The organism is Afipia clevelandensis ATCC 49720, assembly GCF_000336555.1.
Lineage (GTDB): Bacteria > Pseudomonadota > Alphaproteobacteria > Rhizobiales > Xanthobacteraceae > Afipia > Afipia clevelandensis.
Window position 1 is genome coordinate 564721 of the sequence record NZ_KB375281.1, and the last position, 56572, is coordinate 621292.

The 56572-nt window shown below is 61.5% G+C and carries 56 protein-coding genes (2 of these 56 running past the window's edge); 38 read left to right on the forward strand and 18 right to left on the reverse strand.

Translation table 11 applies throughout. The features are described 5' to 3' along the window. On the reverse strand, window positions 1–8 hold the start of the coding sequence (gene phnF, locus HMPREF9696_RS02480) for a phosphonate metabolism transcriptional regulator PhnF (RefSeq protein WP_002711365.1). It extends 724 nt beyond the left edge of the window; 8 of the gene's 732 nt are visible here — the first part of the coding sequence; the start codon lies at window positions 6–8; its stop codon lies beyond the left edge, outside the window. Between the two features lie 130 nt (window positions 9–138). On the opposite strand from phnF, the gene phnG reads away from it, so the two are divergent. The 20 genes from phnG (at window position 139) to pip (ending at window position 16713) form a co-directional block, all read left to right on the forward strand. Continuing rightward, window positions 139–600, forward strand: a complete 462-nt coding sequence (gene phnG, locus HMPREF9696_RS02485) for a phosphonate C-P lyase system protein PhnG (protein ID WP_002711366.1) — start codon at window positions 139–141, stop codon at window positions 598–600. Beyond that, the gene (gene phnH, locus HMPREF9696_RS02490) at window positions 600–1217 is read left to right on the forward strand and encodes a phosphonate C-P lyase system protein PhnH (RefSeq protein WP_002711367.1); all 618 of its coding nucleotides are present in this window, start codon (window positions 600–602) and stop codon (window positions 1215–1217) included. The genes phnG and phnH overlap by 1 nt, the downstream gene beginning before the upstream one ends. A 3-nt stretch (window positions 1218–1220) precedes the next feature. Next, window positions 1221–2327: a carbon-phosphorus lyase complex subunit gene (locus HMPREF9696_RS02495; protein WP_002711368.1), complete on the forward strand. Its 1107-nt coding sequence runs from the start codon at window positions 1221–1223 to the stop codon at window positions 2325–2327. Beyond that, entirely contained in the window at window positions 2324–3199 is an 876-nt protein-coding gene (locus tag HMPREF9696_RS02500; protein WP_002711369.1) for an alpha-D-ribose 1-methylphosphonate 5-phosphate C-P-lyase PhnJ, read from the forward strand. The genes HMPREF9696_RS02495 and HMPREF9696_RS02500 overlap by 4 nt, the downstream gene beginning before the upstream one ends. Further along, window positions 3199–3981: a phosphonate C-P lyase system protein PhnK gene (phnK, locus tag HMPREF9696_RS02505; RefSeq protein WP_002711370.1), complete on the forward strand. Its 783-nt coding sequence runs from the start codon at window positions 3199–3201 to the stop codon at window positions 3979–3981. Before HMPREF9696_RS02500 ends, phnK begins: the two co-directional genes overlap by 1 nt. Window positions 3982–3988: 7 nt before the next feature. Continuing rightward, entirely contained in the window at window positions 3989–4687 is a 699-nt protein-coding gene (phnL, locus tag HMPREF9696_RS02510; RefSeq protein WP_002711371.1) for a phosphonate C-P lyase system protein PhnL, read from the forward strand. A gap of 9 nt (window positions 4688–4696) precedes the next feature. Then, window positions 4697–5854 (forward strand): alpha-D-ribose 1-methylphosphonate 5-triphosphate diphosphatase, encoded by a 1158-nt coding sequence (locus HMPREF9696_RS02515; RefSeq protein ID WP_002711372.1) that lies wholly within the window; start codon window positions 4697–4699, stop codon window positions 5852–5854. Continuing rightward, complete coding sequence (gene phnN, locus HMPREF9696_RS02520) at window positions 5851–6429, forward strand: phosphonate metabolism protein/1,5-bisphosphokinase (PRPP-forming) PhnN (protein ID WP_002711373.1); 579 nt, start codon at window positions 5851–5853, stop codon at window positions 6427–6429. The genes HMPREF9696_RS02515 and phnN overlap by 4 nt, the downstream gene beginning before the upstream one ends. A 354-nt stretch (window positions 6430–6783) precedes the next feature. Beyond that, window positions 6784–7794 (forward strand): phosphate ABC transporter substrate-binding protein PstS, encoded by a 1011-nt coding sequence (gene pstS / locus HMPREF9696_RS02525; RefSeq protein WP_002711374.1) that lies wholly within the window; start codon window positions 6784–6786, stop codon window positions 7792–7794. A gap of 127 nt (window positions 7795–7921) precedes the next feature. Beyond that, window positions 7922–8914, forward strand: a complete 993-nt coding sequence (gene pstC / locus HMPREF9696_RS02530) for a phosphate ABC transporter permease subunit PstC (protein ID WP_002711375.1) — start codon at window positions 7922–7924, stop codon at window positions 8912–8914. Window position 8915: 1 nt separating this feature from the next. Beyond that, complete coding sequence (gene pstA, locus HMPREF9696_RS02535) at window positions 8916–9761, forward strand: phosphate ABC transporter permease PstA (RefSeq protein WP_002711376.1); 846 nt, start codon at window positions 8916–8918, stop codon at window positions 9759–9761. Continuing rightward, the gene (gene pstB, locus HMPREF9696_RS02540) at window positions 9758–10585 is read left to right on the forward strand and encodes a phosphate ABC transporter ATP-binding protein PstB (protein WP_002711377.1); all 828 of its coding nucleotides are present in this window, start codon (window positions 9758–9760) and stop codon (window positions 10583–10585) included. Before pstA ends, pstB begins: the two co-directional genes overlap by 4 nt. A gap of 26 nt (window positions 10586–10611) precedes the next feature. Beyond that, window positions 10612–11328, forward strand: a complete 717-nt coding sequence (gene phoU, locus HMPREF9696_RS02545) for a phosphate signaling complex protein PhoU (RefSeq protein WP_002711378.1) — start codon at window positions 10612–10614, stop codon at window positions 11326–11328. Between the two features lie 25 nt (window positions 11329–11353). After that, window positions 11354–12061, forward strand: a complete 708-nt coding sequence (phoB, locus tag HMPREF9696_RS02550) for a phosphate regulon transcriptional regulator PhoB (RefSeq protein ID WP_002711379.1) — start codon at window positions 11354–11356, stop codon at window positions 12059–12061. Window positions 12062–12310: 249 nt separating this feature from the next. Then, window positions 12311–12391 (forward strand): pyrroloquinoline quinone precursor peptide PqqA, encoded by an 81-nt coding sequence (gene pqqA, locus HMPREF9696_RS21140; RefSeq protein WP_040426128.1) that lies wholly within the window; start codon window positions 12311–12313, stop codon window positions 12389–12391. A 148-nt stretch (window positions 12392–12539) separates the two neighbouring features. Next, window positions 12540–13466: a pyrroloquinoline quinone biosynthesis protein PqqB gene (pqqB, locus tag HMPREF9696_RS02555; protein WP_002711380.1), complete on the forward strand. Its 927-nt coding sequence runs from the start codon at window positions 12540–12542 to the stop codon at window positions 13464–13466. Beyond that, the gene (pqqC, locus tag HMPREF9696_RS02560; protein WP_002711381.1) at window positions 13463–14227 is read left to right on the forward strand and encodes a pyrroloquinoline-quinone synthase PqqC; all 765 of its coding nucleotides are present in this window, start codon (window positions 13463–13465) and stop codon (window positions 14225–14227) included. Before pqqB ends, pqqC begins: the two co-directional genes overlap by 4 nt. A 5-nt stretch (window positions 14228–14232) precedes the next feature. After that, window positions 14233–14541: a pyrroloquinoline quinone biosynthesis peptide chaperone PqqD gene (gene pqqD, locus HMPREF9696_RS02565; protein ID WP_174309469.1), complete on the forward strand. Its 309-nt coding sequence runs from the start codon at window positions 14233–14235 to the stop codon at window positions 14539–14541. Further along, window positions 14538–15740 (forward strand): pyrroloquinoline quinone biosynthesis protein PqqE, encoded by a 1203-nt coding sequence (gene pqqE, locus HMPREF9696_RS02570; RefSeq protein ID WP_002711383.1) that lies wholly within the window; start codon window positions 14538–14540, stop codon window positions 15738–15740. The genes pqqD and pqqE overlap by 4 nt, the downstream gene beginning before the upstream one ends. Further along, complete coding sequence (pip, locus tag HMPREF9696_RS02575) at window positions 15730–16713, forward strand: prolyl aminopeptidase (RefSeq protein WP_002711384.1); 984 nt, start codon at window positions 15730–15732, stop codon at window positions 16711–16713. Before pqqE ends, pip begins: the two co-directional genes overlap by 11 nt. 26 nt (window positions 16714–16739) lie before the next feature. Here pip and HMPREF9696_RS02580 read toward each other — a convergent pair whose 3' ends face one another. From HMPREF9696_RS02580 to otnC, 3 genes are all read right to left on the reverse strand, one after another. Further along, window positions 16740–17069, reverse strand: a complete 330-nt coding sequence (locus HMPREF9696_RS02580) for a c-type cytochrome (protein ID WP_002711385.1) — start codon at window positions 17067–17069, stop codon at window positions 16740–16742. Window positions 17070–17150: 81 nt separating this feature from the next. After that, a complete protein-coding gene (locus tag HMPREF9696_RS02585; protein ID WP_002711386.1) occupies window positions 17151–18428 on the reverse strand; it encodes a PQQ-dependent sugar dehydrogenase in 1278 nt (425 codons plus the stop codon). 222 nt (window positions 18429–18650) lie between these two features. Then, on the reverse strand, window positions 18651–19307 hold the full coding sequence (gene otnC / locus HMPREF9696_RS02590) for a 3-oxo-tetronate 4-phosphate decarboxylase (protein ID WP_002711387.1): 657 nt from the start codon (window positions 19305–19307) through the stop codon (window positions 18651–18653). A 135-nt stretch (window positions 19308–19442) separates the two neighbouring features. On the opposite strand from otnC, the gene ltnD reads away from it, so the two are divergent. The 3 genes from ltnD to otnK are packed head-to-tail and all read left to right on the forward strand — an operon-like array spanning window position 19443 to window position 22439. Next, complete coding sequence (gene ltnD / locus HMPREF9696_RS02595; protein ID WP_002711388.1) at window positions 19443–20348, forward strand: L-threonate dehydrogenase; 906 nt, start codon at window positions 19443–19445, stop codon at window positions 20346–20348. Between the two features lie 31 nt (window positions 20349–20379). Beyond that, on the forward strand, window positions 20380–21168 hold the full coding sequence (gene otnI, locus HMPREF9696_RS02600; protein WP_002711389.1) for a 2-oxo-tetronate isomerase: 789 nt from the start codon (window positions 20380–20382) through the stop codon (window positions 21166–21168). After that, window positions 21165–22439 (forward strand): 3-oxo-tetronate kinase, encoded by a 1275-nt coding sequence (gene otnK, locus HMPREF9696_RS02605; protein WP_002711390.1) that lies wholly within the window; start codon window positions 21165–21167, stop codon window positions 22437–22439. The genes otnI and otnK overlap by 4 nt, the downstream gene beginning before the upstream one ends. A 3-nt stretch (window positions 22440–22442) precedes the next feature. Here otnK and cynS read toward each other — a convergent pair whose 3' ends face one another. Genes cynS through HMPREF9696_RS02625 form a run of 4 tightly spaced genes read right to left on the reverse strand, consistent with a single transcriptional unit; the run spans window position 22443 to window position 26092 of the window. Beyond that, a complete protein-coding gene (gene cynS / locus HMPREF9696_RS02610) occupies window positions 22443–22925 on the reverse strand; it encodes a cyanase (protein ID WP_002711391.1) in 483 nt (160 codons plus the stop codon). A 24-nt stretch (window positions 22926–22949) separates the two neighbouring features. Further along, on the reverse strand, window positions 22950–23864 hold the full coding sequence (locus HMPREF9696_RS02615; protein WP_002711392.1) for an ABC transporter ATP-binding protein: 915 nt from the start codon (window positions 23862–23864) through the stop codon (window positions 22950–22952). Window positions 23865–23868: 4 nt separating this feature from the next. Continuing rightward, window positions 23869–24708 carry a nitrate ABC transporter permease gene (gene ntrB / locus HMPREF9696_RS02620; RefSeq protein ID WP_002711393.1) on the reverse strand — a complete coding sequence of 280 codons (840 nt, stop codon included), beginning with the start codon at window positions 24706–24708 and terminating at the stop codon, window positions 23869–23871. Window position 24709: 1 nt separating this feature from the next. Further along, window positions 24710–26092 carry a CmpA/NrtA family ABC transporter substrate-binding protein gene (locus HMPREF9696_RS02625; protein WP_002711394.1) on the reverse strand — a complete coding sequence of 461 codons (1383 nt, stop codon included), beginning with the start codon at window positions 26090–26092 and terminating at the stop codon, window positions 24710–24712. Window positions 26093–26257: 165 nt separating this feature from the next. Between HMPREF9696_RS02625 and HMPREF9696_RS02630 the strand changes: the two genes are divergently transcribed. From HMPREF9696_RS02630 to HMPREF9696_RS02645, 4 genes are all read left to right on the forward strand, one after another. After that, on the forward strand, window positions 26258–28186 hold the full coding sequence (locus tag HMPREF9696_RS02630; protein ID WP_002711395.1) for a sigma 54-interacting transcriptional regulator: 1929 nt from the start codon (window positions 26258–26260) through the stop codon (window positions 28184–28186). 83 nt (window positions 28187–28269) lie between these two features. Then, a complete protein-coding gene (locus tag HMPREF9696_RS02635) occupies window positions 28270–31602 on the forward strand; it encodes a transglutaminase family protein (protein WP_002711396.1) in 3333 nt (1110 codons plus the stop codon). A gap of 52 nt (window positions 31603–31654) precedes the next feature. Next, window positions 31655–34162 carry a circularly permuted type 2 ATP-grasp protein gene (locus HMPREF9696_RS02640; RefSeq protein ID WP_002711397.1) on the forward strand — a complete coding sequence of 836 codons (2508 nt, stop codon included), beginning with the start codon at window positions 31655–31657 and terminating at the stop codon, window positions 34160–34162. Then, window positions 34159–35037, forward strand: a complete 879-nt coding sequence (locus tag HMPREF9696_RS02645) for a transglutaminase family protein (protein WP_002711398.1) — start codon at window positions 34159–34161, stop codon at window positions 35035–35037. Before HMPREF9696_RS02640 ends, HMPREF9696_RS02645 begins: the two co-directional genes overlap by 4 nt. 9 nt (window positions 35038–35046) lie before the next feature. Here the strand turns inward: HMPREF9696_RS02645 and HMPREF9696_RS02650 are convergent, their stop codons facing one another. From HMPREF9696_RS02650 to HMPREF9696_RS02665, 4 genes are all read right to left on the reverse strand, one after another. Next, window positions 35047–35598: a DUF4189 domain-containing protein gene (locus HMPREF9696_RS02650; RefSeq protein ID WP_245259192.1), complete on the reverse strand. Its 552-nt coding sequence runs from the start codon at window positions 35596–35598 to the stop codon at window positions 35047–35049. A 154-nt stretch (window positions 35599–35752) separates the two neighbouring features. Beyond that, window positions 35753–35989 carry a DUF6496 domain-containing protein gene (locus tag HMPREF9696_RS02655; RefSeq protein WP_002711400.1) on the reverse strand — a complete coding sequence of 79 codons (237 nt, stop codon included), beginning with the start codon at window positions 35987–35989 and terminating at the stop codon, window positions 35753–35755. A gap of 93 nt (window positions 35990–36082) precedes the next feature. Next, entirely contained in the window at window positions 36083–36946 is an 864-nt protein-coding gene (locus HMPREF9696_RS02660) for a class I SAM-dependent methyltransferase (protein WP_002711401.1), read from the reverse strand. Between the two features lie 115 nt (window positions 36947–37061). After that, a complete protein-coding gene (locus tag HMPREF9696_RS02665; protein WP_002711402.1) occupies window positions 37062–38039 on the reverse strand; it encodes a zinc-dependent alcohol dehydrogenase family protein in 978 nt (325 codons plus the stop codon). 96 nt (window positions 38040–38135) lie between these two features. On the opposite strand from HMPREF9696_RS02665, the gene HMPREF9696_RS02670 reads away from it, so the two are divergent. After that, window positions 38136–38654, forward strand: a complete 519-nt coding sequence (locus HMPREF9696_RS02670) for a winged helix-turn-helix transcriptional regulator (protein ID WP_245259193.1) — start codon at window positions 38136–38138, stop codon at window positions 38652–38654. Between the two features lie 17 nt (window positions 38655–38671). Here the strand turns inward: HMPREF9696_RS02670 and fabF are convergent, their stop codons facing one another. From fabF to HMPREF9696_RS02685, 3 genes are all read right to left on the reverse strand, one after another. Beyond that, window positions 38672–39934, reverse strand: coding sequence for a beta-ketoacyl-ACP synthase II (gene fabF, locus HMPREF9696_RS02675; protein ID WP_081602431.1), 1263 nt, complete (start codon window positions 39932–39934; stop codon window positions 38672–38674). Window positions 39935–40068: 134 nt separating this feature from the next. Further along, a complete protein-coding gene (locus HMPREF9696_RS02680; protein WP_002711405.1) occupies window positions 40069–41262 on the reverse strand; it encodes an acetyl-CoA C-acyltransferase in 1194 nt (397 codons plus the stop codon). A 193-nt stretch (window positions 41263–41455) separates the two neighbouring features. Beyond that, a complete protein-coding gene (locus HMPREF9696_RS02685; RefSeq protein WP_002711406.1) occupies window positions 41456–42226 on the reverse strand; it encodes an enoyl-CoA hydratase in 771 nt (256 codons plus the stop codon). Between the two features lie 164 nt (window positions 42227–42390). On the opposite strand from HMPREF9696_RS02685, the gene HMPREF9696_RS02690 reads away from it, so the two are divergent. From HMPREF9696_RS02690 to HMPREF9696_RS02730, 9 genes are all read left to right on the forward strand, one after another. Next, window positions 42391–43026, forward strand: coding sequence for a TetR/AcrR family transcriptional regulator (locus HMPREF9696_RS02690; protein ID WP_002711407.1), 636 nt, complete (start codon window positions 42391–42393; stop codon window positions 43024–43026). A 113-nt stretch (window positions 43027–43139) separates the two neighbouring features. Then, window positions 43140–44636: a CoA-acylating methylmalonate-semialdehyde dehydrogenase gene (locus tag HMPREF9696_RS02695; protein WP_002711408.1), complete on the forward strand. Its 1497-nt coding sequence runs from the start codon at window positions 43140–43142 to the stop codon at window positions 44634–44636. Window positions 44637–44714: 78 nt separating this feature from the next. Continuing rightward, the gene (locus HMPREF9696_RS02700; protein WP_002711409.1) at window positions 44715–45860 is read left to right on the forward strand and encodes an isobutyryl-CoA dehydrogenase; all 1146 of its coding nucleotides are present in this window, start codon (window positions 44715–44717) and stop codon (window positions 45858–45860) included. Beyond that, on the forward strand, window positions 45857–46945 hold the full coding sequence (locus tag HMPREF9696_RS02705; RefSeq protein WP_002711410.1) for an enoyl-CoA hydratase/isomerase family protein: 1089 nt from the start codon (window positions 45857–45859) through the stop codon (window positions 46943–46945). Before HMPREF9696_RS02700 ends, HMPREF9696_RS02705 begins: the two co-directional genes overlap by 4 nt. Before the next feature lie 31 nt (window positions 46946–46976). Next, entirely contained in the window at window positions 46977–47861 is an 885-nt protein-coding gene (mmsB, locus tag HMPREF9696_RS02710) for a 3-hydroxyisobutyrate dehydrogenase (RefSeq protein ID WP_002711411.1), read from the forward strand. A 9-nt stretch (window positions 47862–47870) separates the two neighbouring features. Further along, window positions 47871–49598, forward strand: coding sequence for an AMP-binding protein (locus HMPREF9696_RS02715; protein WP_002711412.1), 1728 nt, complete (start codon window positions 47871–47873; stop codon window positions 49596–49598). Between the two features lie 182 nt (window positions 49599–49780). Continuing rightward, on the forward strand, window positions 49781–50245 hold the full coding sequence (locus HMPREF9696_RS02720) for a MaoC family dehydratase (protein ID WP_002711413.1): 465 nt from the start codon (window positions 49781–49783) through the stop codon (window positions 50243–50245). A 16-nt stretch (window positions 50246–50261) separates the two neighbouring features. Further along, on the forward strand, window positions 50262–51194 hold the full coding sequence (locus HMPREF9696_RS02725; protein ID WP_002711414.1) for an SDR family NAD(P)-dependent oxidoreductase: 933 nt from the start codon (window positions 50262–50264) through the stop codon (window positions 51192–51194). A 3-nt stretch (window positions 51195–51197) separates the two neighbouring features. Beyond that, window positions 51198–52412 (forward strand): BaiN/RdsA family NAD(P)/FAD-dependent oxidoreductase, encoded by a 1215-nt coding sequence (locus HMPREF9696_RS02730; RefSeq protein ID WP_002711415.1) that lies wholly within the window; start codon window positions 51198–51200, stop codon window positions 52410–52412. Here the strand turns inward: HMPREF9696_RS02730 and HMPREF9696_RS02735 are convergent. Together HMPREF9696_RS02735 and HMPREF9696_RS02740 are read right to left on the reverse strand one after the other, a co-directional pair. Beyond that, window positions 52409–54232 (reverse strand): ABC-F family ATP-binding cassette domain-containing protein, encoded by a 1824-nt coding sequence (locus HMPREF9696_RS02735; protein ID WP_002711416.1) that lies wholly within the window; start codon window positions 54230–54232, stop codon window positions 52409–52411. The two genes, HMPREF9696_RS02730 and HMPREF9696_RS02735, sit on opposite strands and share 4 nt — an antisense overlap. Window positions 54233–54247: 15 nt before the next feature. After that, the gene (locus HMPREF9696_RS02740) at window positions 54248–54706 is read right to left on the reverse strand and encodes a YaiI/YqxD family protein (RefSeq protein ID WP_002711417.1); all 459 of its coding nucleotides are present in this window, start codon (window positions 54704–54706) and stop codon (window positions 54248–54250) included. 178 nt (window positions 54707–54884) lie between these two features. Here HMPREF9696_RS02740 and HMPREF9696_RS02745 point away from each other — a divergent pair, with 178 nt between their 5' ends. Continuing rightward, window positions 54885–55682 (forward strand): hotdog fold domain-containing protein, encoded by a 798-nt coding sequence (locus HMPREF9696_RS02745; protein WP_002711418.1) that lies wholly within the window; start codon window positions 54885–54887, stop codon window positions 55680–55682. A 4-nt stretch (window positions 55683–55686) separates the two neighbouring features. Here HMPREF9696_RS02745 and HMPREF9696_RS02750 read toward each other — a convergent pair whose 3' ends face one another. Next, window positions 55687–56572, reverse strand: partial view of a xanthine dehydrogenase family protein molybdopterin-binding subunit gene (locus HMPREF9696_RS02750; RefSeq protein WP_002711419.1) — the 3' portion only. Its footprint extends 1484 nt past the window's final position; only the last 886 of its 2370 coding nucleotides appear in the window; the start codon falls outside the window, past its right edge; the stop codon is at window positions 55687–55689.

A 56572-nucleotide genomic window follows, 5' to 3' on the forward strand; every position in this document is an offset into this window, starting at 1 on the left:
AAACTCATGGCCGCGATGCCCTGCGAAGCAGAATGGTACTGGCTGCTGTGAAAATCATGCCGACGTCACCAGTTTGTCATGGCGCCGCGTTACGTAGTTGTCTATTAACATAGACAACTTGAAATCGACAAGATTGATATGACCCGGCCGCAGCCCAATCCGCAGCAAAGCCGCCGCCGCAGCGCCATGTCGGTGCTCGCGAAGGCGCCGGCAGAGCGCATCGCGACGTGCCTGGAAGCGTTCGATGTTCCGCCGCATGAGGTCGCGCGACCGCCGGAAAACGGTCTTGTCATGGTTCGCGGCCGAATCGGCGGCGACGGTGCGCCGTTCAATCTCGGTGAGGCGACTGTGTCCCGGGCGGCGATCCGGCTGTCATCCGGCGAAGTCGGCTTCGGCTACGCCTTGGGGCGCGACAGCGAGAAGGCGAGGTTGATTGCGCTGTGCGATGCGCTCATGCAGACCGAAGCGCTCGCAACTGACGTCGAGCAGAAGGTCATCGCGCCGTTGCGGAATGAACTTGAGGTTGCGCGTGCAAAGCGCGCGGCGGAGACGGCGGCCACGCGGGTGGACTTTTATACGCTGGTGAGAGGAGAGGGCTGATGACGTCGCTTCCTGCCAGCGATAAATCCGCGACGCAATTTGCCGAGTCCGTCCTGGCGTCGCAGTCGGTCTTCCGTAGCGTCATGAATGCGCTGGCGCGGCCCGGCGCCATTCAGACAATCTCAGCGCTGATCGAGCGGCCGCAATTGCTGATGCCTGCAACGGCAGCGGTAGCGCTCGCACTTTTCGATCACGATACGCCGGTCTGGGCCGATGCGGCGTTCTGTGCTGAACCGGAGATTGCGAACTGGCTGCGGTTTCAGACCGGAGCGCCACTGGTCGCAGCGGCCTCCGCTGCGGCCTTCGCACTTGTCAGCTGCGCTTCAGCCTTGCTGGACTTTGAGCATTTTGCCCAAGGCACGCCGGAATATCCGGATCGCTCGGCAACCTTGATCGTTCAGGCCGATACCCTGACCGAGGGACCTGAACTGATCCTGAGCGGGCCGGGCATTCAAGGCACGTCCTCCCTGCGGGCGGGGGCATTGCCGCCCGATTTTGCGAAGCGGATGCAGGCCAATGGCGCGCTGTTTCCGCAAGGTGTCGATCTGTTGCTCGTCTGCGGAGCGGAACTCGTGGCATTGCCGCGCAGCACGCACGTCGCTGCGAAGGAGGCTTGAGCCATGTATGTCGCGGTGAAGGGCGGCGAGCGCGCCATCGAGAATGCCCACCGGCTTCTGGCGCATGAGCGCCGTGGCGATCCGGCCGTTCCGGATATCTCGCTGTCACAGATTTCCGAACAGCTTGCCCTGGCTGTCGATCGGGTTATGACTGAAGGCTCGCTTTACGATCGCGAACTGGCTGCGCTGGCCATCAAGCAGGCGCGCGGTGACCTGATCGAAGCGATCTTCCTGCTGCGTGCGTTCCGCGCGACCCTGCCGCGTTTCGGCGCGACCGAGCCACTCGATACCGCGAACATGCAGGTGCGCCGCCGCATCTCTTCCACATTCAAGGATATCCCGGGCGGACAAATCCTCGGCCCGACATTTGATTATACGCATCGTCTGCTCGATCCGGATCTGACGAACGGTTTGCCGGTGCCTGCTCCGGCACAGGGCGAGGCGCAGAATATTTCGATGCCGCGCGTGACCGATATTCTCGGTGCGGATGGCCTGATCGAGTCCTCGCCTGCGGAAAATCCCGATATAGAGGTTGGCGATCTGACGCGCGAGCCATTGAGTTTTCCCGCGGATCGCGATCTTCGGCTGCAAAATCTTGCGCGGGGCGACGAGGGCTTTCTGCTCGCGCTCGGCTATTCGACCCAGCGCGGTTTTGGGAGAACGCATCCCTTCGCGGGCGAAATCCGCCTTGGCGAGGTCGAAGTTGAGTTCTTCGCGGAAGATGCCGGATTTGCCGTGCCGCTCGGCGAGATCACTCTCACCGAATGCCAGATGGTAAACCAGTTCAAGGGATCTGCGACCGAGGCGCCGTGTTTCACGCGCGGCTACGGTCTCGCTTTCGGGCAGAGCGAGCGAAAGACCATGTCGATGGCGCTGGTGGACCGCTCGCTGCGCGCGCGTGAACTCGGCGAAGAGGCGCGGGCGCCCGCCCAGGACGAGGAGTTTGTCATGTCGCATTCCGACAATGTGCAGGCGACCGGCTTTGTCGAACATCTCAAGCTGCCCCACTACGTGGACTTCCAGTCTGAACTCGGCCTGCTGCGCAAACTGCGCAAGGAGTTCGACGAGGCAAAGGGCAACCAGACACCACTGGCGGACGCTGCGGAATGAACGCGCCGGCATATAACTTTGCCTATCTCGACGAGCAGACCAAGCGGATGATCCGCCGCGCGATCCTCAAGGCGATCGCGATTCCCGGCTATCAGGTCCCGTTCGCCAGCCGCGAAATGCCGATGCCCTACGGCTGGGGCACGGGCGGCGTGCAGGTCACGGCTGCAATCCTTGGGGTGGATGACACACTGAAGGTGATCGACCAGGGCTCGGACGACACCACCAATGCGATTTCGATCCGCAAGTTCTTCGAGAAGACCGCAGGCGTGAAAACCACAACGGTCACGTCGGATGCCACAGTGATCCAGACCCGGCATCGCATTCCGGAGACGGCGCTGAATGACAATCAGGTGCTGGTGTATCAGGTGCCGATTCCGGAGCCGCTGCGGTTTCTGGAACCGCGCGAAACCGAAACGCGCCGCATGCATGGATTGGCTGAATACGGGTTGATGCATGTCAAGCTCTATGAGGACATCGCCCGCCATGGCCATATCGCGACAACCTACGCTTATCCGGTCAAGGTCAACGAGCGCTATGTGATGGACCCGTCGCCGACGCCGAAGTTCGACAATCCCAAGATGGATGATTGTTCGGCGCTGCAACTGTTCGGTGCAGGGCGGGAAAAGCGCATCTATGCCATTCCGCCCCATACAAAAGTCACCTCGCTCGATTTCGAGGATCATCCGTTTGAGACCTATCGCTTCGCTGCGCCGTGCGCATTGTGCGGATCGGACAGTTCCTATCTTGACGAAGTCGTCGTCGATGACAGAGGCGGCCGGATGTTCGTCTGTTCCGATACCGATTATTGCGAAACGCGCCGCGCCGCCGGCCATCAGGGCGCTGGTTTCGGCGCCGATCATCAGGTGACATGATGCGGAACGACGATCAGCCTCTGTTGGTTTGCGAAGGTCTCACCAAGTCCTACGGCAGCCTTCTGGCCTGCAACAATGTCTCGTTCGAGGTTTATTCCGGGGAGGTGCTGGCCATTGTCGGAGAGTCCGGCTCGGGAAAGTCGACGCTGTTGCAGATGCTTTCAACCCAGCTAGCTCCGAACAGCGGCCGCGTCTCTTATCGCATGCGAGACGGGGTGACGCGCGATCTCGCCGCACTTGGCGAAGCCGAGCGGCGTTTTCTGTTCCGCACCGACTGGGGCTTTGTGCATCAGGACCCGGCGAACGGATTGCGGATGGCCGTCTCGGCCGGCGCCAATGTCGGTGAGCGGTTGATGGCAGTGGGCTGGAATCACTATGGCCGGATTCGCGAGACCGCGTCGTCCTGGCTTGAGCGCGTCGAGATTTCCACGGATCGCATTGACGATGCGCCGAAGACCTATTCCGGCGGCATGCGTCAGCGGCTGCAGATTGCACGCAATCTGGTCACCGAACCGAGGCTCGTGTTCATGGATGAGCCGACCGGCGGGCTCGACGTCTCGGTGCAGGCGCGGCTGCTCGATCTGGTCCGCGGACTTGTGACCGAACTCGGACTTGCGGTGATTATCGTGACCCACGATCTTGCTGTGGCGCGGCTTCTGTCCCATCGCGTGATGGTGATGAAGGGCGGAGAAGTGATCGAGACCGGCCTGACCGATCAGGTCCTTGACGATCCACATGAGCCCTATACCCAGCTTCTCGTTTCCTCGATCCTGCCGGCGTGAGGGTCCTATGTCTGCGATGATCGAAATCACACACGCCGCGAAAACCTTCACCATGCACTTGCAGAATGGCATCCGCCTGCCGGTGGTGTCCGGCGTCTCGATGCATGCCGATGCCGGGGAATGCGTTGTGCTGGCGGGACCGTCCGGCGCGGGGAAGTCGTCCATTCTGAAGATGATCTTCGGGAATTACCGCTGCGATCAGGGACGGATCGCGGTGCGGCATGGCGGCGAGGTCATCGACATCGCCACCGCGCAGCCGCGCGACGTGCTGCGCGTCCGCAGGCAGACCATCGGCTATGTCAGCCAGTTTCTGCGCGCGGTGCCGCGCGTTGCGACCCTTGACGTGGTGGCGGAGCCTTTGATCGTCAACGGCACACCGCGCGAGGAGGCCCGGGTGCAGGCTGGTGCATTGCTGCGCCGGCTGAACATCGCCGAACGGCTCTGGACGCTGCCGCCATCGACCTTCTCGGGCGGCGAACAACAACGCGTGAATATCGCGCGCGGGTTCATTTCGGATATGCCGATCCTGCTGCTGGATGAGCCGACCGCATCGCTGGATGCGGCCAACCGCAGGATCGTTGTTGAACTGGTGGAAGAAAAGAAAAGGCGCGGCGTGGCCATGGTGGCCATTGTCCACGACGACGAAGTCCGCGATCTGATCGCGGACAGGATTGTGGATGTCACGTCGTTCGCTGTGGCTGCATAAGAGGAAGCAATGAGTTCCGAACCGACCGAAATGATCCTGACCAATGCCGCGCTGGTGCTCGGCGACCGGGTTCTGGAAAAGGGATGGATTGCCGTTTCCGGCGGCAAGATCGCAGAATTCGGCGAGGGTAATGCACCCGAACGCGGTCAAGACATGCAGGGCGATCTGGTGATGCCCGGTTTGATCGAATTGCACACCGACCATCTCGAAGCGCACTATGTGCCGCGCCCGAAGGTCTACTGGGATCCTGTCGCGGCCGTGGTGTCCTATGACGGGCAACTCGCCACCAGCGGCATCACCACAGTGCTGGATTCGCTGCGCGTCTGGCGCGAGGAAGGGGCAGAGGATGTCGATGGTCAGGCGGGGATACTGGCGAACGCCATCTCAGCCGCGCGCGATGCAAGACTGCTCCGCGCCGAGCACTTTTTGCATCTGCGCTGTGAAATCCCGATGCCGAGTGTCGTGGAAGAAGCGAAGGAATTGATCCATCGACCAGATATCCGGCTGATGTCCCTGATGGATCACACGCCCGGCCAGCGCCAGTTTCGCGACGAGGGCAAGCTGCGGGACTACTATCGCGGCAAGAGCGGTGGTCTGACCGATGCCGAACTCGATGTGATGTTCGAGCGGCGGTTTCTCTATCAAAGGAAATACGGCGAGGCCAATATGCGGGAGATCGTGGCGCTGGCCCACAGCCACGATATTCCGCTCGCCAGTCATGACGATACGACGGACGAGAATGTCGCCGACGCAATCCGCGACCGGGTTTCGGTCGCCGAATTTCCGACCACAATGGAGGCGGCGAGGGGATTGCATCAGGCGGGAATCTCCGTGCTGATGGGTGCGCCGAACGTCGTTCGCGGCGGCTCTCACTCCGGCAACATCGCCGCCGTCGATCTGGCCCGCGAAGGGCTGCTCGACATCATGTCGTCCGACTACATTCCGTCGAGCCTTTTGATGGCGGCGATGCAGTTGCCGCGCCATGTTCCTGCGATTGATCTTGCCGCGGCGGTGCGGACAGTCACCAAGACCGCAGCCGAGGCTGTGGGACTGAGCGACCGTGGGGAGATCGCTGCCGGCAAGCGGGCCGATCTGATCCGTGTTCACGTCGCGCATGATGTTCCCGCAGTGCGCAGCGTCTGGCGGGAAGGACATCGGGTGGCATGAGCGAAACAGTTGTGTTGCCGGACACAAGCGCCGGTTTGATCGGACCGGGCCGGCTGATCCTCGTTGTTGGCCCCAGCGGCGCGGGCAAGGACACGCTGATCGGTCTTGCTATGGCGGCGCGCACGCAAGACCGCGCGATCGTGTTTCCGCAGCGCGTTGTGACCCGGGAAGCCTCATCGTTCGAGAACAATGAAGCCGTCAGTGCGATCGTCTTCGGGCAGATGCTGGGGCGTGGCGACTTCGCGTTCCAGTGGGAAGCACACGGTCTGCGTTACGGAATTCCGCGCACGATTGTCGACGACATCCGCGCGGGCCGGACGGTTGTCATCAACGCTTCGCGCACAATCATCGACTTCGCGCGCCGGTCATATGCTCGTGTCACCGTTGTCGCGGTGATTGCGCCGCCCGATATCCTTGCGCAGCGAGTTGCGGCGAGAGGGCGTGCCAGTGATGGCCGGATCGATGATCGGCTGCGAAGGGCCGTCAGCAGCCCCGAGCCGGATGCGACCATCAACAATGTGGGTCCCGCCGATGCGCATGCGGCAGAACTTCTGAAGTTTATCGACGGGGTCTGACAGCTCATCACTCTGTGGGCATGCATCTGGATCGAGGTGCATGGGTTTCCAGATTTACAGGTTTTGACGGGCCTTGAGTCGGCCGGCGTCGATTGCCCGTGACTGTCGTAAACGGGCTTCACAGTCGTTAAAAATTCATTTCCGCTGATTATTCAGCCAGTCTCGCGTATTTTGAATTTCCTTATAATTTTCAATGCGATATCCGTGTTTCTTCGACGGTATTCCGTGCCGCCGAGAGGTGTCACACGACTGTCATCCAACCTCCATAAAAGCTCTATGCCGGACCTCTAAAGAGGCGGCCTCGGGAGCCAATCCCTGACGATTGTGCACCCGCTCACACGATGGAGAGACCCAGTGAATTTCATCAAAACAGTGGTCGTTGCCGGCCTTGTCGCCGCATCGACTTCGGCATTTGCCGCTGACATCACGGGCGCGGGTGCGACGTTCCCGTTCCCCGTCTATTCAAAGTGGGCTGACGCCTACAAGAAGGAGACCGGCAACGGTCTGAACTATCAGTCGATCGGTTCGGGCGCCGGCATCAAGCAGATCCAGGCCAAGACCGTGACCTTCGGCGCCACCGACGCGCCGCTCAAGGCTGAACAGCTCGAGAAGGACGGCCTGCTCCAGTGGCCGATGGTCATGGGCGCGATCGTCCCGGTCGTGAACCTCCCCGGCATCAAGCCGGGCGAACTGGTGCTCTCGGGCGAACTGCTCGGCGACATCTATCTCGGCAAGGTCACCAAGTGGAACGATGCTGCCATCGTCAAGCTGAACCCGAAGCTGACGCTGCCGGGTGACGCTATCACCGTGGTGCGCCGCTCGGACGGTTCGGGAACCACCTTCAACTTCACCGACTACCTCTCCAAGGCGAACGCCGAGTGGAAGGCGAAGGTCGGACAGGGCACCGCGGTTGAATGGCCCACCGGCGTCGGCGCCAAGGGTAACGAAGGCGTTGCCGGCAACGTCGGTCAGACCAAGAACTCGATCGGTTATGTCGAGTACGCCTATGCCAAGCAGAACAAGCTGACCTATGCCGCGATGATCAACAAGGCCGGCAAGACCGTTCAGCCGACCATTGCTGCGTTCCAGGCTGCGGCGTCCAACGCTGACTGGGCCAAGGCTCCGGGTTACTACGTGATCCTGACCGACCAGCCGGGTGATGCATCGTGGCCGATCACCGCTGCGACCTTCATCCTGATGCACAAGACCCCGGTCGACAAGGCTGCGTCGGCTGAAGCCATCAAGTTCTTCAAGTGGTCGTTCGAGAAGGGCGACAAGATGGCTGAGGAACTCGATTACATCCCGATGCCGGAGCCGGTGGTCAAGCTGATCGAAAAGACCTGGACGGCTGACATCAAGAGCTAAGTGAATAATCGGAGGAGAGGCCAAACCTCTCCTCCGTTTTTCTTCTGGCGGTGGTTCATCCCCGCCTGGATGTATGTGATCGACAGATCTACCAGAGTGAATGGGACAGGGGACGAGCGTGGCAGAAATGGCCGTTCAGAGCACCTCGATGGACGCAGCAGCCGGACCGTACGATCGCGCGAAAGCTCTGAGTGCTTTCAAGTTCGGTGACAAGGCATTCTATTGGACGACCCGCGCATGCGCCATTGCGGTTCTCCTTATTCTCGGCGGCATCATTCTCTCCCTGATTGCAGGCGCGTGGCCTGCGATGAAGGAGTATGGATTTGCATTTCTGTGGACGCAGCGCTGGGCGCCGTCCGCGGACCCTCCTGTGCTCGGCGCGCTGGGTCCGATCTACGGTACACTGGTCACGTCGGTCATCGCGATGATGATCGCCATTCCGGTCGGTATCGGCATTGCCATCTTCCTGACCGAACTTTGCCCGCAGTGGCTGCGCCGCCCGATCGGCATGGCGGTTGAACTACTCGCCGGCGTGCCATCCATCATTTACGGCATGTGGGGCTTCTTCGTGCTGGGACCGTTCCTGGCGAACACGTTCCAGCCCTTCATGATCCGCATTTTTGACGGCGTTCCCGTTCTGGGTTCGATATTCGCAGGGCCACCGTCCTATCTCAGCCTGTTCAATGCCGCGCTCATCCTAGCGATTATGGTGCTGCCGTTCATCACCTCGATTTCCGTGGACGTGTTCAAGACGGTGCCGCCGGTTTTGAAGGAAGCGGCCTATGGCGTCGGCTGCACGACATGGGAAGTGGTCCGTAACGTTGTCATCCCGTACACGCGGGTGGGTGTGATCGGCGGCATCATGCTGGCGCTGGGTCGCGCGCTTGGCGAAACCATGGCCGTCACCTTCATCATCGGCAACTCGTTCCGGATATCGTCATCGATCTTTGCGCCTGGCACGACCATTTCGGCGGCGATCGCCAGCGAATTCGCGGAAAGCGACGGTCTTCACCAGTCTGGCCTCATTCTGCTTGGCCTGCTGCTGTTCGTGCTGACGTTCTTCGTGCTGGCAGCGGCCCGTTTGATGTTGATGCGCCTCGAAAGCAAGGCGGGGAAGTAACATGAATCCGATTTATGCCTCCCGCCGCCGCTGGGACATCGTGATCCGCTTCCTCTGTCTGGGTGCGGCTCTGTTCGGTGTGACCTGGCTCGCGCTGATCCTGTTCACGCTGCTCTATAACGGTCTCGCCGGCCTGCATCTGAGCATCTTTACCGAAAACACGCCGCCGCCGGGATCGACGGAGGGCGGGCTTCTGAACGCCATCGTCGGCTCGATCATCATGACCGTGCTCGGCGTCGGCATCGGTGCGCCCATCGGCCTGTTCGCAGGCACCTATCTGGCGGAGTACGGCAAGCATGACCGGCTCACATCGGTGATCCGCTTCATCAACGATATTCTGCTCAGTGCGCCCTCGATCATTATCGGTCTGTTCGTCTATGGCGCGATCGTGGTGCCAATGGGCGGCTTCTCGGCGTTCGCCGGCACGCTGGCGCTGGCCGTGATCGTGATCCCCGTCGTGGTTCGCACGACGGAAGACATGCTCGGTCTGGTTCCCAATCCGTTGCGGGAAGCGGCGTCGGCGCTCGGTCTGCCGCGGTCGCTGGTGATCAAGCGCATCGCCTATCGCGCGGCACGTTCGGGTCTGATCACCGGCGTGCTGCTGGCGACGGCGCGCGTTGCGGGTGAAACCGCGCCGCTTCTGTTCACCGCTCTCAGCAACCAGTTCTTCAGCCTCGATCTCACCAAGACGATGGCGAACCTGCCGGTGACCATCAACAACTTCGTCCAGAGCCCCTACGAGTACTGGAAGCAGCTCGCATGGACCGGTGCTCTGCTGATCACCTTTACCGTACTTGCCCTTAACATTGGCGCGCGCGTTCTCGGCGCCGAGAGGAAAACGAAATGAGCGAGCAGCTTTCTGTTAGCGTCGATCTTCCCCGTGGACACGTACCGGGTGCAATCGGTCAGGCCGAGGCCCGGGCCAAGGTGACTGCCCGGGACCTGAACTTCTATTACGGCGAGCATCACGCGCTGAAGAACATCAATCTGACGCTCGGCGAAAACCGCGTCACGGCGTTCATCGGCCCGTCAGGCTGCGGCAAGTCCACGTTGCTGCGCATCTTCAACCGCATGTACGACCTTTATCCCGGTCAGCGCGCGGTGGGCCAGCTCATGCTGGACAACACCAACATTCTCGATCCGAAGCTCGACCTCAACCTGCTGCGCGCCCGGATCGGCATGGTGTTCCAGAAGCCGACGCCGTTCCCGATGACCATTTATGAAAACATCGCTTTCGGCATCCGGCTCTATGAGAAAATCTCGAAGTCGGAGATGGACGGCCGCGTCGAAGCCGCGCTGAAGGGCGGGGCACTCTGGAACGAGGTCAAGGACAAGCTCAACGCCAGCGGCCTCAGCTTGTCGGGCGGTCAGCAGCAGCGCCTGTGCATCGCGCGCACCGTCGCGGTTCGCCCGGAAGTCATCCTGTTCGACGAGCCTTGCTCGGCGCTCGATCCGATCTCCACCGCCAAGGTCGAGGAACTGATCCAGGAACTGAAGGAAGACTACACGATCGCCATCGTGACGCATAATATGCAGCAGGCGGCGCGTGTGTCGGACAAGACGGCGTTCATGTATCTCGGCGAACTGATTGAGTTCGACGAAACCAACAAGATCTTCACGTCGCCAACCGATCGGCGCACGCAAGATTACATCACCGGCCGCTTCGGCTGACGCGCATATCGCGGGAGAGAATGATCATGGGTTCAGAACATACCGCCAAGGCGTTCGATGACGACCTCCAGGAGCTCAACCGGCTTGTCGCTGAAATGGGCGGCCTTGCCGAACGGCAGATCGTCGATTCCGTCGATGCGCTGATCCGCCGGGACGTCGCACTCGGAAAACGCGTCGTTGCCGCCGATCTCGAAATCGACAAGTTGCAGCACCTGATCGAGGAGCGTGCCGTTCTCACCATTGCGCGCCGCCAGCCGATGGCTGTCGACCTGCGAGAGATCGTAAGTTCGATGCGTGTTGCGACCGATCTCGAGCGGATCGGCGACCTGTCCAAGAACATCGGAAAGCGCGTCGCGGCGCTGGACAGCGATTTCCATCCGCTGAAGCTGATCCGCGGCCTGGAGCACATGACCGACCTCGTCCAGTCGCAGGTCAAGTCGGTGCTCGACGCCTACGCGGCGCACGATCTGCCCGCCGCCATGACGGTCTGGAAGGGCGACGAGGAGGTCGATGCGATCTGCACATCGCTGTTCCGTGAGCTTCTGACCTATATGATGGAAGACCCGCGCAATATCGGCTTCTGTATCCATCTGATGTTCTGCGCCAAGAACATCGAGCGGATCGGCGACCATGCGACCAACATCGCCGAGACGGTGTTCTACATGATCGAGGGCCAGCAGATGATCGACCAGCGCCCGAAAGGCGACATGACGACTTTTGCCACCGCCGCGTCGGGAAGCTAAACTAGAATCAACTGAAGGATCGCGCATGAGCGCCCGAATTCTTGTTGTCGAAGATGAAGAAGCGTTGACTACGCTTCTTCGCTACAATCTCGATGCCGAGGGCTATGAGGTCGAGACCGTCGCGCGCGGCGACGACGCGGATACCCGGCTCAAGGAACACATTCCTGATCTTATCGTTCTCGATTGGATGCTTCCCGGCCTGTCCGGTATCGAACTGTGCCGCCGGCTGCGTGCCCGTCCCGAAACCAAGCAGATCCCGATCATCATGCTGACCGCGCGCGGCGAGGAAAGCGAACGGGTCCGGGGACTTGCGACCGGCGCGGACGACTACATCGTCAAGCCGTTCTCGGTTCCTGAGCTGCTGGCCCGGGTCAAGGGCTTGCTGCGCCGGGCAAGCCCGGAGCGCCTCGCCACGGTTCTGGCGTTCGGTGATATCGAACTGGACCGCGATCGCCGCCGTGTCGCGCGGTCTGGCCGTCCGATCGATCTCGGCCCAACCGAATACCGTTTGTTGGAGTTCTTCCTGGAACATCCGGGGCGTGTATTCAGCCGCGAGCAGTTGCTCGACGGCGTTTGGGGCCGCGACATCTATATCGACGAGCGTACGGTGGACGTTCACATCGGCCGGCTGCGGAAGCTGCTCAATCTCGGGCGCGAATCCGACCCGATCCGCACTGTGCGCGGCGCAGGTTATGCGCTTGACGACCGCTTCGCCAAGGCCGAGCAGACCTGAGCCCATTCAGTCCGGTGCAAGGTCCTGCGGCCTTATTAGGGCTTCGAGGGCGAGCAGCCGAGTTATCCCTCTGAGCTATGAAGAGGTGACCGGCTGCTCGGGTCATTGCTGCGCCGCACACCGTGGCGAGAGTCACAATCTTGTGCCGCCAGGCTCTGAAATTCCTTGGTGCGGTTTGGAAACTCCGTGTTAGCCTCGTCGTTGACGAGGGCGACAGAGTCCCGTCCGCAATGGGCAAGGAGACCAATAATGGCCTGGAAGACCCCAAGGATCGTTGAAGTTCCGGTCGGCATGGAAATCAACATGTACGCCTGCGCGGCACGGAAGTAGCGCGGTTACAAGTATCAGGCTTTCCTTCAAGCGATCCGGTTTCCTCTGGAATTCCTTGGGTTAAGGGGGTTCCTGAGCGAGACCGGTTTGTTTGTGCCTGTGGAATGCGATGATCCTTCACATGTTGGCTTGGTGAGAGCGAAGTCTCATGCGCATCGTCGTACTTGGGGCCGCGGCGGGTGGTGGTGTTCCCCAATGGAACTGCAATTGCGCAATTTGCAAGGCCGCGCGCGACGAGCGCCCGGAGTTACGGGCAACACAGGCGTCGATCGCAGTCAGCGCCGATGGTGAGCATTGGTTTCTGATCAACGCATCGCCGGATGTGCGTCAGCAGGTGATCGCGACGCCGCAGCTTCATCCCGGGGCCGGCCATTTGCGACATAGTCCTATCGCCGGGGTGATCCTGACCAATGGCGAGGTCGATGCCGTCGCCGGGCTGTTGTCGCTGCGCGAAGGCTGGTCATTTTCGATCTACGCGCACCAGCGCGTCCTCGATATCCTCAAGTCCAACAGCATTTTCAATGTGCTCGATGAAAAGCGGGTCAGGCGCGAGGCGATTGAATGTGGCCGGGCGTTTGAACCGCGACACGCGGACGGAACATCATCCGGCCTGGAAGTGCTTCCATTCGCGGCTCCCGGAAAGCGGGCATGGTATCTGGAAAACGAGACCGATCCTGGAGGCGGCGGCGATGGCGGAGACACGCTCGGTCTGCGGATCGCTGACAAGCGGACCGGGGAATATCTCTATTTTCTCGCAGCCTGCGCCGGGCTCACGCCAGACATCAAGCAGCGCCTTCAGGGCGCGCCGCTGGTTTTCTTTGACGGGACGCTTTGGCGCGACGATGAATTGATCGCGGCAGGCTTGGGAGCGAAAACAGGGCAGCGAATGGGCCACATGTCCATGTCGGGCCCGGACGGTGCGATGGCCGCGCTCGCCGATCTTGGCATCACCCGAAAGATTTTTCTGCATATCAACAATTCGAATCCAGTGCTTTTGCGGGAGTCCGAGGAGCGTCAGGCTGCCGAACGTGCGGGCTGGCAAATTCCTTTCGATGGAATGGAGATCACGCTTTGATCGCCACGAGTGTCTTTGCGCTGAAAAAAGGAACGCCACTCGGCAATGCGGCCGAGCTTGAAACCGCGCTCCGGGACATCGGCGCGACCCGCTATCACAATCTGCATCCGTTTCACAAACTGCTGCACGGCGGCAAGCTCAACAAAGGACAGGTGCAGGCCTGGGCGCTGAACCGCTACTATTACCAGAGTTCGATCCCGATCAAGGATGCGGTGGTGATCTCGCGCTTTCGCGACCGCAACATCCGCCTCGAATGGCGGCACCGGATCGAGGATCACGATGGCAATATCGGGACTGAAGGCGGGATCGAGCGCTGGCTGAAGCTGACCGAAGGCCTAGGTCTCGACAGCGCCTATGTGGAATCCGCCGAGGGCATTCTGCCGGCGACGCGCTTTGCGGTCGATGCCTACGTTCATTTCGTCCGCGACCGCACCCCGCTTGAGGCCATCGCCTCGTCGTTGACTGAATTGTTCGCGCCGAACCTGCACGAGGAGCGCATTTCGGGAATGCTTGCGCATTACGACTTTATCAACCCGAATATCATGAGCTATTTCAAGCGCCGGCTGGAACAGGCTCCGCGCGACGCCAACTTCGCCCTCGATTTTGTCAAGACCCACGCCAAGACTCCGGAAGAGCGCGACGCTGTTTGCAATGCGCTGATCTTCAAGACCAACGTGCTCTGGGTTCAGCTCGATGCGCTGTATCATGCCTATGTCGAAGGGCATGTTCCGCCGGGCGCCTTCGTGCCGGAGAAGGGCTGATGGCATTGCGGAACCGCAGGATCGACATAACTGAGCAGAGCAGACCGATACTTGCACGGCATGCGAAACTGAAGTTCGATGACGCACGGCAGGTCTGGGTCATTCTCGTTCCGGAAAGGGTGCTCGCGCCGGATGAGATCGCGGTTGAGGTGCTGCAGCTTTGCGATGGTGTGCGGAATGTCGATCAGATCGTCGATGTCCTGGCGGCTAAATACACGGCGGACCGCGCCATCATTGGAGCCGATGTCATCGCCATGCTGAAGGACCTTGCGGAGAAGGGTTTTCTTGCGGAGGCACAGGACACCAAGCCATGAACCCGACACTGACTGACGCCTCTCCTGTTCACACCGATCCGGCCGACGGGCTGGCGGTGCTGGAGGCGCGCAAGTCACAGGCGGAGACATTCGGCATTCCGCTGGCCGTTCTCGCGGAACTGACGCATCGGTGTCCGCTGCAGTGTCCGTATTGCTCGAATCCTCTGGAATTGGAGCGAAGTGGCGCGGAGCTATCCACGGATGAGTGGAGGCGCGTGTTGAGCGAACTCGCGCAAATCGGCGTGCTCCAGATTCATTTCTCCGGCGGCGAGCCGACAGCGCGCAAGGATTTGGCTGAACTGGTCCGGCACGCAACGGATGTGGGTCTCTATAGCAATCTCATTACATCAGCCGTATTGCTGACCAGGGACAAGCTCGCCGCTTTGGCTGATGCCGGGCTGTGTCACATCCAGATCAGCTTTCAGGGCAGCGAGCAAGGCGTTGCCGACCGTGTCGCCGGGCTCAAAGACGCGCATGCGAAGAAAATCGAAGCAGCGGGCTGGGCACGCGAACTTGGGTTGCCGCTCACCGTGAACGCCGTGATGCATCGGCAAAACCTGTTTCAGTTATCCGACATCATCCAGATGGCCGTCGATCTCGATGCCGACCGGCTCGAAGTCGCCAACGTGCAGTATTATGGCTGGGCGCTGAACAACCGCGCCACGCTGATGCCGACCATTGAGCAGATCGAGGAAACCTCCCGCATTGTCGAGGAGGCCGAGACGCGGCTGAAGGGTATCCTCGCGATTGATTATGTGGTCCCGGACTACTACGCGCTGCGCCCGAAGAAATGCATGGGCGGCTGGGGAAGGCAGTTTTTCAACATCTCGCCATCCGGCAAGATTTTACCGTGTCATGCGGCGGAAACGATTACCGGTCTCGCGTTCGAGTCGGTACGCGATCATTCCATCGCGTGGATCTGGCAGAATTCAGAGGCCTTCAACCGTTATCGCGGCACAGGCTGGATGCCGCAGCCCTGCCAAAGCTGTGAGTACAGAGAGGTCGATTACGGTGGGTGCCGTTGTCAGGCCTTTGCTCTAACCGGCAATGCGGGAAACACCGATCCCGCCTGCGCGCTATCTCCCATGCACGAAGCGATCTTCAAGACGGCCATGAGCGAGGCCGCTGGCGACACTCGCCGTTTCATCTACCGCAATTTTGCCGGCGGGACCCGCGAGGCGGATGTGCATGGCGCCTGACGCCGGCGACATCGCAGCACCGGACAAGCGGGGAGACCGCTTCGCGCCGCTCTCGGCGCGGCATATGCCGGTTGGCGACGGCCATGACATCTATGTCGAGACGGTGGGGCGGGCGGACGGCATTCCGGCCATCTATCTGCACGGCGGGCCAGGCAGCGGCTGTCAGCCGGATCATCGCCGGCTGTTCGATCCCTCGCGATTTCATGCCGTGCTGTTCGATCAGCGCGGCGCAGGTAGGAGCCGCCCGAAGGGCCTGCGAGAGGCCAACACGCTGCCGCATCTGATCGCGGATATGGAAGCCATTCGCGAAAGCCTCGGCTTCGACAAATGGCTCGTTGTCGGCGGATCATGGGGCGCGACGCTGGCGCTCGCTTACGCGCAGGCTCATCCGCAGCGTGTGAGCGGCATTGTGCTTCGGGCGACCTTTCTCGGAACGCGAGCCGAACTCGAACGAGCTTTTCTTCAAAACTTGCCGGGATTCTACCCAGATCTGTACGAGGACTTTCTCAATCTGCTTCCATCGCAGGAGCGCTCCCAGCCCCTCGATGCTTACTGGCGGCGCATTCTTGATCCCGATCCAAAGGTTCATGGCCCCGCATCCCGCGCATGGCACGACACCGAACGAATCCTGTCCGAGCACAAGCCGTCCAAGACCCGGCTCGATCTCGCTGCGGTGAACAACGATGCGCGCGGCTTGCCGTCCACGCCGTTTATGGAAGCTCACTACTTCATGAATGATTGCTTCATAGCGCCCGGACAACTTTTGGAAAATGCCGGGAAACTGTCTGGCATTCGCGGGATTGTCGTGCAGGGCCGTTACGACCTGTTGTGTCCGCCTTCAACCGCGCATGCGCTGCTGAAAGTCTGGCCCGGCGCGGCGCTGAGAATGGCCGAGGCGGCGGGCCACACGCTGTATGACCCCGGCGTGCGCGATGTCGTCATCGCAGCGATTGACGATATCTGGCGCCAATAAACGTGTTCGCTCCGGTCAGAACCGGATCAGTTCGGAAGCGTCACTTCGACCGTCAGCCCGGAATACCAGGCCGCGAGATCGGCGATGTCCGCATCCGATAAAGGCTTGGCCACGACATTCATGGTCTCGTCCTTGCGCTCCCCGGAGCGGAAGGCCTTGATCTGCTTTTCCAGATACATCGCCGGCGAACCGGCGATGTTGGGGGCCATCGGCATTTTAGAAATTCCGTCAACGCCGTGACATGCCGCGCACATCTGCGCTTTCTTGCGTCCGGCCTTGGCGTCGGTGGCGTGAGCCGTGCCGGATGGAGCCATCAGGCTCAACAGGCAGAGGCAGGCAATCAGACGGCCGATCATGTGTTGTCCATCTTGTTGTCACCCGAACGCGGCTCGCCGCGAACAGGTCAGGCCTGTCCGCGGCGAGGGCGATGTTGGCACTTATTTTCCGTCGTAGGTGATGCGATAGAGCGCTCCGGCCAGATCGTCGGAGACCAGCATTGATCCATCGCGCAGCGTCGCAACGTCGACGGGGCGGCCGGTATATTCGCCGTCCGCCGTCAGCCAGCCCGATGCGAAGACTTCCGTCTTGTCCGCGCTGCCGTCAGGCTTCAGTGAGGTGAACATGATGCGCGCGCCGACCGGCTCCGTGCGATTCCACGATCCATGCTGCGCCGAGAAGATGCCGCCGCGATATTTCGCCGGGAACGACTTGCCGTTGTAGAAGATCATCCCGAGATCGGCGGCATGGGCGTCCATTTCGACTTCCGGGTACACCACGTTCGCGGGCGGCGTATCGCCCTTGTATTCGTTGGTCCGGACCTTGCCGCCGCCGAAATACGGGAATCCGAAGTTCTGGCCGATCTGGGTGGCGCGGTTCAATTCGCCGGGCGGGATGTTGTCGCCCATGCCGTCGACCTGATTGTCGGTGAACCAAAGCTGGTTGTTCTTCGGATTGAAATCCATGCCGACCGAGTTGCGAACGCCGGTCGCGTAGACTTCGCGGTTCTTGCCATCCTGATCGACCCGGATAATACCGCCGATGCCGTGCTTGTTGAAGCCGTCCATCTTGCTCTTCGCCGGGACGTTGAATGGCTGTCCCAGCGTGATGTAAATCTTGTTGTCGGCGCCGACCCGGCATACGCGGGCGGTGTGGTTGAAACTCTCGTCTTCCTTCGGGATCAGTTCGCCCTGAGGAACGACAACCGCCACGGCAATGTCCGGACTTTCATAGAAAAATTCCGCAGCCGGGAAATTGAGGACACGGTTCTGCTCGGCGACGAACAGGAACCCGTCCTTGGAGAAGCAGACGCCATTCGGGATGGTGAAATTGACCGATGGGGCGAATTCCTTCACTTCCTCCGCAAAGCCTGCCTTGCCGCGGTCGGTCACCGCATAGACCTTGCTCTTGCGCGTGCCGACGAATGTCACGACGCCCTGCGGGCCGACCGCGATGTGGCGCGCATCGGGCACCAGCGCATACAGGCTGATCTTGAAACCCGGCGGCAGCTTGATCTTGGCGAGATTAGCCTTGATCGCATCGACCTTGCGCCCCGTTTGCGGCACGGTCGGAATCTCGGTGACGCCTGTCTTCTGGAAGTTACCGAGCTTGTCCAGATTGTTGTTCTGACTCTGCGCGGATGCAGATATTGCCGATATACCAACGAGTGCAGCGGCCGCGACGGAAACAAGAGTGCGTTTTTTGAAAGCGTAAAACATGATTTATCCTCCCGGCGGGGTTCATTCTTGGCGTTTTACGAGGCGGGAGCCTAACCGAGCATTTCAGTAGCGCAAGGCAGTCCGCGCCAGAATTCGTTCTGGCGGCGCAACATCCCGCTACAGCATCGCGCGATTGTGTATTGTTACGGCAGTGTGATGCGGTGTGCTTCGCTGTGACGGATTACCGCAAGAGTTCCGCGTACGTTAGCGGGCAGTAGATATCTATGGCGCAGCAACCGGTTTCGCACTGCCGAAATTTGCTGCGAGATCGCTGACTTGCTCGGGCGTCAATGCGCGCGGACTCATGTTGCGTGTCATGAGATAGAGCTTTGCCGTCTCCTCAAGCTCTTCCATCGCAAAGACGGCGGCCTCCAGCGTGTCGCCGGCAACGACGGGACCGTGATTGGACAGCAGCACGCAGGAATACCGCCCGCCAAGCCCGCGGATGGCGGCTGCCACGGCGGCATCCCCGGGACGATAATAGGGCAGAAGCGCGGTCTCTCCACAGCGCATCACATAGTAGGGCGTCAGCGGCGGAAGCGCCGCCTTGGGGTCGATCTCCGGCAGCATGGAGACGGCAACGCAGTGGGCGCAATGAAGATGCACGACGGCGCGGGCGCCGGGCCTGGTCTCATAGAGCGCCGCATGCAGCGGGATTTCTTTTGTCGGCGCATCTCCCGACATGACCCGGCCAGATCCGTTCAGCCGCGACAGGCGGGCCGGATCGAGAAACCCTAGTGAGGCATTGGTCGGCGTGACCAGCCAGCCGCCGTCATCGAGACGGACACTGATGTTTCCCGACGATCCCGGCGTCAGGCCGCGTTCAAACAGGGAGCGGCCAAACTGGCAGATTTGATCGCGCAAACGTGTTTCAGTCATGGAGCCGCCTTTCAGACTTGTTTTCCCATGGTTTGCCACGCTGCTCAAATGCCATTTTGGACACGGGATGAGCCATGCTACCAAACCTCCAACCGCTCGGCGCGAACGCACGAGCAGACAACAAGATGAGGAAACATGTCATCACAGCCATGGCGGGTAGGGGTGGTCGGTCTCGGCTCGATGGGCCTTGGCATGGCGCTGTCATTGAGGCGTGCCGGATTTGATGTGATCGGCTGCGACGTCACTCCGGAAGCGGTCGCCCGTCTTGTCGCCGAAGGCGGCCGCGCTGCGTCCTCGCCCGCGGAAGCTGCCAACGGCGCCGATGCGGTGGTGAGCGTGGTGGTGAATGCGGCCCAGACCGAAACCGTCCTGTTCGGCGCTCAGGGCGTTGCGGAGACGTTGCCGGAAGGCGCGGTCTTTATATCCTCCGCCACGATGGACCCCGACGTGGCCCGGCGCCTGGCGAAACAGCTCGAAGCGACGGGCCGGCATTATCTCGACGCGCCGATCAGCGGCGGCGCCCAGCGGGCCGCCCAGGGCGAACTGACCATTCTGGCATCCGGCAGTCCGGTGGCTTTCGCCAAGGCGAAGCCTGCGCTCGACGCCATGTCGGCGAAACTCTATGAACTCGGGAACGAGCCCGGGCAGGGCGCGGCCTTCAAGATGATCAACCAGTTGCTCGCTGGGGTGCACATCGCCGCTGCCAGCGAGGCGATGGCCTTTGCGGCCAGACAAGGCCTCGACATCAGAAAGGTCTACGAGGTCATCACTGCTTCCGCCGGCAACTCTTGGATGTTCGAGAACCGCATGCCGCATGTGCTGGACGGCGACTACACCCCGCGCAGCGCGGTGGATATTTTTGTCAAGGATCTCGGGATCATTCAGGATATGGCGCGCACGGCGAAGTTCCCCGTGCCGGTGTCGGCGGCTGCGCTGCAGATGTTCCTCATGACATCCGCCGCCGGAATGGGCCGCGACGACGATGCCTCGGTGGCGCGGATGTACGCGCGCGTTACGGGTGTGAAACTGCCGGGCGAATAGCTTCATCACAATCAAGAAACGGAAATACCGGATGCCTCGCTTTGCCGCCAATCTCAGCATGATGTTCAACGAAGTGCCGTTCCTCGATCGTTTCGAGGCGGCGGCAAAGGCCGGATTCGAAGCGGTGGAATTTCTCTTTCCATACGAGCATTCGCCTGAGGACATTGAGAGCCGACTCCATGGCAACGGGTTGACGCAGGCGCTGTTCAATCTGTTCCCCGGCGACTGGAACAACGGCGAGCGTGGCTTCGCGGCGCTGCCGGAGCGTTTCGCCGATGTGCAGGCAAGCGTAAGTCAGGCATTGCCTTATGCAAAAGCGACGGGTGTCAAACGCCTTCATTTGATGGCCGGGATCGCTGATCGTCATGATCCAAAGGCTGTCGATGCATTCTGCCGCTCTGTCGTGTGGGTGGCTGAAGCGCTGGCGAAGGAAAACATCGACGTGATGCTGGAGCCGATCAATCCACGCGATGTGCCAGGTTATTTTCTCAACGATTTCGATTTTGCCGCGGGCGTTATCGGCGATCTCAAAATTCCCAATCTGAAACTGCAGTTCGATATCTATCACCGGCAGATCGTTCATGGCGACGTCACCATGGCGCTGCGGAAGATGATGCCCTTGATCGGACATATCCAGATCGCCAGTGTGCCGTTGCGTAACGAGCCATCAGGCGAGGAACTGAATTATCCCTTTCTGTTCGATGAACTGGATCGGCTTGGTTATGGCGGCTTTGTCGGCTGCGAGTATCGCCCGAAAGGCAACACGGTCGATGGCCTCGGCTGGTTCGCGCCTTACGCAGCCAAAGGTACGCGCGCATGACACTGGCGCTGGGCTGTATCGCGGACGATTACACGGGGGCGTCCGATCTCGCCAACATGCTGACGCGCTGCGGCCTGCGCACGGTGCAGACAATCGGCGTGCCCGCTGACTCTCTCCAAATTCCGGATGTTGACGCGGTCGTGATATCGCTGAAGAGCCGTTCCATCGAGGCTTCACAGGCAGTTGCGCGGTCGCGGGAGGCGGACAAGTGGCTGCGGGCGCGGGGCGCATCCCATGTGCTGTTCAAGATCTGTTCGACTTTCGATTCAACAGATGCCGGCAACATTGGTCCGGTGATGGATGCGCTGCGGGCTGACGCCGGCGATGCTATCGTTCTGGTGACGCCAGCGTTCCCCGGGACCGGGCGGACGGTCTATCAGGGCAATCTGTTCGTCGGGAATCTGCCGCTGAACGAAAGTCCGCTGAAGGATCATCCGCTCAATCCGATGCACGATGCCAATCTGGTTCGTGTGCTGGCGCGCCAGAGTCAATCCAGGGTTGGTCTGGTCGATCTCGCAACCGTTGCGAAGGGGGCGGATGCGATCCGCGCGCGCCTTGCAGAGCTTGCCAAGCATGGGGCAAACGCCGCCATTATCGACTCGGTGTTTGATCCGGAGCTTGAAACGATTGGCGAGGTTGCACTCGATCATCGTCTGTCTGTCGGCGCATCGGGAATGGGGCTTGGTCTGGCGCGAGGACTGGTTGCCTCGGGCCGGGTGACGGCGGCAACGGCGAGTTCAGACCGGAAGGCCATTGGCGGTCCGGTCGCCTGCCTTGCGGGAAGCTGCTCGCAGGCGACGCTCGCCCAGATCGCGCAAGCGGAAAAATCAATGCCTGTGCTGCGTCTCGATCCGGAAAAGATCGTCAAAGGCGAGGGCGAAACCGAGCGTGCGCTCGGCTGGGCACGCGATCATCTCGGCAAGGGACCGGTGCTGATCGCCAGCAGTTCGACGCCGGATCAGGTCTCCGCGCTTCAGGCCAAGCATGGCCGGGATGCAACTGGCCATGCCATCGAGCAGACCATGGCGGCGATCAGCGAAGGTCTCGTCGCTGCCGGTCTCCGCCGTCTGGTCGTCGCGGGCGGGGAAACATCGGGCGCCGTGGTTGATCGTCTCGGCATCCCGGCGTTTCTGGTCGGACCGGAAATCGCCGCTGGCGTTCCGGTCCTGCGTTGCGTTGGATGGAGCAAGGGCGACGCCGTGCTGGCGTTGAAATCCGGGAATTTCGGCGGCCCGGATTTCTTCAACGACGCCATCCGTCTGATGCCGTGAGGATCAGCCTTCCTTGAAGCCGTATTCGGGCACGTTGCCGCTCGCGCCGTAATACTTGTACGGCAGGAATTTGCCCGACATCGTGATCTTGACCCGATCACCTTTCGGGTTCGGCAAGCGCTCCATCACCATATCGAAGTCGATGGCCGACATGATGCCGTCGCCATATTCTTCCTCGATCAGCGCCTTCCACGCCGGACCGTTGACCATCACCAGTTCGTAGAACCGGTAGATCAACGGATCGGTCGGCGGCATTTCCATGCCGCGCATCGGCGTTTCGTTGAGCATGGCGATTTCAGATTTGGTGAGGCCAAAGAGTTCGCCGGCGTTGGCGGCTTGAGGTTTGGTCAGCTTCATCTGGCCGAGAACGGCGCCGACGATCAGGACCTCGGAATATCCGCCGATTTTCTCGCAGATGTATTTCCAGGTCCAGCCTTTCTCGCGCTTAATGTCGAGCAGCTTTTCGGTGAGGTCGGAACGCTTCATTTCAGGTCTCCAGTTTTGAAGGGCTTAGGCTGCGCTGGTCTGGCCGGGTTGCGGCTTGCCGGCGGGCGTGTTGGTGGTGACGATCGCCGGTTCGTTAAAACCGGGCCGGACGACAGGCACGTTGCGTCGATCGTGGTCCTTGTTGGTTTCCACGAAAGTTTTGCTGCGCGTCACGAGGAAGTCGATGATGTGATTGCGCAGGGCGTAGTAATGCGGGTGGCGATGCAGGTCGATGCGTCCGCGATCCTTCGGCAGCGGGTTTTCAAGAACTTCCGCCAGCACCGCGCCGGGGCCGTTTGTCATCAGGAATATCTTGTCGGCAAGATAGATGGCTTCATCCACATCATGGGTAATCATGAAGGCCGTCTGACCGGTCTCGAGACAAATGCGGCGGACCTCGTCCTGCAACGTGCCGCGTGTCAACGCATCGAGCGCCGAGAACGGCTCGTCCATCAGCATGATCTTCGGCGTGATTGACAGCGCGCGCGCGATGCCGACGCGCTGCTTCATGCCGCCGGACAGTTCCGAAGGGCGTTTGTGTTCGGAGCCGGTGAGACCGACGATGTCGATGAACTTTTGCGCATGGGCGCGGACCCGCGCCTTGTCCCATTTGCGCCATTTGGACGAGACCGCATAGGCGACATTCCCCATCACGGTGCGCCAGGGCAGCAGCGCATGGCTCTGGAAGATCACCGCGCGGTCGAGGCTGGTGCCTTCAATGGCCTGACCGTCGACAATCACCGTGCCTTCCGTCGGCTCATCGAGACCGGCAAGAATGTTCAGCACGGTCGTCTTGCCGCAGCCGGAGTGACCGATGACGCAGCCGAACTCGCCGCGCGGCATCGACAGCCACAAATCTTCAAAGATGGTCGTATCGCCGCCCGATGGAGCCGGATATCGCTTCGCGATGCCTTCGATGGAAATGAATTTTTCGATCATGGCATCACTCCGGGAAGGTAACCAGGCGCGTGAAGCGCGCAAGGATCTGATCGAACAGCATCCCGACGAGACCGATCACGAGGATCGCGATGATCACGTTCGTGATCGAGAGGTTGTTCCACTCGTTCCAGACGAAGTAACCGATGCCCGTTCCGCCGACGAGCATTTCGGCAGCGACGATGACGAGCCACGCGATCCCGATCGAGATGCGCATGCCGGTCAGGATGGTTGGCGCTGCCGCGGGCAGGATCACGGTAAATGCACGGCGGATCGACCCGACTTCGAGCGTCCGCGCAACATTGACCCACTCCTTGCGCACCGATGACACGCCGAACGCGGTGTTGATCAGCATGGGCCAGATTGCGCAAATGAAGATCACGAAGATGGCGGATGTATTGGAATCCTTGATCGTGTAGAGCGCCAGCGGCATCCAGGCGAGCGGGGAAATCGGCTTCAAAACCTGAATGAACGGATCAAACGCCTTGCTCAACAACGGCGACATGCCGATGAGGAACCCGAGGGGAATTGCGACGATCACGGCAAGAAAATAACCCAGCAGAACACGCGCGATCGAATAGCCGAGCTGGATGCCGAGACCTTTGTCGTTCGGGCCATTGTCGTAGAACGGGCTCTTGATGTGCTGCCAGAGCTTGGCGCCAACCTCGACCGGACCGGGCATGGCGGATTTGCCCTGGGTCGCGGTCGCGCCCATCAGCTTGGCATATTCGGGGTCCATCGCGGCTACATTCGAGGTGCTGCGCGTGGCAAGATGCCACGCGCCGATGAATGCGACGAAGATCGCGATCGACAGGACCGCCGCGCGAAGCCTCAAAGACGACGTCATGTCAGGACGCCTTGCTTATCTTGAAGCTCTTCAGGTAGTCCTCCGGCTTGGACGGATCGAAGGTCTTGCCCATCACGGAGAACGATTTGGTGGTCGCCGTCGGCGGCGTAAGGCCGACTTCCTTCATGAGTTTCGCCGTGTCGGTTGCCAGATAGACCTGGCTTGCGATGCCCGCATAGTCGACCTCACCCTTGATCTGTCCCCAGCGCTTCATCTGGGTCATGATCCAGACGGCGAAAGATTGCCAGGGGAACGGATCGAAATCGACGCGGTTCGGCTGCTTGACGATGTTGCCAAGGCCGTCGGCGAAGGTGCCCGTGAGAATTTGCTCCAGTACGATCGCGGGTTGGTTGAGATAGTTCGCAGGCGAGATCGCTTCCGCAATCTGCTTGCGGTTCTCGGCCTTGTGCGCGAACGCGGTCGCATCGATGATCGATTTCAGCAATGCCGCATACGTGTTCGGCATGGTGGTGACGAATTCCTTCGATGCTGCGAAGGCGCAGCAGGGATGTCCATCCCAGATGTCCTTGGTGAGGATGTGAATGAAGCCGACGCCGTCATAAACAGCGCGCTGGTTCATCGGATCGGGGCCGAGATATCCGTCGATATTGTCGGCGCGTAGGTTGGCGACCATTTCCGGCGGCGGAACGGCGCGGATCTGAACATCGGTGTCGGGATCGAGGCCGTGTTCGGCGAGATAGTAGCGCAGCAGGTAGTTGTGCATCGAGTAATCGAACGGGACCGCGAACTTGAATCCCTTCCAGTCCTTCGGATTGCGCTTGTCCTTGTGCTTCATGGCAAGGGTGATGGCCTGCCCGTTGATATTTTCGACGGCAGGCATGGTGTAGGGGATCGGGTTCGATCCTGCGCCCATCGAGATGGCGATGGGCATCGGCGACAGCATGTGCGCCGCGTCGTATTCCTTGTTGATGGTCTTGTCGCGTACGACCGCCCAGCCCGCGGTCTTGATCACGTCGACGTTGAGACCCTGCTTTTCATAGAAGCCCATCGGCTTGGCCATGATGATCGGCGTGGCGCAGGTGATCGGAATGAAACCGACCTTGAGGTCTTTTTTCTCGAGAGGACCGCCGGCGGCGAAGGCTTCGGTCGCCGTTTTCAGCGGGAAGAATTGTGAGACGGCGGCGAGCGCGGTCGCCGCACCGACGGATTTCAGGAACGCGCGCCGCGCGACATCCTGCGGAAACATCGCGCGCATCACGGCGGAAGCGACAACGCCCTCATAGTGTTGCTCATCGCTCTGCGAGCTGACGGTCTGGAGACGAAGTGAGGCGTCGTGTTCGGCGTCGCTCGCATGCTGGCCGCAGGAGCAGCCGAAGGAGGAGAGGCGGCGGTTCGGGTCGAATGCATTGTCGAAGGTGGACATGGGAGCCTCCAGCGTGATGTTTCCAATCACTACGCAAGGGGCGTGCCATCGCGATTTTGCGAGATTTATCAATGCTGCCGCTCAACAGCGGTAACATTGGCTGTTACGAAAATTCGTGATATACGATTATTCGTAGCTACATTACGGTATTTCGTAGAGGCCTTCATGGACGCGCCATTATCCGTCTCAGCAGGAAAAGACGCCGACTTGTGGAGCACCGCGTTCGATTTCTCCGCCGAGCCCCTGCTGCTTCTGGACCCTCACGGCGACCGCATCGTGGACGTCAATCTGGCGGCCTGCACGCTGCTTGGATACGACCGCGCACTATTGCGACAGATGAAGATCACGGCGCTGCACACGGGGCAGGTGCCGGCGCTGATCGTGTTCACGCAGGCCGTGTTCGACAAGGGCTCATTCTGGACGACATCGCTGACGCCTCGCCACGCGGCGGGAAATGAACTGCGGCTGGAATATACCGGCTCGCTGATTCCCCGAGATAGTACACCGCTGGTTCTGCTGGCGATGAACGATCTCGAGCAGCGGCGGCGCCGGATGGTCGACGCGACGGCGGAAGACCACATGCGCGGCGGCATCGCCGCCTGGCAGCGCATGGAGCGCGTCTTCCGCGATATCGAGCGCGAGAACCAGTTGATCCTGCGCGCCGCGGGCGAGGGGATCTATGGCGTCAACGCCGAAGGCAAGACCACCTTCGTCAATCCCGTTGCGGAGCGCATTCTCGGCTGGTCAGCCGAAGAGCTTGTCGGCACCGACATTCATTCGAAAGTGCATCACACCCACCCGGACGGGCGGCACTATCCGCACACGGATTGTCCGATCTATGCCGCGTTTCGCGACGGCGCGGTGCATCAGGTCGATGACGAGGTGTTCTGGCGCAAGGACGGCACGCCCGTGTGGGTCGAATACACCTCGACGCCGATTCGCGACCGCGGCGTAGTGGTCGGGGCGGTGATCGTGTTCCGCGATGTCAGCCAGCGCCGCGAGGCGGACGAGAAGTTGCGCGCCGCGCTATCTGAAGTGGACCAACTGCGCGAACGTCTCGAGCAGGAAAACGCCTATTTGCAAGAGGAAATCCGCACCGAGACCAATCCGCGCGGCATCATCGGACGCACGGCAGCGGTGCAGAAAACCCTGCGTCAGGTCAGTCTTGTCGCGCCGACAGATGCAACCGTGCTGATCACCGGTGAGTCCGGCACCGGCAAGGAACTGATCGCGCGCGCCATCCATGAGGCGAGCCAGCGCCGCGACCGTCCGCTGATCCGGGTCAATTGCGCGGCCATTCCGCGTGAATTGTTCGAGAGCGAATTCTTCGGCCATGTCAAAGGCGCGTTCACCGGCGCGCTGCGCGACCGTATCGGCAGGTTTGAACTCGCCGACGGCGGCACTCTTTTTCTGGATGAAGTCGGAGAAATACCGCTTGAGCTTCAAGGCAAACTTCTGCGCGTGCTGCAGGAAGGGCATTTCGAGCGTGTCGGCGAGGAGCGCACCCGCGCCGTCAATGTTCGCGTCATCGCCGCCACCAACCGCGAACTGAAACAGGAGGTGAAGGAGGGGCGTTTCCGCGAAGACCTTTACTTCCGGCTCAATGTGTTTCCGGTCGAGACCATGCCGCTGCGGGACAGGCGCGAGGACATCCCGCTGCTCGCGCAGCATTTCCTCGCCAGTGAAAACAAGTCGTTCAAATCGAACTTGCGGCTATCGGAAGGCGATGTGCGCCGTTTGATGCAATATGACTGGCCGGGGAATGTGCGCGAACTTCACAACGTGATCGAACGCGCAGCGATTCTGGCTCAGAACGGGCGGCTGCGGATTGACTTGCCGATTCAACCGGGTGGGGCGGAGATCTCCGTTCCGGCGCGGCGTCCGAAGAACGGCGCTCCCCAGGCAATCCTGACCGATGAGGAGATGCGCGAGCATGAGCGCAGCAACATCCGCGCGGCATTGAAGGCGGCTGGCGGCAAGGTTTTCGGGATAGGTGGGGCGGCGGAACTGCTTGGGGTTAAACCGACCACGCTGGCATCCCGGATCAAATCGCTTGGAATTTCGGCACGAAACCTCGATTCGCCAATGCGTTAGGCAGCCGATGCCCGTTGTTCGCACTTGATACAGGCTGGCGCAGGTGTTCTGCTTAAAAAAGAAGCCATCGAGGTTGCCGCGCCGTGTCCATTGCCGTCGCCCTGCATCACGTCACTCATTATAAATACGACCAGCCAGTCAGCCTTGGGCCGCAGGTCATCCGGCTCCGCCCGGCGCCGCACTCCCGCACCCGCGTGTCGAGCTATTCGCTGAAGGTTCTGCCCGAGACACACTTCGTCAACTGGCAGCAGGATCCGCAGGGCAACTGGCTTGCGCGGTTCGTCTTTCCGGAACAAACCCGCGAGTTCAAGATCGAGGTCGACTTCATCGCCGACATGGCGGTGGTGAATCCGTTCGACTTCTTTGTCGAGCCTTACGCGGAGAGCTTTCCGTTTCAGTATCCGCCGGACATCGCCGATGAACTCGCGCCATACTTGAAAACCGAGCCCGTGACGCCGTTGCTTGCGCAATATCTCGCAAGCATCCCGCGCGAACCAACCAACACCGTCAATTTTCTCGTCGAACTGAACGCGCAGCTCCGCAACCGGATCAACTATGTGATCCGGATGGAGCCGGGCATTCAGACGCCCGAGGAAACGTTGCAACTGAACGCAGGGTCGTGCCGCGATTCTGCATGGCTTTTGATTCAGGCCCTGCGTCACCTTGGATTGGCGGCGCGTTTTGTCTCCGGCTATCTCATCCAGCTACGTCCGGACATTGATCCGCTCGAAGGGCCGCGCGAGGTCGAGGCCGACTTCACCGATCTGCATGCATGGGCCGAGGTCTATCTGCCCGGTGCGGGCTGGATCGGCTTTGACGTGACATCGGGCATGTTGACCGGCGAGGGTCACATTCCGGTCGCTGCGTCCCCGCATTATCGCACGGCTGCGCCGATCAGCGGCAATGTCAGTTCGGCCAACGTCGAATTCGGCTTCGAGATGAAGGTGACGCGCGTCAACGAAGCGCCGCGCATCACCAAACCGTTCTCCGATGAGTCGTGGAAGCGTCTCGATGCTCTGGGCGAAAGGGTCGATGCCGATCTGGCGGCCGATGATGTTCGCCTGACCATGGGCGGCGAGCCGACCTTCGTCTCCATGGACGATCTTGAATCGCCGGAATGGAATACGGCAGCCGTCGGCCCGGCCAAGCGCGGGATTGCCGATGATCTCATTCGCCGTTTGCGGACGCGCTTCGCGCCGGGCGGCTTGCTGCATTACGGGCAGGGCAAGTGGTATCCGGGCGAGAGCCTGCCGCGCTGGGCGTTCGGACTTTACTGGCGCAAGGATGGCGTGCCGGTCTGGCGCAATCCAGATCTGATCGCGCCGATGGACGGTCCGCGCTCGGCAAAGATCGAAGAGGCGGAAAAATTTGCGGTCCATGTAGCCGAAAAACTCGGCGTCGATACCGCCAATGTGTTGCCTGCCTATGAGGATCAGGCGCACTGGCTGCTCAAGGAGAACAGCCTTCCGGGCAATGTCGATCCCAGCGATTCAAAACTGGCCGATCCGGAAGAGCGCTCACGCATGGCACAGGTGTTCCAGCAGGGGCTGAACGTCCCGCGCGGGTTCGTGCTTCCGGTCCAACGCTGGAACGCGAAGGCGGCAAGCCGATGGCGTAGCGAGAAGTGGAATCTGCGGCGCGGAAATCTGTTCCTGATGCCCGGCGACTCGCCGCTCGGATTGCGGCTGCCGATGAATTCGTTGCAGTGGATTCCGCCTGAAGATTATCCCTACATTGTCGAACAGGACCCGACCGAGGAGCGTGCGCCGCTCCCGGATTTCCGCAACGATGTCACGCCTGCCGCCCCGGTGTCGCAGGCGCCGGTATTTGACAGCGGCGCGCAGATGGACGCCGGGCCACGGCAGTTTATTCAGGAGCAGCACGCAGGTGGCCGAGGCGGCGGTGTCCGCACCGCGCTGTCGATTGAAATTCGCGACGGCATCCTGTGCGCCTTCATGCCGCCAGTTGAGAAGCTGGACGACTATCTCGAATTGATCGCCGTGGTCGAAGCAACCGCGGAGGACATGAAGCTTCAGGTGCATGTCGAAGGCTACGCGCCGCCTTACGATCCGCGCATCGAAGTCATCAAGGTGACGCCCGATCCCGGCGTGATCGAGATCAACATTCATCCGGCGAAAAACTGGCGAGAGATCGTCGATACGACCATCGGCCTCTACAAGGAAGCGGCGCATGTCCGCCTTGGCGCGAACCGCTTTCTGATCGACGGCCGCCACACCGGAACCGGCGGCGGCAACCATGTGGTGGTCGGTGGCAGCACGCCGGCGGATTCACCCTTCCTGCGCCGGCCCGATCTGCTGAAAAGTGTGGTGCTGTACTGGCAGCGGCATCCATCGCTATCGTACCTGTTCTCCGGTATGTTCATAGGGCCGACCAGCCAGGCGCCGCGTATCGACGAAGCGCGCCATGATGCGCTTTACGAGCTTGAAATCGCCATCGCGCAAATTCCGCCGAGGGGTGAGAAAGTGCCGCTATGGCTGGTTGATCGCACGTTCCGTCATCTCTTGGTAGATATCACCGGCAACACGCACCGCGCAGAAATCTGCATCGACAAGCTCTATTCGCCGGACAGTCCGACAGGCCGCCTTGGCCTCGTTGAATTCCGCGCGCTCGAAATGCCGCCTGATGCGCGCATGAGCCTTGCACAGCAGCTCATCATCCGCGCGCTGATCGCCAAATTCTGGCGTGAGCCGCAGGATGGGCAGTTCGTACGCTGGGGCACCACGCTGCATGACCGGTTCATGCTGCCGCATTTCCTCTGGCAGGATTTTCGGGATGTGCTCTCCGGCCTGAAAGCGGTGGGCTATGATTTCGAGCCCGAATGGTTCGAGGCGCAGCTCGAATTTCGCTTTCCGCTGTTCGGCCGCGTCGAGCATGGCGGCGTGACGCTGGAATTACGTCAGGCACTCGAGCCCTGGCATGTGCTTGGTGAGGAAAGCTCGGCCGGGGGCACGGTGCGCTATGTGGACTCGTCCGTCGAGCGCCTGCAGGTCAAGGTCAACGGGTTTGTGCCGGGCCGCCATGTCGTCACCTGTAACGGACGCCGTTTGCCGCTGACGGAGACTGGCCGTTCTGGCGAGGCCGTGGCTGGCGTCCGGTTCAAGGCGTGGCAACCGTCATCGGGTCTGCATCCGACCATTCCGGTTCACGCTCCGCTGACCTTCGATATTGTTGACATGTGGAACGGACGTTCGCTTGGCGGCTGTGTCTATCATGTGGCCCATCCCGGGGGGCGCAGCTACGAGACCAAGCCTGTCAACAGCTACGAAGCAGAAGCGAGGCGGTTGGCCCGTTTTCAGGACCATGGCCACACACCCGGCCCAATATCCGCTCCTCCCGAGGAAAGAACCCTCGAATTTCCGCTGACTCTGGACCTGCGGACACCGCTCCCGCATTGAGGCGGCCGCCATAATCGGCGAGATTGTCGCGATCAGCAGAAGGCGAGTCGGGATGGCGGAGACGAGTAACAGGGCGAACGAGTCGCGGCGGGCCCAACAGGACCTTCTCGACTGCACGCGCGGCTATAAGCCGTTGCCCGGCATCCCCGATGAATTTCTCGACGCCAGCGGCCAGCCGCGCGAGGTCTGGGCCCGGTTCTTCGAGGCATTCTCGGCACTGGCGCCGGGGGAGATTGAGCGCCGTTTCGCGTCCGCCGATCAGCACATGCGCGAGGCCGGTGTCACCTACCGGACGCCGGGCGATGCAGCAGAACGGATGTGGCCGCTCAGTCATCTGCCGCTCCTGATCGGAGAGGCGGAATGGAAGCAGATTTCCGACGGCGTCGCGCAGCGCGCGGAGTTGTTCGAGCTGATCCTGCGCGATCTGTACGGCGAAGGCCGCCTCATCGCCGATGGTGCGCTTCCCGCCGCCGCCATCGCGGGCAGTAACGAGTATCTGCGATCCGTCCGCGGCGTGCCGCCTCCCGGCGGTCAGTATCTCAATCTCTATGCCGCCGATATCGGCCGCGGTCCTGATGGGCGCTGGTGGGTCTTGTCGGACCGCACGCAGGCACCATCCGGCGCGGGATATGCGCTCGAAAACCGGCTGGTCCTGTCGCGCGCGCTGACCAATCTCTACACATCCATGAATGTCGAGCGTGTCGCGCCGTTCTTCGAGGCCTTCCGCGACAGCCTGCGTGGCATCGCCGACCGCGATGAGCCGCGGATCGGCCTGCTCACGCCGGGTGGTGCAAGCGATACCTATTTTGAGCATGCAACACTCGCGCGTTATCTGGGCTTTCTGCTGGTGGAGGGCGACGATCTCGCGGTGAGTGAAGATCGGCTTCACGTCCGCACCGTTGCCGGCCTGAAGCGGCTCGATGTGTTGCTAAGGCGGGTGGACTCCAACTCGCTCGATCCGCTCGAACTCGATGCGCGCTCGATGCTGGGTGTGCCGGGCCTGATCGACGTGATCAGAAAAGGCGGCGTTGCGGTCGCCAACATGCCGGGGTCCGGCGTGATGGAGGCGCGCACGCTGCTTGGGTTCTTGCCGAGTCTCAGCCGGCGGTTCTTCGGTGAAGACCTGAAGATGCCGCACATCGCGACCTGGTGGTGCGGGCAAAAATCCGCGCGGGAGGAAGTGCTGGCGCGCCTCGACGACATGGCGATCGAAGGCGCCTATGGCCAGTCCGTTCCCGGTTTCCCGGGACGGGGTCCGGTGCTGGGCGGCTCGCTGTCGAAAGATCAGCGCGCGCAACTGGTGGACGCCATCGGCAAGCGCGGCATCGACTATGTCGGGCAGGAGCTTGTGCGGCTCTCGACCACGCCGGTTTGGGACAACGGCCATATTTCCCCGCGTCCATTCGTGCTCCGTGTCTTCGCGGCGGCCACGCCCAATGGCTGGACCGTTCTGCCGGGCGGCTTCTGCCGGATCGCCGATCAACCGGACGCCCGCGCCGTTTCGATGGGAGAGGGCACCCGCGCCGCCGACGTCTGGGTGGTTTCGGAAAAGGAAGTTGCGACCTCGACACTGTTGCCGCCGACAGACTCGGTCCGCATCAAGCGCATTGCAGGCTGGGTGCCGAGCCGCGCAGCGGACAATCTGTTCTGGCTCGGCCGTTATCTCGAACGGGCGGAAGCGACGTTGCGGCTGGTGCGCGCGCTGGGCGGCGCCCTGCGTGAGCCGGGCAAGGGCCCATCGCCGATGCAGCCGGTGATCGAGCGGATTCAGCGGTTGCTCGTCGCGTGGGGCGCGACGACACCTTCGGCGCGCGCCAAGCTCGCGACAACCGCCACCCAATCATTGCAGGCGCAGGACAAGTTTGGCTCCGCATTGTCGCTGGTGCGTTCGGCACAACGCACGGCCAGAACCCTCCGTGAGCGGCTTTCGCCCGATGCGTGGCATGTCATCACCGGCATCGAAGAGCGCCTGTCGCAAAAGGCCGACGACGACGAAGCGGTGCTGGAAGCGATCGAATGGACCCTGCAGTCGCTGGCCACTTTTGCCGGCCTCGCGCAGGAGAACATGAACCGGGCCGCGGGCTGGCGCTTCCTGGAAATAGGCCGCCGCGTCGAGCGCGCGATCAATACGGTGCGTTTCGCGCGTCAGTTTGCCTATGACGGTGCGACCAGCGAGGATCTCGATCTGCTGCTCACACTGGTCGATTGCCAGATCACATATCGGTCGCGTTATCTGGTCGGGCCGTTGCTGGCGCCGGTCCGCGATCTGGTCGTGCTCGATACCTACAATCCGCGTTCCGTGGCGTTCCAGATCGCGGCTCTCAACGAGCATATCGCGAGCCTGCCGAGCATGCGCGAAGGAGGGTTGATTGATCCGCCGCATCGCCAGGCGGTGACGCTTCAGGCCAGCATGACGGCGGGCGAGGCGGAGGCCTTCGATACGAAAGCGCTGTTTGCGCTCGAGCAGAACCTGCTCAATCTCGCCGATGCGATCGGATCCCATTACTTCCCCCACGGCAGCAGCGCGTTGCGGCCGGAGAAGCTGACGGGGTTCGCGTGATCTACGACATCCGTCATGTCACGACATATTCCTATGAAAGCCCGGTCAGTTTCGCGCGGTGTTCGCTCCGGCTCGAGCCGAAGACCGGTGATGGCCAGCAGCTCATCTCCCACAAGGTCGACATCAAGCCGGTTCCGGCTGAACGCACCGTGAGAACGGATTTCTTCGGCATCAAAATCGAGAGCATCGTGATTGATGCCGCTCATCGCGCGTTGCGGATTGATGCACGGTCGCGCGTGGATGTGGCGCGCACGGTGCCGCCACGCGACATGGCATCCCCGCCGTGGGAGCAGGTGCGTGAAGCGGCGTTCACCTCGAACAGTCTTTCTGCGGATTTTCCGGTGGGATATCTGTTTGCAAGCCCGCTGATACCGATCCAGCCGCCGATCACGGACTATGCGGGCGAGAGCTTTTCAGCAGGCAACGGGATTTTCGTGTCCGCAGTCGGCCTGATGCAGCGGATCAAGCGCGATTTTGTCTACGATTCCCGGGCCACCGAAATATCGACGCCGCTGAACGAGGTCTTCGGAAAGCGGCGCGGGGTGTGTCAGGATTTCGCGCATATCATGATCGCGGGTCTGCGTGGCCTCGGATTGCCTGCCGCCTATGTCAGCGGCTATCTGCGGACCATTCCTCCGCCGGGCCGCCCGCGGCTTCAGGGCGCGGATGCAACTCATGCATGGGTCTCGGTCTGGTGCGGGAGCGAACTGGGCTGGCTGGGATTCGATCCAACCAACGATCTGGTGATCGGCAACGATCATGTCGTTCTCGCCACCGGCCGCGATTATACCGATGTCTCGCCCGTCGATGGCGTGATCGTCGGTTCGCGCAAGCAAAAGCTCGCGGTGGCTGTGGATGTGATTCCCGTGGAGTAGGCCGCTCGATCAGCCCCTGTGGCTGCCGTCCGCGCAAAACGAAGCGCGGATGTTGCAGTTCGCGGGACTCCGGCTTTCCCTGCGGCAGCGCGCCGTGGCCGCTTCGATGGCCTGGCCCAGGGTCGCACCTTCAGCGGTATAGGCTCCCCAATACCGCGTGCGGCGGATGCGTGCTGTGTAAAAGGCCATCGCGCCACACTGGGTTGTGGAGGAGATCTTGCAGCCGCGTCCGCCGTTGTTGACGCAGAGGGTGAGGGCGCGCGCCTCGGCTTCGTCGCGGCTTGTTTTCTGCCAGACGGCGCCCCATGCGCCGCGTGCTGCAAAACCGATGGCGGCCCATTGCTCAGATGGTGACGCGGGAGTCCTGGGCTTGAGCGATTCGAGGCGAATTTTTGCGAGCGGCGCGAAGGTCCCGTTGGGATATTTGTCGAGATAGGCCACGATCTCGGCGGGATTGCGCGAGTCTTTCACCGAATTCCAGAAGGTAATTTCCGCGCTGGTATCTGTCTGCGCGGCACCGGACGTGGTGTGCGCGAACAACGCCACCGCAAGCGCCAGCACACAACAGACCTTGCGTCGCATCTCCAGCCCCGTTTCGATTTCGGCGCAGACTAAAAGCCGATTTCTGCCTTGTCGAGCGGGCGAAGTCGCGTTCCTGCGGATAACCCTTTCGCATTATTCGTTTTTATCGGGGTGTGTCGAAATCGACCGCCTGTCAGGATTTGGATCGCTTCGACGTCTTTGCCTTCTCTGTCTTGCGGGTCTTCTTCGCCGACTTTTTGGCGGGCACTTTCTTGCCTTCCTTCCGCGCCTCGGAAAGACCGATTGCGATGGCCTGCTTGCGGCTCTTCACAGTCTTGCCTGAACGGCCGCTCTTCAGTGTGCCCTTCTTTCGCTTGTGCATTGCACGCTTGACCTTCTTCGCCGTCGCCTTGGAGTATTTCCTCGCCATGGTTGTCTCCGCAATTGATGATGCCGCCGGATAATCGCCCGAAATGGCGATAGGTTCCGATTTTGCGAAGGCGCAGGGAGGTTGCGGCGAGGCTCAGGCGCCGTTACGCGCAGTCACGATCCAGATTGATCCATCCAGCGGGACGGCGTCGCCTGTCTGCCGAGCAGCGAGCGCCGTCCGGATGGATTGCGTCGCGGCCGCAATCTTTTCTGCGGGCTGATTTTCCAGCGCTCGACTGGCCGGACCGATGGCAAGCACGGTCTCGATCGCCGCTTCAAGGCCGCGGCCGGTGGCGATGTCGAGGGACAGATCGACCCGTTCCAATCCAACATTGACGAAGCCTGCTTCGCCGAGGATACGGTGGACACGCTCCTCATTCGCAAAGGAGAAGGGGCCGGGGTCATCCGGCTTCATTTCCGGAAGTTTCGGCACATGCTTGTAGGCTTCCTGCAAGGCCAGCATCATCCAGGGATTGTCACGCGGTGTCCGCCAGCAGGCGAAGACGAGACGACCGTCTGGCCGCAAAGCCTTGCGCATGTTGGCAAAGGACTCCGACGGCTCCGCGAAGAACATCACCCCAAAGCGGGAGAACAGGAGGTCTGCGCTGGCGGGTGAAAACGGGTAGACCGTCGCATCCGCGAGGACGAAATCGACGGGCGCACCGGCGGGCGCGAGTTCGCGCGCCCGGCCCAGCATCGGCTCGGAAATGTCTACACCGGTCACGCGCCCGGCGGAGCCAACCTGGCGCAACAAGTCGAAAGAGGTGGCGCCACAACCGCAGCCAATGTCGATCACGGCCTGTCCCGATTTGACCGCTGCACGATTGATCAGCACCTCGGAGACAGGAGAGAGGACAATATCCTGAAGTTGCTGCCGCTCCGTCCAGTGCTTGCCGCCCGGGCCATTCCAGTAAGCGATCTGATCGGCATTGCGGTCGTCGGTAGCGGGATGGGTCATGGGGCACTCCGGTGATGCCAGTTGTTGTAGGACAGCGCGGCTTCTCTGAACAGGGAAGCCTGCCATGCATCACCGAGACCGGCGTACCTTTGCTCCGGGAGCCTTGCCCTTCTTGTCAGCCGCCCTTGAACAGGATCTTGCCGGTCCCCTTGGCTGCGTGGGAAATTGCTGCTGCCGACTGGTCGAGCGAATAGGTTGCCTCCACCGGTGTGAAAATCGTTCCATCCGCAATCCAAGCCGCCATTTGTTTTTGAACCTCGGCAATGCGTTCAGGCGAATTCCTGTTGAACCAGTTCAACAGCCAGAATCCCTTAAGGGTCAGATCGCGGAAAATGTTCGGAGCGGTGAAGAAGGGACCGGGACCGCCACTCATCACACCATAGGCGACCAGCGTGCCGCCGTTGGCGAGGCAATCGTTCAATGCCATCAAGCCGGGACCGCCAACACTGTCGAGCGCGAGCATGATTTTGGCCTTGCCGGTGGCTTCCGCGACGCGCTTGGCCAGATCGGGACCTTCGACCAGCACCACATCCGCGCCGAGATTCTTGAGTTCGCCGATGAGTTCGGGGCGGCGCACCACGCTGACCGTTTGAATGCCCAGCTTCCCTGCGATTGCAATCACCGCTCGCCCGACGGCTGAGTTTCCGGCGCTCTGGATCACCCAGTCGCCTTTCTTGAGGGCGACGTACTCCGTCAGCATCAGATAGGCCGTCGGCGGGTTCACCATCAGCATCGAAAGCTGTTGCGGGTCCGCGCTTGCAGGCAGGGCGAAGAGGCCGTCCGCTTTGACCTTGCTCCGCGTCATCCAGGTCGAAGACCCGCGCGGAAACAGCACGCGGTCGCCTTCCTTGAGGCCGGCTATGCCCGAACCGGCCTTGGTTACGCGCGCAACGCCTTCAGAGCCGACCGGCGCAGGCAGTTTAGGCTTCACGCCGTAAAGGCCGCGCATCAGCACGAGGTCGGACGGGTTGATCGGCGAGAACTCCATGTCGATGACCACTTCGCCGGCACCTGGAGCGCCGGGATCGGGAAGGGCAACTGTCTCGACCACGTCCCATGGCTTGCCGAATGCATTGATCTGAACGCTGTGCATGCTGCTCTCCCGTAATTGCCGCTTTGCGGGCACGAATGAAATGTTATTGTTAGTCCGATATTGCAACTAGTCTTAATTAGCAACGAAGTGGAGAAAATGACTGCCATGCGCGCGCCATCTTATGCCGGCCTGAACTGCTCGATTGCGCGTGCGCTGGCGGTGCTGGGCGATTCATGGGCACTTCTCGTTCTGCGGGATGCCTTGGGAGGTGTGCGCTCGTTCGAGGGCTTCATGCGCAGTCTCGGCATCGCGCGAAACACACTGACAGACCGGTTGCGGCATCTCGTTGAGGAAGGAATGCTGACGCAAGTCGATGTCGGCAAGCGCGGAACGCGATTTGAGTACGTTCCGACGCAAAAGGCAAAAGAGTTTCAGGTCCCGCTGATGGCGATCATGCAATGGGGAGACCGATGGGTCTCGGGACCCGGCAACGAACCGGCTGTTGCATTTGACCGCAAAAGCGATCTGGCAATTGCGCCGATCACCATGCGGAGCAGTTCAGGCCGGGCGGTGTCGCCGGACGAACTGATGTATAAGCCGGGACGCGGGGCGTCGAAGACGACGCGCGACTATCTGCTTGCAAAGAACAAGCGGGCTTCCGCGGGTGAGACTTGATTTTCTGTTTCGCGCCTTTACCAGGCGCGGAACAGAACGCTTGCATTGACGCCGCCGAACCCGAAGCCATTCGACATCACGTGCTCGATCGCCATCGGGCGTGCCGCACCGCGCACGAGATCAACGCCCTCGGCAGCCGCGTCCGGATGATCGAGATTGAGGGTTGCGGGGGCAATCTGGTCGCGCAGCGCCAGCACGGAGAAGATCGCTTCCAGCCCGCCCGCAGCACCAAGCAGATGCCCGGTGGCCGACTTGGTTGAACTGACGGCCACCTTGCCCTCAGTGCCGAACACGGCCTTGATCGCCGCAAGCTCGCCGTTGTCGCCCACAGGCGTCGATGTCGCGTGCGCATTGAGATGCTGGACTTCAAGCGGAGAAATTCCGGCCTGACGCAAGGCAATCTCGATGGCGCGGCGTGCGCCGTCGCCGTCTTCAGGACCAGCCGTCATATGATAGGCGTCGGATGTCGTGCCGTAGCCGACGAGTTCAGCGATCGGGGCCGCGCCGCGGCTGAGGGCGTGATCGAGCGTCTCGATCACGACAATGCCTGCGCCTTCGCCCATCACGAATCCATCGCGGTCGCGGTCAAACGGGCGCGAGGCGCGCTGCGGCTCGTCATTGAAGTTGGTCGAAAGCGCGCGCGCGGCAGCAAAGCCACCGAGGCTGACCCGGTCGATACAGGCTTCGGCCCCGCCGGCGATGGCAATATCCGCTTCTCCCGCGAGGAGCAGGCGAGCGGCATCGCCGATAGCCTGCACACCCGCCGCACATGCCGTCACCGGTGCGCCAAGCGGTCCCTTGAAGCCGTGGCGAATCGCGACCTGTCCGGCTGCAAGGTTCACCAGAAATGCAGGTACGGTGAACGGTGACAGACGCCGCACACCACGCTCATCGGCGGTGCGGACCGCATCGACGATGGCGGGGAAGCCGCCGACACCGGAGCCGATGATGGTGGCGGTGCGCTCGCGCGCCCGCGCATCCTGCGGCGTCCATCCGGCCTGCGTAATTGCTTCGTCAGCCGCCATCATGGCGAACTGAATGAAGCGGTCCATTTTCTTCTGATCTTTCTTCGGGACGGCCCGATCCGGATCGAAACCGAACTCTGGATCTTCCACCGTATCAGGCACCATGCCGCAGGCCTTGACCGGCAGGTCGGCCGCGACATTGTCCGACAGCGCACGAATCCCCGACTGCCCGGCGATCAGCCGCGACCAGTTGGCCTCGACGCCGCTGCCGAGTGGCGAGACGGCTCCCATTCCGGTGACGACAATGCGTCGTATGGCGCTGCTTCGTTTCACGGTGTCACCACAAGGTTGCACAGGGAGTCATGCAGCCCGGCTTCCGGGATGCGGCTTTGCGTCACCGGCGGATTATCCGCCGGTGCATTGCAAGTTGGCGCCTAAGCGTGAACCGGTCAGTTCAGCTTGCGCTCGATGGCGATCGCGGTTGCTTCTCCGCCGCCGATGCACAGCGAGGCGATGCCGCGCTGGACGTTGTTGTTTTCCATGGCATGCAGCAGCGTGACGATCAGCCGCGCGCCGGTTGCGCCGATGGGATGGCCGAGTGCGCAGGCGCCGCCATTGACATTGAGTTTGTCGCGCGGAATTCCCAGATCCTTGGCGGCGGCCATCGGGACAACAGCGAAGGCTTCGTTGATCTCGAACAGATCGACGTCGCTGACTTTCCAGCCCACCTTGTCGAGCAGTTTGCGGATCGCGGGAATCGGAGCGGTGGTGAACCAGTCCGGCGCTTGGCTGTGCGTCGAATGACCCTTGATCTCGGCGAGGATCGGCAGGCCTTCTTTCTCCGCGATCGAACGGCGGGTCAGTACCAGCGCCGCCGCGCCGTCGGCATTGGCGGAGGAGGCTGCCGGGGTGATGGTGCCGTTGGGACGGAACGCGGGCTTCAGATTCGGAATTTTCGCCGGATCAACCTTCAACGGGTGTTCATCATTCTCGACGACCCGCACGCCGGCCTTTTCCTTGACAGTGATTGGCGCGATTTCCTTCTTGAACGCACCGCTTTCGACCGCCTTGCGGGCGCGCGTCAGGGTTTCGACGGCGTAATCGTCCTGATCCTTGCGGCTGAACTGGTAGGCTTCCGCGGCGGCTTCGCCGAAATCGCCCATGGAGCGGCCGGTTTCATATGCGTCCTCCAGACCGTCCATCATCATGTGGTCGATGATGCGGTCGTGGCCGACGCGATAACCGCCGCGCGCCTTCTGAAGGAGGTACGGCGCGTTGGTCATGCTCTCCATGCCGCCCGACACAACGATGTTGGCCGAGCCTGCATTGATGAGGTCGTGGGCCAGCATGGTGGCTTTCATGCCCGAGCCGCACACCTTGTTGATGGTGGTGGCGCCGGTGGCGTCCGGCAGCTTCGCGCCGCGTGCGGCCTGACGGGCGGGGGCCTGACCCTGTCCCGCCGGAAGAACACACCCCATCAGAACTTCGTCGATCTGCTCGGGCGCCAGTTTAGCGCGTTCAAGCGCCGCGCCGATGGCATGAGAGCCGAGATTGTGTCCGCTGAAGGAGGACAGTTCACCCTGGAAGCGGCCGAGAGGCGTGCGAACCGCGGAAACAATGACGACAGGATCGGAGGTGGACATGCAATTGCTCTCCTGGCGCGCGCAGGGCGCCTCACCAATGTTAGATGACATGCATCATATGAACGGACGCGAAAAATGCAATCCGCGCCCGGACAAATAAAAGCACGAATCGAGTCCGGACAAGCCGCTGAATGTTTAAAACATTCTCTGGCATGCCAGAATTCGCATGAGTTATTTTCGTGCGACGGATGAGTTATTTTCGTCTGTCGAGAAACGCCTGCATATGCCGCTGCGGTTCGCCGGTCAGGAACGATTTTCCGAACACGCCGACGCTGAGGTTGACGGACTCCGTCAGCGGCAGTTCCTCCCATTCGCGCAACAGCGCCTTCTGGCTCCGCATCGCTTCGGGGCCGCACTCGGCAATCGCCGTTGCCGTTGCCGTGATCGCCTGATCGAGGTCGGCTTCGGCGACCACCTGATCGACCAGTCCCCAGTTGAGCGCGGTAGGTGCATCGACGGTCGCGGCGGTCAGGATCAGCCAGCGCGCGCGTCCCCAGCCGATCAAACGCGGCAACAGCGCGGCGTGAATCACGGAAGGGATACCGACCTTGACTTCCGGCATGGCGAACTTCGCTTCCTGCGAAGCAATGCGGATGTCGCAAGCCGCCGCGAATTCGAGTCCGCCGCCAAGGCACCACCCGCGCAACCGCGCGATCACCGGCGCCGGAAATTGCCGGACTGCTTCGCAGACGTCTCGCAATCCTGTGATGAACTTTTCAGCCGAGGCCTGATCGAGCTTTGCCATCTCCTTGATGTCCGCGCCACCGATCATGCTTTTCTCACCGGATCCCCTGATGATCAGCACGCGCAGGTCGCGCTCCTTGCCGAGCTGTTCCAGGCCTTCGCGGACGCCGTTGATCACGGCCGAATTCATGATGTTGAGGGGACCGGCGTTGGTGATGGTCAATTGTGCGATGCCGTTGTCGCCGCGCGTGACGTGGCAATAGTCGTTGATTGTTTGCATTTTTTGGTAAGCCTGACGGTTACGGGAGATTGCGAATGACTGCGATGGTGCGCGATCCGCCATCTGCCGTCAAATCCATGCATGGCTGCCATTATTGCGTGAAAATACGCATTATCGAGGCGGATTGTGCTATTATATGATCCAGGACATTTGATGAGGCCTCAATGCGCTATTCCAAGGATCACAAGGCTGAGACCCACGCGCGGATCGTGAAGAATGCCTCGATGCGCCTGCGTGAAGGGGGCGCGGCGAGTCTTGGGGTGGCCGAACTGATGAAGGAGGCGGGCCTCACCCATGGCGGGTTCTACGCGCATTTTCCATCGCGCGATGCACTGGTCAGTGAGGCTTTCGCTCACGCCATGCAGCAGACCACTGGACGCTGGCGCAAGCGTGCGGAGCAGGCACCGGATGGCAAACGCCTTGCCTCGATTGTGAACGGCTATCTGTCGGCCGAGCATCGTGACGACGCCGGCAACGGCTGCGCGCTGCCGTCGCTCGGCGTCGAGGCATCGCGGGCCAATCCGAAAATTCGCAAGGCATTTTCGAGCAAGCTGGAAGAAATGGTCGGGGTGATTGCCGAGCAGTTTCCCGATCTGTCCCCCAAGGCAGCACGTCGCGAAGCCATTGCCGTCGTCTCGACAATGATGGGCACGATGATCCTGGCCCGTACCGCAGGAACAGGCGAATTTTCGGACGAAATTCTCAGCGCCGGCCGCTATGCCGCGTTGCGGGGTGACGATGTTCCGAAATCACCGGTGAAGAAAACGAAGGCGAAAACCGAGCCAAAGGCAGAGGGCTGAATCCGGGAGGATGTCTTTGCACTGCACGCTACCGTGTTGTGCGCAGAACCCGGTTCCTTATCCCGACAGGCCAGTGCTAGAACCCTCCAAACATTCGCTTTTGGAGGATACGCATGCGTACAATCGGTCACTTTATCGGCGGCAAGGAAGTCAAGGGCACGTCGGGCCGCTTTGCGGACGTTTATGAGCCGATGACCGGCGAGGTGCAGGCCAAGGTCGCGCTGGCCTCCAAGGCGGAAGTCCGGGCAGCGGTCGAAAACGCCGCCGCCGCGCAGGTGGGGTGGGCTAATACCAATCCGCAGCGCCGCGCCCGCGTGATGATGAAATTCCTGGAACTGGTGCAGCGCGACTACGACAAACTGGCCGATCTTCTCGCCCGGGAACACGGCAAGACCGTTCCGGACGCCAAGGGCGATATCCAGCGTGGCCTTGAGGTTGTCGAATTCGCCTGCGGCGTCCCGCACCTGATGAAGGGCGAGTACACCGAAGCTGCAGGCCCTGGCATCGACATCTATTCGATGCGTCAGCCGCTCGGCGTTGTCGCCGGCATCACACCGTTCAACTTCCCGGCGATGATTCCGATGTGGAAGTTCGCGCCTGCCATCGCCTGCGGCAATGCGTTCGTTCTCAAGCCGTCCGAACGCGATCCGGGCGTGCCCATGGCGCTGGCCGCACTGATGATCGAAGCGGGGCTGCCCGAGGGTGTATTGAACGTTGTCAACGGCGACAAGGAAGCGGTGGACGCGATCCTTGACGATCCGGATATCAAGGCCGTCGGCTTTGTCGGCTCGTCACCGATCGCGCAGTACATCTACGAGCGCGCGGCGGCCAACAACAAGCGCGCCCAGTGCTTCGGCGGCGCAAAGAACCACGCCATCATCATGCCGGACGCCGACATGGACCAGACCGTCGATGCGCTGATCGGCGCGGGCTACGGTTCGGCAGGCGAGCGCTGCATGGCGATCTCCGTCGCCGTCCCCGTCGGCAAGACCACCGCGGATCGCCTGATGGAAAAGCTCATTCCGCGCGTCGAGAGCCTGAAGATCGGCCCGTCGACCGACCCGAGCGCTGACTTCGGGCCGCTGGTGACCCGGGCTGCGCTGGAGCGCGTGAAGGATTACGTCGAGGTCGGCGTCAAGGAAGGTGCGACGCTCGCCGTCGATGGCCGTGGCTTCAAGATGCAGGGCTACGAGAACGGCTTCTATATGGGCGGCTGTCTGTTCGACAATGTCACCAAGGACATGCGAATCTACAAGGAAGAGATCTTCGGCCCCGTGCTCTCGGTGGTGCGCGCCAAGGATTACAACGAGGCCCTCGCGCTGCCGTCCGATCATGACTATGGCAACGGCGTTGCGATCTTCACCCGCGACGGCGATGCCGCGCGCGATTTTGCCGCCAAGGTCAATGTCGGCATGGTCGGCGTCAACGTGCCGATCCCGGTTCCGATTGCCTACTACACGTTCGGCGGCTGGAAAAAGTCCGGCTTCGGCGATCTCAACCAGCATGGTCCGGATTCGATCCGCTTCTACACCAAGACCAAGACGGTCACGTCGCGCTGGCCGTCCGGCGTCAAGGACGGCGCCGAGTTCGTCATCCCCACGATGAACTGATAGAGAAGTGTGATTGCGGACGACCGCTCTTGGCGGTTGTCCGCCGGTATCAGCTTCCAACGCGAAATGGGGTGCGCCATGCAGTTCGCTCTGACCGAGGATCAAATCGCGGTTCGCGACATGGCGCGCGACTTCGCTGCCGAGAAAATCGCGCCTCATGCGTTGAAATGGGACGAGGAAAAGTTTTTCCCCGTCGATGTGATGCGCGAGGCGGCGGCACTCGGCATGGGCGGCATTTACATTCGTGACGATGTCGGCGGCTCGGCGCTGACGCGGTTCGACGCCGCGTTGATCTTCGAGGCGCTGGCGAGCGGATGCCCCACTGTTTCGTCGTTCATCTCGATCCATAACATGGCCTCGTGGATGATCGACGCCTACGGCTCCGACGCGCAGCGGCACAAGTGGCTGCCACGTCTTTGCACCATGGAGTTGATCGCAAGCTACGCGCTCACCGAGCCCGGCGCCGGCTCGGACGCAGCAGCGCTGTCGGCCCGCGCGGTGCTTGATGGCGATCATTATGTTCTCAACGGTCAGAAGCAGTTCATTTCCGGCGCGGGCACCAGTGATATTTACGTCGCGATGGTTCGCACCGGCGGCGAGGGCGCGGGCGGCGTGTCCACGCTGGTGATCGACCGCGATACGCCTGGCGTTTCGTTCGGCGCGAACGAGCGCAAGATGGGCTGGAATGCCCAGCCGACCCGCGCGGTGATTTTCGAGAATGCGCGCGTGCCTGTCGCCAATCGCCTTGGCGAGGAGGGGATCGGATTCAAGATTGCCATGGCGGGGCTTGACGGTGGACGCCTTAACATCGCTGCATGCTCGCTCGGCGGCGCGCAATCCGCGCTGGATAAGTCGCTCGCCTACATGCAGGAGCGCAAGGCGTTCGGAAAACGTCTCGACGAGTTCCAGGCGTTGCAGTTCCGTCTTGCCGATATGGCGACCGAACTGGAAGCCGCGCGCACATTTTTGTGGCGTGCGGCAGCAGCGCTGGACCGCAAGGACCCTGATGCGACCATGCTTTGCGCGATGGCCAAGCGATTCGGCACCGATGCAGGTTTCGAGATCGCCAATCAGGCGCTGCAACTGCATGGCGGCTACGGCTACCTCGCCGAATACGGCATCGAGAAAATTGTCCGGGATCTGCGCGTGCATCAAATTCTTGAAGGAACCAACGAAATCATGCGTCTCATTGTCTCGCGCAAACTGATCGAGAACGCCCGATGAGCGCGCATGCGGCGATGACGGAGATGCCGGAAAAGGACCTGATTGCCTGCCGCGAGGGTGCTGCCGGCATTCTCAGGTTGAACCGTCCGAAGGCGATCAATGCGCTGACGCTCGACATGGCGCGCGAGATCGTCGTAGCCCTCGATGAATTCGAATCCGATCCCGGCGTGTCGCTGGTTCTGCTGGAAGGCGCTGGCGAGCGCGGATTGTGTGCCGGTGGCGACATTCGCGGTCTCTATGAAAGCGCGAAAGCCGGCGGCGATCTCGGCCCGGTATTCTGGCGCGAAGAGTATATCCTGAACGCCCGCATTCCGGAATATCCGAAGCCTTATGTCGCCTACATGGACGGTCTGGTCATGGGGGGCGGCGTCGGATTGTCCGCGCACAGCGCACACCGGATCGTGACCGAAAAGACCAGAATGGCGATGCCGGAGGTAGGCCTTGGCTTCTTTCCGGATGTCGGAGGAACATGGTTGCTGTCCCGTGCGCCCGGGGAAATCGGAACGTACTTCGCCCTGACAGGCCAGAACATGAGCGGCGCCGACGCTGTCTATGCGGGCGCGGCAGACGTTCTCATCGACACGAAGAACTGGCCGGCGCTGCGCGATGCGCTGACCAATGCGCCGCTGAAGGCAACCTCTGCGGATGTCCGCGCGATCCTGGCAACCTATGCGGTTACCGAAAGTCAGGCGCCTGTCGCGGCTCATCGCGCGCAGATCGACAAGGCATTTGCCCATGACACGGTGGAAGCCATTGTCGCGGCGTTAGGGGAAGACGGCTCGGATTTCGCGCTCGCAACACTCAAGGCGCTGTCGGAGAAGTCGCCGACCGCACTCAAGGTGACGCTCGAACTTCTGCGCCGCGCCCGCAACTCGAAATCGCTCAAGGAGTGTCTTGTGCGCGAGTACAATTCGGCATTGGCCGTCTTCACCAGCGCGGAATTTGTCGAGGGCGTGCGCGCTGCCATTATCGACAAGGACCGCAATCCGAAATGGTCGCCGCCGCGGATCGAGGATGTCACGCCGGACATCGTCGAAAAGTATTTCGTGCCCAACGCGACATACACGTTGGTCTTCCCGAACTGATTTTTGAAACGAACAATAACGAGGGCTGGACATGGCAAACATAGCATTCATCGGTCTCGGCAATATGGGCGGCCCCATGGCCGCCAATCTCGTCAAGGCGGGTCACAAGGTGACGGGCTTCGATCTTGTGCAGGCCTCAAAGGATGCAGCCACGGCTGACGGTGTCAGCATTGCCGGCACCGCTCTGGACGCCGTGAAGGGCGCGGATGTGGTGATCACCATGCTGCCCGCCGGAAAACACGTGTTGACCGTCTGGAAGGAGGTCATTCCGTCGGTGGCGAAGAACACGCTGATGATCGACTGCTCGACGATCGACGTCGAGAGCGCTCGGTTCGCGCATGGTCATGCCCTTGAGCACAATCTGCCGTCGATCGACGCGCCGGTGTCCGGCGGCACCGGCGGCGCGAAAGGCGCGACACTCACATTCATGTGTGGCGGCACCGATGTTGCGTTCGCCGCGGCAAAGCCCATTCTGGAAAATATGGGCAAGAAGGTCGTTCATTGTGGCGAAGCCGGCGCGGGGCAAGCAGCCAAGATCTGCAACAACATGATCCTCGGCATTTCGATGATCGGCGTGTCCGAAGCCTTCGCGCTCGGCGAAAAGCTCGGCCTGTCGCATCAGGCGCTGTTCGATGTGGCCTCGACCTCGTCGGGGCAGTGCTGGTCGCTCACTTCCTATTGCCCGGTGCCGGGTCCGGTTCCTGCTTCGCCCTCAAACAACGATTACAAGCCGGGCTTCGCCGCCGCGCTGATGCTTAAGGACCTCCGCCTGTCGCAGGAAGCCGCCAAGGCCGCGGGTGCTGCGACACCGCTCGGCGCGCATGCCGAGAGTATCTACGATGCCTTCGAGAAGGCCGGTCACGGCGGAGTGGATTTTTCCGGTATCATCAAGCATGTTCGTGGACTGGCGAAATAGGATTTCTTGATGACCACATTCCAGGACGCACGCGCCTTCCTGCTCAAGCATCGCACTGACTACGACAAGGCGGTTGCGGAATTTCGCTGGCCTGATGAGACGCAGTTCAATTGGGCGCTCGACTGGTTCGATGCAGGGCTGGCCGGAAATCCCGAGAGCCGGGATCGCGCCGCGCTCTGGATCGTCGATGCCGCGTCGAACAGCGAGACGAAACTGTCTTTCGCGGAATTGTCGCGGCGGTCCAACCAGACCGCGAATTTTCTTCGCGATCTTGGCCTGAAGCGCGGCGATCATCTCCTGATGCTGCTCGGCAATGTGGTGCCGCTCTGGGAAACCATGCTGGCAGCGATCAAGCTCGGCGTCATCGTCATTCCGGCGACCACGCTGCTGACCTCCGACGAACTGCGCGACCGGCTCGACCGCGGCAAGGCGAAAGCGGTGGTTGCGACGCAGGATCAGGTCGCCAAGTTTGAGGGGCTTGGCGCTGAGGGCTTCACCAGGATCGTTGTGGCGGCCACATCCGAGAATAAGGGCTGGCGCAGCTTCGAGGATGCGTCCTCTTATCCCGACACGTTCAAACCCGATGGCGTGACCAACGCCGACGATCCGATGCTGCTCTATTTCACCTCGGGCACCACGGCCAAGCCGAAGCTCGTGCTGCACAGTCATCGCAGCTATCCGGTGGGTTCGCTGTCCACGATGTATTGGCTAGGTCTTCAGCCGGGTGATGTGCACCTCAACATTTCCTCGCCGGGCTGGGCGAAACACGCCTGGAGCTGTTTCTTCTCGCCATGGAATGCGGGCGCGACAATTTTTATTGTAAATCAGCCACGCTTCGACGCCAAGAATTTGCTGGCGACTGTCGCACGCTGCGGTGTGACGACGCTGTGCGCGCCGCCGACAGTGTGGCGGCTGTTCATTCAGGAGAAGCTGGCAGACTACAAGGTCTCCGTGCGCGAAGTATGTGGCGCGGGTGAGCCGCTGAATCCGGAGGTGATTGACCAGGTCAAGGCGGCATGGGGCCTCACCATTCGCGACGGTTACGGCCAGACCGAAACCACGGCCCTGGCTGGCAATTCGCCGGGGCAGGTTGTGAAGGTCGGTTCGATGGGACGCCCGATGCCGGGTTATGCGGTGCGTGTTGCGGATGCTGACGGCAATCCGGCGAAAGAGGGCGAGGTGCGTCTGTTGCTCGGCACAGACCGGCCCGCAGGCCTGATGCTCGGCTATCAGGGAGACGATGGCAAACCGAAAGGCGCCGACGGTGACGTCTACCAGACTGGCGACGTTGTGTTCCTGGATGACGACGGCTACCTGACATTTGTCGGCCGCTCCGACGATGTTTTTAAGTCCTCCGATTATCGCATCAGCCCGTTCGAGCTCGAAAGCGTGCTGCTGGAACACGAACTGGTTGCCGAGGCTGCCGTGGTGCCGACGCCGGACCCGATTCGTCTGGCGCTTCCGAAGGCCTATGTGTCGCTGGTGCCGGGCACGGCGATGACGCGCGAAACGGCATTGTCGATCTTCAAGTACGTTCATTCGCGCCTTGCGCCGTTCAAGCGTATCCGCCGGATTGAACTGGTCACGGAGTTGCCGAAAACCATTTCCGGAAAGATCCGCCGCGTTCAGCTTCGCCGCCTGGAACATGACAATGACCGCAAGGATGCGTTGCGCGGTCAGGAATTCCGCGAGGAAGATTTTCCGGAATTACAGACCGGACAGAGTGCCGCGCGCTAACCGTTCAGATCAGCCTCCGGTGCACATCGGCTTCACAGCCTGTTTCAAACGGGGCGTCGGCGCGGCATCCGCATAACTGGAATTCGGCCGCGTGGCAGCGTTCGTGCCGAAATTTCGCTTGGCCGGACCGCCGATCTGTGGAATGTGCCAAACCAGTTTGAATTGGCGGGAGGATGGGGCCGATGGGCGCTGCCATGAATCTGGAAGACTACCTGAAACTGGTGGGCACCGAACTCGGTGTCTCTGAATGGCATACCATCGATCAGAAGCAGATCGACGCATTCGCCGATGCGACCGAGGATTTCCAGTTCATCCACATCGACCCGGAACGCGCAAAGCGCGAAACGCCATTCGGCGGAACGATCGCTCATGGCTTTCTGTCGCTGTCGGTGTTGCCGAAGCTGGCTTATGCCACCATGCCAACGCTCAACGGCGCGGCGATGTCCATCAACTATGGCTTCGACAAGATCAGGTTCCTGACCCCCGTCCGCGCCGGCAAGCGTGTGCGCGCGCGCTTTGTACTGGCGGAAGCGACGATGAAATCGCCAAAGGAATTGCTGGCGCGGACCAATACGACGCTGGAAATCGAGGACGAGCCGAAGCCGGCCCTGGTCGCGGACTGGCTCGGGATGCACTTCTTCGCATAATTATCAAGGAACGATCATGGCAATCAGATTCGATGGACGGGTAGCGATTGTGACCGGCGCGGGTGCAGGCCTCGGCCGCGCCCACGCGCTTGGCCTTGCCAAACTCGGCGCAAAGGTCGTGGTCAACGATATGGGCGCGAAGACCGACGGAACCGGCGGTTCGGCAAGTCCCGCGGAATCGGTCGTCGAGGAAATCCGCAAGGCTGGCGGTGAAGCGATGGCTGACGGGGCGGATGTCTCGAACTTCGAGCAGGTCAAGGAAATGGTCGCCCGCGCGGCCATGAAGTGGGGCGGTGTCGATATCATGGTCGCCAATGCCGGCATTTTGCGTGACAAGTCATTCGGCAAGATGGAGCCGGAGGATTTCGCCAAGGTGATCGCGGTGCATCTGACCGGCACCTACAACTGCTGCAAGGCGGTGTGGGATGGCATGCGCGAGCGCAACTATGGCCGCATCGTTCTCACCACCTCGTCATCGGGCCTGTTCGGCAATTTCGGTCAGGCAAACTACGCCGCAGCGAAGGCCGGCATGGTCGGCCTGATGAATGTGCTGGCCGAGGAAGGCCGCAAGACCAACATCAAGGTCAACACCATCTCTCCGACAGCGGCGACGCGCATGACCGAAGGCCTGATCGGGCCGGAAATCCTCGCGCTGATGAAGCCGGAATCCATCACTCCGGCCGTGCTCTATCTAGTGAGCGAGGACGCGCCGACCCGCACCATCATGGGCGCTGGCGCAGGCTCGTTCGCGGTCATCAAGGTGGTCGAGACGGAAGGTCTCAACCTGCCGCAGGATCAGTGGACACCGGATGCCATCGCTGCGAACTTCGCGAAAATCGGCGACATGTCGACGGCGCGCGATCTCGGCGGCGCTTTCTTCCAGACCTTCAAGTATGTCGAGCAGGCCGCGAAGGCAGCGGGCATCAAGCTGCCGAACATGGGCGGCTGACACTTGAACATCGCCGTCATCGGTGCCGGTCCTGCGGGACTGATGGCGGCTGAAGTTCTGAGCGCGGGCGGCGCGCGCGTCACGGTCTACGAGCGCATGCCGTCCGTCGGTCGTAAGTTTCTGATGGCCGGGCGCGGCGGTCTCAATCTCACCCATAGCGAACCGCTGGATGCGTTTCTCGCGCGGTATCGCGAGGCGATGCCGCATCTGCGCGCGGCCGTCGAAGCGTTCCCGCCAGACGCATTACGCGCGTGGAGCGAAGCTCTGGGGCAGCCGACATTCGTGGGATCAAGCGGGCGGGTCTTTCCGCAGGCGATGAAGGCATCGCCATTGCTGCGTGCGTGGCTGCGCCGTCTCGATCAATTCGGCGTTCAGTTCGCGCTTCGCTATCATTGGACGGGTTGGACTGCGGCGGGCGCGTTGCGGTTTGAAACGCCGGACGGTGAGGCGTTGGTTCAGCCCGACGCCGTCGTGATCGCGCTCGGCGGCGCAAGCTGGCCCAGGCTGGGTGCAGATGGTGACTGGATCGCTTCGTTCAGGGCCAAGGGCATCGGTATTGCGGCGCTGCGCGCAGCTAACAGCGGTTTTCACGTCACATGGTCCGATCTGTTTCGTGACCGGTTCGAGGGGCAGCCGCTAAAAGGCATCGCGCTTGCGTTAGGCGGCGAGACCGTGCGCGGCGAGGCGATGGTCACTCGCGATGGACTCGAGGGCGGGGCGATCTATGCACTGTCGGCTCCGATCCGCGATGAGATACTCACGCAGGGAGAAGCTGTCGTTCATGTCGCGCTGCGACCAGATCTCACCGGATCAGAACTTACCGCGCGTTTCAGCAAGCCGCGACAGAAGCAGTCGATGTCGACTTATCTTCGCAAGGCGGCGGGCCTTTTGCCTGTCGCCATCGGGCTGATGCAGGAAGCGGCGATTGCCGCCGGGCTGAACCTGTCGGAGATGGATTCGGAAACGCTCGCCGCTTTCATCAATGCCGTTCCGGTCAGGCTCGCCGGCGTTGCGCCGCTCGCGCGCGCGATCTCGACGGCCGGCGGTATTTCGTTTGATGAAGTTGATGCGCATTTCATGCTGCGCAAAATGCCCGGCGTATTCGTGGCCGGTGAAATGCTGAACTGGGAAGCGCCGACCGGCGGCTATCTGTTGCAGGCGTGTTTTGCAACGGGTGCCGCCGCAGCGGAAGGCGCGCTGGATTATTTGAAGCGCTAGGCGCCGCTCTCGATTTCCTCGCGCAGCATTTCGAGTTCCAGCCACTTCTCTTCGGACGCATCGAGTTCTGCCTGAGCCTTGGCGATTGCTGCCGATGCTGCGTCGAACGCCTTGCGGTCCTTTGCGTAGAGTTCAGGATCATCCAGCAGTTTCTGCTGTTTCGCGATGTCGGCCTGAAGTTTTGCCATGGTCTTTGGCAAGGTCTCCAGCGCGTGCTTTTCATTGAAGCTGAGACGACGCTTCGCTGTCGCAGCGGGAGAGGAACCTGCGTTCTTTGCGGTTCTGGATGTGTCAGACGAGGCCGCCGCCTTGATAGCTTTCTCCTGCAGGTCCGCGCCGCGTTGCGCCAGCATGTCCGAATAGCCGCCGGCATATTCGATCCACTTGCCGCTGCCTTCCGGCGCGATCACCGATGTCACCACGCGATCGAGAAAATCGCGGTCATGGCTGACCAGAATGACGGTGCCTTCATAGTCGCCGAGCATTTCTTCCAGAACGTCGAGCGTCTCCAAATCGAGATCGTTGGTCGGTTCGTCCAGCACCAGCACGTTCGATGGTTTCGCCAGCGCACGCGCCAGCATCAGGCGTCCGCGCTCACCGCCGGAGAGGACTTCCAGCGGCGTACGGGCCTGTTCCTGCTGAAACAGGAAGTCCTTCATGTAGCCGATGACATGCTTGGGCTTGCCATTCACCATGATGCTGTCGCCGCGTCCTCCCGTCAGCGCATCGGCCAGCGTTGTTTTCGGATCGAGGCTTTCACGGTGCTGGTCGAGCGTCGCCATCTCGATATTCGCGCCGAGGCGCACGGTGCCGGTGTCCGGCGCATCGCCGCCGGTCAGAAGGCCGATCAGCGTGGTCTTGCCCGCGCCGTTGGGGCCGATAATGCCGATGCGGTCGCCGCGCGTCACACGGGTGGAGAAATCATCGACAATCCTGCGCTCTCCATAGGATTTGCCGATGCGCTTGGCCTCGATTACCAGCTTGCCCGAGGTCTCAGCTTCCGCTGCGGCGAGGTTCGCCTTGCCGGCGGTGCCGCGATAGTCACGGCGCTGCTGACGAAGCTCGAAAAGATTGCCGAGGCGCTTGACGTTGCGCTTGCGCCGCCCGGAAACGCCATAACGCAGCCAGTGTTCTTCGGCGACGATCTTGCGGTCCAGCTTGTGCTGGTCGCGCTCTTCTTCCGCCAGCACCTCGTCACGCCATTCCTCGAATGCGCTGAATCCCTTTTCGATGCGGCGGGTCTCGCCGCGATCGAGCCAGACCGTCGCGCGCGAAAGGTTGGAGAGGAAACGGCGGTCATGGCTGATCATGACCAGCGCACTGCGGCGGCTGGCGAGTTCGCCTTCCAGCCATTCGATGGTGGTGAGGTCGAGGTGGTTGGTCGGCTCGTCCAGCAGCAGGATGTCAGGCGAGGGCGCCAGCACGCGCGCCAGCGCCGCGCGCCGCGCTTCACCGCCGGAGAGATTCGCCGGATCTTCCGTGCCGGTCAGACCGAGTTGCTCCAGCAGATATTGCGCCTGATAGTGATCGTCGCCCGGATTCATTCCGGCTTCGACATAGGCCAGCGTGGTCTTGAAGCCGTCGAAATCCGGCTCCTGCGGCAGATAGCGGATGGTCGCGCCGGGCTGCACGAAGCGGGTGCCGCGATCGGCCTCCACCAGCCCCGCGACGATCTTCAGCAGTGTGGATTTGCCCGAGCCGTTGCGGCCGATCAGGCAAACGCGCTCGCCCGCCGACACGGCGAGTTCGACACCGGCGAGCAGTGGCGTGCCGCCGAAGGTCAGCGCAATGTCTTTCAACTGGATCAGGGGAGGCGCCATGTCGCGAAAAGTCTCTTACTTTTGTTGCGCGCGCTGGATGCGGCGGATGGTCTGGTCGAGCGCCGACAGGAACGCGGAGCGGTCGCGCGGCGAAAACGAGCGCGGGCCGCCGGTGACTTCGCCGCTGGAGCGCAGGTCTGTCATCAGATTGCGCACCGCCAGCGTCATGCCGATGGACTCTTCCGAGAACGGCTTGCCGTTGGGAGCGATTACATCCGCGCCCGCCTTGACGCAGCGTGCTGCAAGCGGGACGTCGGCGGTGATGACGATATCGCCTTTTTGGGCGCGTTCCGCAATCCAGTCGTCGGCGGCATCCATGCCGCTGCCCGCGGCAATTCGCTCGATCTGCGGATGATTTGGCACGCGGATGAAATTCCCGGCAACCACACTGACCGGCAGGCCGTGCCGCTCGGCGACGCGATAAATCTCGTCCTTCACAGGGCAGGCATCGGCATCGACATAAATGCGGGTCATCGGCGCAGGTTTATCCGTTGGTCGGCAGGCGTTCGTCAGGCGGATGCTGGTAGCCCGGATCGCGGCGAATAGCGAGTGGAACGCGCACCTGTCGGATGGGGCATGCGCAGCGGCGGCTTGTCTTGATCCCGCCGTTGCGTACCATTGTTCCAACTGATCCAGAAAATTCGAGGAAACAATGACCGTTCTCAAGCCCTACAGCGTCGACGCCTACAATCTGGCCAAGAACTCCGAAAACAAGATGCACGACGACCAGGTCGCGCGCCGGTTCGGGTTTCAGGGCGGGCTGGTGCCGGGCGTCGATGTGTTCGCCTACATGACCCACATGCCGGTGGCGAAGTGGGGCCGGGCGTTCCTGGAGCGTGGCTTGATGGACGGCCGGTTCTTCAAGCCGGTCTATGACGGCGAGACGGCCGTGGTGACCGCAGAAGAAGTTGACGGTGGTCTGGCGATCAAGGTGGAAAGCCGCGGCGAGCTGTGCGCGACCGGCACCGCGTCGATGCCGTCCGATACCCCGACGATTTCGCTCGCAGATTTTCCGAGCGTTGCCGTCGTCGGCAAGACCGCCCCTGCGAGCGAAAGCACCTACCGGCCCGGCCAGTGGCTTTCAATTCCGCCGTTCACGCTCGGAACGCAGGGCTCAACCGACTATCTGCGCGATGCGCGCGAGACCGATCCGATCTATGGAAACGAGAAGATCGTTCACACCGGCATGCTGCTGCGGACCATGAACTGGGCGCTGATGGAGAACGCCGTGCTCGGTCCGTGGATTCATGTCGGCAGCACCATCCGCTATCTGGCGGCGGCTGGCGTCGAGGACGAACTCACTGTGCGCGCGAAGGTGATCGGCAACTACGACCGTAAGGGCCACAAGTTCGTGGAACTGGACGGCATCATCGTTGCGAACGGCAAGACGCCGATCGCGCATTGCCAGCACATCGCGATCTATCGTCCGCGCGAGACCATGGCCGCGTGATCGTTCACGCCGCCTTCGCCTTCCGCCCGTCCTGAATAGCGTGCCAGACTTTTTCTGACGTGAGCGGCATGTCGATGCTCGTCACCCCTTCGTCGGCCAGCGCATCCAGCACCGCGTTGACGATGGTGGCGAGGCTTCCGGCGCAGCCGGCTTCGCCGCAGCCCTTGGTGCCGAGCGGATTCGATGTCGCGGGCGAGGGATGGTTGCTCAGGGTCATGGAAGGTATGTCGCCGGCGCGCGGCAGCGCATAGTCCATGAAGGAGCCGGTCACCGGCTGGCCGTTGTCATCGTAGGTCACGCATTCCATCAGCGCCTGACCGATGCCTTGCGCCACACCGCCGTGAATCTGCCCGGCGACGATCATTGGATTGACCACGGTGCCAAAGTCGTTGACGCCGTTGTAGCGGACGATCTGAACGACTCCGGTCTCGGGGTCGATCTCGACCTCGGCGACGTGGCAGCCGTTGGGGAATGTCGAGGGAACGCCCTGCACGGTGTGATCGACGTCGAGTGACGCGGGCACGCCGTCGGGCATTTTCGTATCCCGCAGCTTCGCTGCGAGATCCATGATGCCAATGCTGCGATCCGTTCCGGCGATGGTGAATTGTCCGTCCGCGAATTCGATATCGCTTTCGGAGGCTTCAAGAAGATGAGCGGCCGCCTGTCTGCCTTTCTCGATCACCAGCTTTGAGGCTTCCACAATCGCCGCGCCGCTCGCGGTGATGGAGCGCGAACCGCCGGTGCCGTTGCCGGTGTGCACGATGTCGCTGTCGCCCTGCGTGAGTTTTACGGCGTCGAACGGCACGCCAAGCTGCGCCACAAGGACTTGCGCAAACGGCGTCGCATGGCCCTGACCGTAATCGAGCGTGCCGGTGATCAGCCGTACCGAT

Coding starts and splice junctions, on each gene's coding strand:
- phnG (WP_002711366.1), top strand. CDS start 139: ATGACCCGGCCGCAGCCCAATCCGCAGCAAAGCCGCCGCCGCAGCGCC.
- phnH (WP_002711367.1), top strand. CDS start 600: ATGACGTCGCTTCCTGCCAGCGATAAATCCGCGACGCAATTTGCCGAG.
- HMPREF9696_RS02495 (WP_002711368.1), top strand. CDS start 1,221: ATGTATGTCGCGGTGAAGGGCGGCGAGCGCGCCATCGAGAATGCCCAC.
- HMPREF9696_RS02500 (WP_002711369.1), top strand. CDS start 2,324: ATGAACGCGCCGGCATATAACTTTGCCTATCTCGACGAGCAGACCAAG.
- phnK (WP_002711370.1), top strand. CDS start 3,199: ATGCGGAACGACGATCAGCCTCTGTTGGTTTGCGAAGGTCTCACCAAG.
- phnL (WP_002711371.1), top strand. CDS start 3,989: ATGTCTGCGATGATCGAAATCACACACGCCGCGAAAACCTTCACCATG.
- HMPREF9696_RS02515 (WP_002711372.1), top strand. CDS start 4,697: ATGAGTTCCGAACCGACCGAAATGATCCTGACCAATGCCGCGCTGGTG.
- phnN (WP_002711373.1), top strand. CDS start 5,851: ATGAGCGAAACAGTTGTGTTGCCGGACACAAGCGCCGGTTTGATCGGA.
- pstC (WP_002711375.1), top strand. CDS start 7,922: ATGGCCGTTCAGAGCACCTCGATGGACGCAGCAGCCGGACCGTACGAT.
- pstA (WP_002711376.1), top strand. CDS start 8,916: ATGAATCCGATTTATGCCTCCCGCCGCCGCTGGGACATCGTGATCCGC.
- pstB (WP_002711377.1), top strand. CDS start 9,758: ATGAGCGAGCAGCTTTCTGTTAGCGTCGATCTTCCCCGTGGACACGTA.
- phoU (WP_002711378.1), top strand. CDS start 10,612: ATGGGTTCAGAACATACCGCCAAGGCGTTCGATGACGACCTCCAGGAG.
- phoB (WP_002711379.1), top strand. CDS start 11,354: ATGAGCGCCCGAATTCTTGTTGTCGAAGATGAAGAAGCGTTGACTACG.
- pqqA (WP_040426128.1), top strand. CDS start 12,311: ATGGCCTGGAAGACCCCAAGGATCGTTGAAGTTCCGGTCGGCATGGAA.
- pqqB (WP_002711380.1), top strand. CDS start 12,540: ATGCGCATCGTCGTACTTGGGGCCGCGGCGGGTGGTGGTGTTCCCCAA.
- pqqE (WP_002711383.1), top strand. CDS start 14,538: ATGAACCCGACACTGACTGACGCCTCTCCTGTTCACACCGATCCGGCC.
- pip (WP_002711384.1), top strand. CDS start 15,730: ATGGCGCCTGACGCCGGCGACATCGCAGCACCGGACAAGCGGGGAGAC.
- HMPREF9696_RS02580 (WP_002711385.1), bottom strand. CDS start 17,069: ATGATCGGCCGTCTGATTGCCTGCCTCTGCCTGTTGAGCCTGATGGCT.
- HMPREF9696_RS02585 (WP_002711386.1), bottom strand. CDS start 18,428: ATGTTTTACGCTTTCAAAAAACGCACTCTTGTTTCCGTCGCGGCCGCT.
- otnC (WP_002711387.1), bottom strand. CDS start 19,307: ATGACTGAAACACGTTTGCGCGATCAAATCTGCCAGTTTGGCCGCTCC.
- ltnD (WP_002711388.1), top strand. CDS start 19,443: ATGTCATCACAGCCATGGCGGGTAGGGGTGGTCGGTCTCGGCTCGATG.
- otnI (WP_002711389.1), top strand. CDS start 20,380: ATGCCTCGCTTTGCCGCCAATCTCAGCATGATGTTCAACGAAGTGCCG.
- otnK (WP_002711390.1), top strand. CDS start 21,165: ATGACACTGGCGCTGGGCTGTATCGCGGACGATTACACGGGGGCGTCC.
- cynS (WP_002711391.1), bottom strand. CDS start 22,925: ATGAAGCGTTCCGACCTCACCGAAAAGCTGCTCGACATTAAGCGCGAG.
- HMPREF9696_RS02615 (WP_002711392.1), bottom strand. CDS start 23,864: ATGATCGAAAAATTCATTTCCATCGAAGGCATCGCGAAGCGATATCCG.
- ntrB (WP_002711393.1), bottom strand. CDS start 24,708: ATGACGTCGTCTTTGAGGCTTCGCGCGGCGGTCCTGTCGATCGCGATC.
- HMPREF9696_RS02625 (WP_002711394.1), bottom strand. CDS start 26,092: ATGTCCACCTTCGACAATGCATTCGACCCGAACCGCCGCCTCTCCTCC.
- HMPREF9696_RS02630 (WP_002711395.1), top strand. CDS start 26,258: ATGGACGCGCCATTATCCGTCTCAGCAGGAAAAGACGCCGACTTGTGG.
- HMPREF9696_RS02640 (WP_002711397.1), top strand. CDS start 31,655: ATGGCGGAGACGAGTAACAGGGCGAACGAGTCGCGGCGGGCCCAACAG.
- HMPREF9696_RS02655 (WP_002711400.1), bottom strand. CDS start 35,989: ATGGCGAGGAAATACTCCAAGGCGACGGCGAAGAAGGTCAAGCGTGCA.
- HMPREF9696_RS02660 (WP_002711401.1), bottom strand. CDS start 36,946: ATGACCCATCCCGCTACCGACGACCGCAATGCCGATCAGATCGCTTAC.
- HMPREF9696_RS02665 (WP_002711402.1), bottom strand. CDS start 38,039: ATGCACAGCGTTCAGATCAATGCATTCGGCAAGCCATGGGACGTGGTC.
- HMPREF9696_RS02670 (WP_245259193.1), top strand. CDS start 38,136: ATGACTGCCATGCGCGCGCCATCTTATGCCGGCCTGAACTGCTCGATT.
- HMPREF9696_RS02680 (WP_002711405.1), bottom strand. CDS start 41,262: ATGTCCACCTCCGATCCTGTCGTCATTGTTTCCGCGGTTCGCACGCCT.
- HMPREF9696_RS02685 (WP_002711406.1), bottom strand. CDS start 42,226: ATGCAAACAATCAACGACTATTGCCACGTCACGCGCGGCGACAACGGC.
- HMPREF9696_RS02690 (WP_002711407.1), top strand. CDS start 42,391: ATGCGCTATTCCAAGGATCACAAGGCTGAGACCCACGCGCGGATCGTG.
- HMPREF9696_RS02695 (WP_002711408.1), top strand. CDS start 43,140: ATGCGTACAATCGGTCACTTTATCGGCGGCAAGGAAGTCAAGGGCACG.
- HMPREF9696_RS02700 (WP_002711409.1), top strand. CDS start 44,715: ATGCAGTTCGCTCTGACCGAGGATCAAATCGCGGTTCGCGACATGGCG.
- HMPREF9696_RS02705 (WP_002711410.1), top strand. CDS start 45,857: ATGAGCGCGCATGCGGCGATGACGGAGATGCCGGAAAAGGACCTGATT.
- mmsB (WP_002711411.1), top strand. CDS start 46,977: ATGGCAAACATAGCATTCATCGGTCTCGGCAATATGGGCGGCCCCATG.
- HMPREF9696_RS02715 (WP_002711412.1), top strand. CDS start 47,871: ATGACCACATTCCAGGACGCACGCGCCTTCCTGCTCAAGCATCGCACT.
- HMPREF9696_RS02720 (WP_002711413.1), top strand. CDS start 49,781: ATGGGCGCTGCCATGAATCTGGAAGACTACCTGAAACTGGTGGGCACC.
- HMPREF9696_RS02725 (WP_002711414.1), top strand. CDS start 50,262: ATGGCAATCAGATTCGATGGACGGGTAGCGATTGTGACCGGCGCGGGT.
- HMPREF9696_RS02735 (WP_002711416.1), bottom strand. CDS start 54,232: ATGGCGCCTCCCCTGATCCAGTTGAAAGACATTGCGCTGACCTTCGGC.
- HMPREF9696_RS02740 (WP_002711417.1), bottom strand. CDS start 54,706: ATGACCCGCATTTATGTCGATGCCGATGCCTGCCCTGTGAAGGACGAG.
- HMPREF9696_RS02745 (WP_002711418.1), top strand. CDS start 54,885: ATGACCGTTCTCAAGCCCTACAGCGTCGACGCCTACAATCTGGCCAAG.